Below are 45,599 nucleotides of genomic sequence, written 5' to 3' on the forward strand. Positions count from 1 at the left end.
GAAAAGGAACATTCCCGGTGAAGTGTAGTTGATTGCAACAGGCTAATTTCACTTTGCCACCGACAAGCAAAGCCTGTTTCCAAGCACATACGGGTTAGTGAAATTGGTGAAAAATGCTGAAATTTCCGGCATTCAAAATACCTTTGTACTGTGGCGGGAATAGTAGAACGAAAACAGACATTCCGTGAGGAATTCGCCAATAGCATCACGCATGGTATTGGGATTCTCTTCAGCATTGTGGCCATTTCCCTGTTGATTACCTTTTCGGTATTGAACGGCACAGCCATCCATGTATTCAGTTGCAGCATGTTTGGTGCTTCTATCCTGCTTCTTTATACCTTTTCCACCCTTTACCATGCTATTCAATCGCCAATCATAAAACCTCTTTTGAGGACATTGGATCATATCAGCATTTATTTTTTGATAGCGGGTACCTATACCCCGTTTCTATTGATCGCTTTGGGAGGTGCTCTCGGTTGGATTTATTTTGGAGTGATATGGGGACTGACGATAATTGGGGTGGTTTTTAAGATTTTTTATACCCATCGATTTGCCAAATTGTCGCTGATCGTCTACCTCAGCATGGGATGGTTGGCCATCTTCTTTATCCAGCCCCTGGTCAGCAGATTGGGGGTGACTGAGCTCAGTTTGATGGGAGCCGGAGGAATTGTCTACACGCTGGGCATCCTTTTTTACACCCATAAAACCATGAAGTTTGCCCATTCCATCTGGCACGTATTTGTGCTGGCGGGAACGGTATTGCATTTCATCGCGATCATGTTGATGATTACCGGATAAAAAGGTTATTCCGTTTGGTCTTCTGTTCTTCAAAAAGTCAAAGGACCGGCATTTTACCGGTCCTTTGACATTAATTATAACTGAAAGGTAAAGTAATTCTTATCTTTTTCGCTTAAACATCATTTCCCTGACGTTTTCTTCCTGGGTGTCAATCAGACGTGTAATATTGAATCCGATTAAAATCGCCCCGTCCCCGAATTTATTCCTGTTGAATACATTGTTGTATTGGGGAACCAGGTGATCATAGTTACCGACAAATACCTGGAAGGCGTGCAGGGGAGTAGCCAGTTCTACCCCCATGCTGATATTGGGCTGTGGGTTGTTTGCATAATGTCGCGTGATAGGCTGGTCAAAATTACCGATAAAGGCAAACGCATCGGAAATTTTATACCTTGCCAGAACACTTGCGGAAAAGTGGTCATTCTTCATATTGGCCTGCACATCTCCTTCAGGGTCAACAAAAGCCTCCACTGCATTAAAGTGAGAAAGGTTCAGGGATCCCTGTATGGAAAAGTCCCGGGTCACCTTCTTAGCCACCATCAATTGGTGAAAGTAAGTCAGCCGGTCCGAGCCGGATGTGAAATTATTGGAACTTCTGGTATCCACAGCCACATTGCCGAAATAGGTGACACCGACAGGGAAAGGGTTTTTGCCCGTTTCTTTTAAAAGGGCATATTTGACATTGAAATCCCAGAGCAGCCTGTATTTGGTAAACCCAAAACCCACCATCAGATTGTCTATGGGAGTATATCCAAAGCCCATGCGTATATTAGAGGGCGCATAGAGCCCATAGAAGTCGCTGTATCCATTTTGGACCGTTCCGAACCGGTGCTGTATGTCAAATTGAAATGTCTTCCGAAGCGGAACCAGTGTAGTTTGGTTATCGATAAGCAAGGTGCTTTCAAAGGTATTCCCCACACGTTGTAATGGCCGTGTATGAATGATGATCTCCTGGACCTCTTCCTCATCATCTCTTTGCTGCGCCTCCGCCGGGGAAAACACCATTCCAACAAACAATATGATGATGAAAGCAACCCAGATATATTTGTTTTCCGTAATATTTAAAGTTTTCATTTCTCTTTGGTTTTAGTTGTTTTTTGCGCCTTGCTGAATCCAGGTCAATATCTTTGCGTTGTACTCCGCATTCGGCCCTGATAGGGGCATGGGACGGGCCCGGTTACCAATCATCCACTGGTACAATTCGGAATTTTCCGGGGTATTCTTATCGATAAAGTTTTCGTTTATGAGATTGTTGTATGCGTGTTCGGGCACAAGGATGGGAGGAACCCACTCTCCGTGGCACGAAGACCTGTTGCAACTGCTTTCGAAAATGGGGACAATATCCTGACTGAACAACACCTCATCTTCACCCAACTCGGGCGCTACAGGCACTATCTCATCATATTGACATGAACTCATGATTATGGCCAGGAATAAAGCGAAAACCACCCGCCCTATTTTTTCTCTGATAGTACCGATCCATACCTCAATACAGCCGCCTATTGGTGATAAATGTCTAAAAGTTCTCATAGCTTTTTGGTTTAAATTTATACTGTGTCATTTGTTGCCCTAAAATTATTTAAGGGTTGTCTGCTATGAAGTGACGGGGGTCTTTCGAAAACAATGATTTGTATTGTTTTTCTTTGATTATCAAAATAAAAAATCATAAAAACATGACATTTGTCATATTTAACCTGTAAACAGAAACGCCGCCAAAAGTGGGGTTCAGGATTACTTCGGTTGGCATACGGGGAATGAAAATATCAAGGAGCCGGCCGCGACTATTTGTTCCAGATAAAGGATAAATACCTCATTATTATTAATTTGCAGGTGAACATCCGGAGGGCCAAGCCATTAAGCCATGACAAAGGATAAGGAATCAAAAGAAAACTGCATATTCTGTAAAATACTGGAAGGCACATTGCCCGTAAGTATGATTTGCGAGGATCAGGAGGTAGCTGTATTTGTGGACATCAGGCCTATCCAGGAGGGCCATTTGCTGATCATCCCGAAGTACCATGCCCCATATATGAAAGATGTGGATCCGGCCACCCTGCAGCACATGATGGTCATTGCGGCAAAAATGAACCAGGCCTTACGGAAATCCGATCTTCGCTGTGAAGGGGTGAACCTGCTGGTGGCAGATGGGGAAGCGGCCCGACAGGAAGTTTTTCATTTTCACCTGCACGTTTTCCCGCGGTACAAGGATGACGGTTTTGGCCTTCGGTATGACCCGTCCCGGCATTTTCTGAAAGCCGACCGAAAGAGAATGGATGAAATTGCGGCAGAAATAAAAAGAAACCTTTAAAATCAATATTACACGCCATGCCAATCGCAACCTGTTTCCTCAAAAACAAATCCATAGGTCCGGAAGAACTCCAACAATTGGTAAATGAATGGGCAGCCATCATCCAGGTGGATCAAAAAGACATCTGCGTCAATGCCCTTACAGGTTTTCAACAAGCCGGACAAAATTATGCGCTGATGATCCACCTGTACCTGCCCTCCTTATGGTCAGAGAAGGACATTGGCAAAATTCAAACGAGCCTTTTAGAACTTTTTTGCCATTATTTGGATTTAAAGATACCGGATGTTTTTATTATGACTTCCATCATACAATCGGGACATGTGGTAGAAAACGGCGAAATAGTGAGGTGGTGAATTGCCTGATTGATTGCTGACTTCATACACCATTCTTTTGTCATGAGCTACTACATCATTAAACCCTCCCCCGACTTAAGTTCACTTGTAGGTTATTTTTGGGTGGCTGATAGGGCCGAAAAAGACAGTTTTGACACATATTATTCCACAGCAGATACTTTTACCAAAATGGTTTTCGCCTTTACCGATGCTGACAGGGGTGATCTCTTGTTCTCCGGAGTACAGGGCCAGACCAAAAAAGCAGAACAATTCCCTACCTCAGGATTTAGCCAAATGATAGGCGTGGCCTTGTTTCCTCACGCCATTCCGCTTGTATTTGGATTATCCCCCCAAGAACTCAACGATCAAATGATGGAGCTCCCTCCTTTGCTCAGGAATAGGGAAGAAGGTCTTCATGAAATGCTGTGCATGGCAAAAAGCGGTAGGGAAAGGGTAAACATTTTGTCCTCATACCTCAAAAATAAACTGCTCGGCCAAGAATGGGTAAAGGACAAATCGATCATCAAGGCACTCTTTGAAATAAGGCAACTGAAAGGAAATATAAACATCACGGAGTTCATCGACCATTATTTTCTTTCCCAAAAACAGTTTGAACGAAAATTCCTCGGCTATTCCGGGTTCACCCCAAAGCTTTATGCCAGGATTGTGAGGTTTGAAAATTCGGTGGCGGACTACCATAAATTCAGCACCCTGACCGAATTGGCTTATGCTTCCGGCTATTATGACCAGGCCCATTTCATTCACGATTTCAAAAAATTCGCCGGATTCAGCCCCCGGCAATACTTCAGCCTGATGGGAGTTTGAAGATGTCTATTTTTTACAATTTTCTTTCTGAACCGTCCTCTAATTTTGTTTCCGGATAAAACCAACCTGCATCTTCATGAGTCAGCAAGCGGAAAAGCTTGTTTTCATGGGCGGGTAACAGGCGAAAATACAAAACACAGGCAAATCCCATAAACACAGAAAAACCATGAGAATCACCGTTATAGCCAACAGCAAACGTGAAAGGCCATCCTTCAAAGTAGCCCTGTTGATCGATGAAATGCTGCTGCGGCAGGGAGTAGAAACCGACCTGCTTGATCTAGCCGACTACAAGATACCCTTTTGCGGAGACGAAGAGGAGTATGTGTTGGAAATCGAGATGATCAGAAACAAACTGCTGAATGCGGATGCCTTCGTCATGGTCTCCTCCGAAACCCATGGAAGTTTTTCGGGTGTGCTCAAAAACGTACTGGATTATTACGGGGAAGAATTCAGCAGGAAACCAATAGCCGTGGCCACCGCTTCCACGGATAAATCCGGTGGCATCAATGCTTCCGTGCAGCTCCAGCATGTCATCCTTGGTTTGGGAGCTTACCCCATGCCCGTGAAGCTTACCGTGCCCGAAGTGCAGTCGGCATTTGACAAAAACTTCCAGGTGCTGGATCCTTTGGTTACCCAGATGGCAGAACAGTTTGTGGAAGAGCTGCTCTGGTTTTCAAGGGCAATCTGGAACGCCAAACAAAAAACCATGTCCACCGGCCTGAAGCTACTTTCAAAACACATCCGGATGAGGGAATGCTGAATAGGGGATTTTCGTTCGATTTCTTGACCCTGTTCTCTGTTCCCCGTGTCCTGAATACTGGGTGAATAGGGAATAGGGAAAAGGGAAAGGGAGTTCCGACCGATTCCCTGTTCCCTGTTCTCTGTTCTCCGTTTCCTGAATACCCAGTGAACGGTGAATAGGGAAAAGGGAATGGGAGTTCCGACCGATTCCCTGTTCCCGGTTCTCTGTTCTCCATTTCCTGAATACCCAGTGAACGGTGAATAGGGAAAAGGGAATAGAAGTTTCCGCCCGATTCCCTGTTCCCTGTTCTCTGTTCTCCATTTCTTGAATACTGAGTTAACAGTGAATAGGGAAAAGGGAATAAAAGTTTCGCCCGATTCCCTGTTCCCGGTTCTCTGTTCTCCATTTCCTGAATACCCAGTGAACGGTGAATAGGGAAAAGGGAATAGAAGTTTCCGCCCGATTCCCTGTTCCCGGTTCTCTGTTCTCCATTTCTTGAATACTGAGTTAACAGTGAATAGGAAAAAGGGAATAGAAGTTTCGCCCGATTCCCTGTTCCCTGTTCTCTGTTCCCCGTTTCCTAATTATACCGTTCCAAAAAAGACAACTCCATCAATACCACCTTCGGTTTTTGATTTCATAACCATCTCGTTCACAAACAAAACCAACCATTCCCGGGAAATCCCTGCGGTTTAGGAGAAACTGAGGATTTTATAGTTCAAATATGGCATTTCTTTTATAAATTAGAACATCATTTAATTTCAAACCATAGCGTCAGGTTTTATTTGTTAAAATGATGACTGGAACAATTACCAATAGTATTCGGCTAATGGCGGCTTTTCTGCTCTTTATGGCTTGTCATGAAAAACGCCATCATTTGGTTGATGACCCGCTTGTATTGAGGATAGGCCATCCCGATTTTCCCTCCAAAGTTAAACCGGAAAAAGAGGAGATTCTTCAAGAAGATTTCTTTCACCACCATAAAGTTTATGTTCTTGATACAGTCTTGCTCACCACTTCCAATGTGGGCGATTACCATTTCCATGCCTATCACACCAAAACCCTGAAGTACCTTGGGTCATTGGGTGTGAGAGGAGAGGGGCCTGATGAATGGACCATGCCCCATACCACGGACGGTCAATACGACGTGACAGAGTCGGGAATATCGCTTTGGATTTTCGACTTTTTAAGAGGTCATCTATCGAAAGTTGATCTTTCAAAGAGCTTGCAAGCCGGCACCCCCTATCCTGTCATTACCAAAAGTTTTCAGGTCAATGGCCGGGATTTTCCATTTTTCCGTCTCTTTTATGTCAATGACGAAAAACTGATTGCAGACTGCTGGATAGCGGAGCAAAACAGGGTGCGGATCAAATCCTACAACCCAAAAAATGGGGAAATCGAAAAATCCGAATTATTCCCCTCAATGAATAATATCCAGGTTTTGCCCGCCGAAATAGTCAACAGTCTTTATACAACTTCTTTTACAAAACATCCCTCAAAGAATTTATTTGTTCAGGCAATGGCAACGTTTAACCGTATTGATATTATCAATGAGAACCTCATCCTTCAGAAATCGATTGTCGATGGAGAAAACTGGCAGGATGATTACTATGATGCTAAGGATATTGACCCTTCCACAAACTTTTTGGCGGATAAAATAGATGGATATAATGGAACAGCGGTTACGCAGGATTACATCTTTGCTTTGGAAATGAAGAAAAAACCTTCCAGCGAGGCAGAGGTTAACCCGGGGAGTTTTGTGAGGGTGTATGATTGGGAAGGTCGCCCTATCTGTCTTTTACAGTTTGACAATAATTTAAACGCGATTGGAATGGACGAACGTGAGGGTTATCTCTATGCTACGGATTATGCAAACGAAATGGTTCTTCGGTACAATATCAAGGATATGATGAGCAAATGGAAAAATTAAAATACATTTTCTCCCTGCTATTGATGATATATTCGGGGCGGGGATTTTGTTTTTGAGACCAGCGAAAATGCCACCGAAATATATGTTTTTGATCTGGGGGGAAACATTCAATGCGAATTGAAACTTGACACGTCCATAAGGACTTTGGCGGTTGACGAGGGCACCAGGAAAATATTTGGGGTCACCACGGACGAGAACCCCGGCATCACGGAATTTGATCTACCCTCACTAAACTAGAATTTCTGATGGGAAAGAGCAGCAGGTTTATACAAGCCTTTTTACCCCTCGATTTAGACGGGTTTTTTACCAGTTTTTAATTTTATCTGGTGTTAAAACAATTTAGATGTATCCGCAATGAATTTTCAAACCAAACCATATCGGATCTATACAACTTTAACTACTTTGATATTTGTGTCATTGTTGATGTTTTGTTGCACGGAAGAAAAATCATATTCTGAAAATGTAAAAACATTTTCAAAGAAAACCATACCGAAAACAATCGGACTCACTGGCAGAAAATTTTACTTTGACAAGTTGAGAATGCCCTTTACTATCTTTACGAAAGGCTCCTTGCTGATTGTGGGAGAAAGCAGAAGGACACATGCTGAATTTCCCCCTGTCCATATCATAGATGCCCAAAACATGAAGTATATGACCTCCAAAGGCATACTCGGTTTTGGTCCGGGTGGGATCTCAGATGTTGCCGGTATTGACTTGGGCGCAAAGGAAAACACGTTCTGGGTTTATAGTGCGATGGAAAAAAGATTCTCGGAGTTCAGTTTAGACGACACGGTGTCTCTATCCAATAATCAAATCAAACAGGAGGGAGATTTTTTTATGGCGATGGCCATGACTTGGTCCTCGAACAGCACTGTAATGTGCCGGATGGTCAATGACCCCTACCAGTTTGTGGAGTTCAACATCAGTGGTCTACGCCAGCAAAATTACGGACAATGGAAAGACCATTTGGTGAGAAAGGATTTCACTGATTATATGATGGCTGACTTACACCTGGGATGGTTTCGGGGCAATCAAAATAACAACATCTATGTATCTGCCGGGGCCTATCGGGACTGGATAGAAATATTAGATAGGGAAACCGGAAAAATCACCATGGTGGATGGTCCATATAATTTCATCCCAAAATTTACAGTGGCTAAAACCAGTGGTCAATCCGACAAGATAATCGTAGACATAAATGAACCTCTCGCCTATTGGGGAGTGGATGTAGGAGATAAATATATCTACGGACTTTACTGTGGGAGGACAGATAAGCAACTTCGAGAAGGAGACCAGCTTGCCACTGAAATATATGTTTTTGATTTGGAAGGAAATATTCAATGCGAATTGAGACTTGACACGTCCATCAGGGCTTTGGCGGTTGATGAAAATTCCAAAAAAATATTTGGTATAACTACGGACGAGGATCCGGGAATAGCCGTTTTTGATTTGCCATCGTTAAATTAAGGTTTCCAATGGGGAAAAACAGCAAATTTAAACAAGCCTTTTTAATTCTTCCCCGTTTCCTGAATACTAAGTAAATAGGGAAAAGGGAAAAGGGAATAGAAGTTTCCGCCCGATTTCCTGTTCCCTGTTCTCTGTTTCCTAATTATATCGTTCCAAAACAGACAATTCCATCAAAAATACATGCAATTATTGATCGGGAAACCCATTCGTTCACGGACAAAAACACACCATTCACGGGAAAAACCATACGGTTCACGGGAAACTGAGGGTTTTATAGTTGAAATATCCTGTTGATTGTTTAGTTTAGTATAACTTTCAACATAAAACACAATGAACAATTGTTTCTACGCCATTCAAAAAATCCTTGAGCTATTCGAGATTCACACTATACCAGGCAATATTTAAAAGAAGAGGTCCTTTCCCACCCACATTTCCCCAGTCTGCTGACGATTTCGGATGTGATGGCAAAATATAACATCAGCCAGGTGCCGCTTAAAATTGGGAAAGAAAAGCTGGATGCGGTTCCCTTGCCCTGTATCGTGCAGGTTTCAGTACAAGGAAAAGACTTTTTTCATACACTCTCCCACATTTCAGACAACACCCTTGCGGGCCATGATGAAAAGAGGAAGGAATTCAAAATTAACAAGGAGGATTTTTTAAATATCTGGACCGGGGTGGTATTGTTAGTGGAAAAAAACGACAACTCCGCCGAGCCGGGGATTGGAGAACGTATTTGGAAAGCAAAAATACAGACCTTATTGATAGCTGGCATTGCGCTATTTGCTTTGTCTGCAATGGGTTTCGGATGGAATGAAATGATGGGAAGCGGGTACGGACTTGCCGCCGCTGGATATCTGCTGCTGAAGCTGAGCGGATTGGGCATTTCGGGATTGATTTTATGGCGGGAAATTGACAAGGATAATCCATTGGTTCAAAAATTCTGCTCCGGCGGAGGGAAGGCGGACTGCAACACGGTATTGGATGACACAAACTTCAAATTTGCGGATGGGGCCATCAGCCCCGGTTCCCTGGCTTTTGCCTACTTCTTTGCCGACTCCTTGGTGCTGTTGACCCAAATATCTTCGTTTAGTTTACTACCCACCTTAGCTTGGCTAAGTCTGGCAACACTCCCTGTTGTGGCGATTTCATTTTATTTCCAGGCATTCAAAGTCAAAAAATGGTGCCGGCTTTGCCTGATCGTGCTCGGCGTCTTACTGCTCGAAATGGCATTGGCTTGGACGGTGCAGTTTTATAAGGATCCTATACGCATGCAGGAGCTTTCAGCCTTTGTGGTTCTTTTTATTGGCATCCAATTGGGATGGATGTACCTTAAACCAATTTTGGATTCCAAAGACGACATCTTTTATTACAAAAGGAACCTGAAAAAGTTGAAGACAAACCCTGCAATTTTTGAAAGCCTACTTTCCCGGTCGAAAAAGATAAGTAACCCTACCGAAGGGCTGGGTATCCAAATAAAGAACAAGGCTCCCAAATATCAGGTCATCAAGGTGTGCAGCCCCTACTGCGGCCCATGTGCTAAGGCTCATCTGGAATTGGAACGGTTGGTGGAAGCGGGAAGCATTGACTTACAGATCATATTCTTTCCCAATGGTAGCATGGATGATCTCCATGCAAAAACAATCAGCCATTTTCTGGCCATAAACAGTAAAGGGGACACTAAGGTGATGCAGGAAGCTTTGGACCAATGGTATACTGCCGAAAAAAAGGACTATGCGGTTTTTGCAGAACAATATCCTATGAACGGGGAGCTGGTGCAGCAGGATGAAAAGCTCTTGGCCATGAAGGAGTGGTGCGAACGGGAAGGGATTACCCATACTCCTACCATTTTGGGAAACGATAAACTTCTTTAACTAAACAGAAAAATGAAAAAGTTAAATTTAGAGAAATTGAAGCTGGCAGCAGAGGATGTGCTGCAGAGAAATCAGATGGGAACCATTTATGGAGGATCTGGAGAGTGTGGTTATACCAGTGGAGTTTGTAATTGATGAAAATCACCTAAAATAGTAACCTGTCATTGATGGCCATACCTGGAAGAGGTATGACCAATTAGGAAATATTAACAAAAACAGAGATGCGATATTTAAACTGCTTGGCCATTATAGTATTAATTTCCTGTATTGGAAAACCTAATGAAACAGAGTTGGGTTATTTTTCCAACTTTCAGTTTTCCCTAGATACTGTTATCATAGATTCCAATCCTGAAATCATCTTTTTGAAATATCAACTATTTGGTTCGGATAAAAGCAATGATGATAGGTACCTTTTAAATTTTAATATGAATGACCATACTGTCGAGAAAATCAACTTGGATGAGTTGCGGCAGGAGGAAAAGCTTCCTTTTGAAAAAGAAGGCCCCAACGGAACAGGGCCGTTTATTGGGAGGATAAATGCTATTAACGAAAACCAAATTATGTTGAATGGCATGAATCAAAGCGCATTGTTTTCATTGGATGGTAAGAGGTTAAGAAAGTTTAATTTTGAGAACTTTTCTTTAGGTGGACACCCCATGGAGGGCGGTGAGGAATTAAAGTCAAGTGGGGTATTTGACCCAGAGTCCAACCGGATTTATGGTTTAATCTTCCGTCATATGGATAAAAGTTATGTTTTGGGAATACTCCATTTGGATGCGTATGAAATTTCTAAAGTTGAGCTAAAAACCTTTGTGAGAATGGCCGATTTTACCTTTAATTATAATGTGAGTGGTAGTATTTTGATCAAATCTCCAGAAGGTGAAATTGAAAAGCACGGTTCTAAAGTGATTTTATCCAATCAGGTTACAAGCTCTCTTATGTGGTATGATACTGAGTTGGATTCTCTATTCATCAAATCGTATAAGAACAAACTTACAGCCAATGAAAAAGTGAAAGACTATAAATTAGATCATAATGCTAAAGAAAGTTTTGAAGCTGAATATATGAGATTCCATTCGGAAATCAATTTTTTACCACCTTTTTGGGATCAGAAAAATCAGATCTTTTATCGGTTTTCTTTCGAGGAAAATGAAGATAAAACCAAAGTATATTTAACAGCCTACGATATGGAGTTAAATCAGATCGGAGAATCTCGTGTTCCGCAACTGATCAAGAAACCTGCTAAACATTTCGCCAAGGACGGCAACATATGGATTTATGAAAATACAAATGATGAGATGGGGTTTGTCCGTTTGAAGATGGAAAATATCAATTAGATTTAAACACTACTTTTCTTGAAATCAACATTTCCCTTCTACAAACAACCCGATGCCAAAGATTGCGGCTCCACCTGCCTGCGCATCATTGCCAAGTATTACGGCAAACTGATCTCTTTGCACGAAATCCGGGAATTTTCGGAAACCACCCGGTCGGGAAGCAACTTGCTTAAGCTTAGCGAAGCCGCAGAATCCATTGGGTTTAAAACTATTGGAGCGAAGCTTGATTTTAACCGGCTGAAGCACGCACAGCTTCCCCTGATCGCCCATTGGGATAAAAGGCACTGTGTGGTGGTGTACCGGATCAAAAAGGATGAAGTGTACCTATCGGATCCCGCCTACGGCCTGATTACACTTTCCAAATCGGATTTTATCGCCAGATGGATCGGAACCAATGCCGATGAATCTACCAAAGAAGGGATCACCCTTTTGCTGGAAGTAACCCCGGACTTCAAAAGGATGAAATGGGAAGACAGTGAAAAGCGCTCCCTTCGCTTTCTTTTCCGGTATTTGTTCAATTATAAAAACCTTTTGGTTCAGCTTTTTATAGGGCTGTTTGTGGGCAGCCTTTTATGGATAATAAAACCATACGGCTTACGGAAAACAGAGGGTTTTATAGTTCATGCTTGGATTTTCTTTTATAAATTAGAACATCATTTAATTTTAAGCAATAGGGATAACTATAGAAAATGAGAGGTTCCATATGACCCTATAAAAAACGAAAATGGCTATGGGTAAAGCTGCTATTTCGTTAGGGTTAGCTTCCTAATTCGATGTTGTGACAAATGGGGATTCAGGTTAAAAAGGGACATTTGCAGCCTACTGAGCATGGGTTGTGTAACCATTAAGCATGTTTTCCAAACCAACTGTTGTACGGACAGTATTCAATATGATCACGGATCAAAATCTTCTTGTGTAAACCTATGAAAATTGTCTTGATTATATTACTATTAATGTTTTCGGCATGTACTTCGAAAGATGTTAACGGAGAGTTAAATTATGATTTTGAAGTTGAGAAAATAATTATTGATTTTGGGGACATATTGGTATCCCCTGTTTTTCATCTCTTTCCATTGAAAAAATCGCCAATAAAGAGATTTTTCTGCATGCATTTTTAGATCGGTTTAAAAATATAATTATCACCGACGTTGTAGGAGGAAAGTTTATTAAGAAAATAAATATTAATACAAACGACGGTCCCCATTCAATCTCAAGTGGAATAATGGGTTTTTTTCCATTGAGTGATAGCACCTATTTAATAGAATCATTTCCTTCTTTTTATATCATAGATGATCATGGTAGTGTTTTAAACACCACTAACATCCCAAATAAGTTAGATAAGATATTTGGCAATAAATATAACGATAATTTATATATAAGCAGCGAAATGTCACATTCGGTCAGAATAAATAGACATGAGTATGTTTTGCAGGTATATCGACCAAATTTAAATATCAATGAAAACTATCCACAATATCCGTTATTTGTAAAACTAAAGATAGATGAAAGCCTAAATATAGAAATAAGTCCAATTGATATTTATTTTCCAGAAGAATTTAAACTACCGGGCGGCTTAACTTTCGGCCAACATGAGAGAGCTGTATACAGCATTCAAAACAATCATATTATTTATGGATTCGGCTTTTCATCAAAAGTTTTTATATATAATATAAATAACAAAACGATGATTAGTATAGATCTTGAAATAAAAAATGGTATAAATTTTTCAGCACCTGAAGCAACCAACATTATTCTATCTGGAAACAGATTGTTAACAAATTTCAACATCCCGTTAATTGATTTTAACACTAATACTATTTATAGATTTCATATTGATATAGATGAAGAAAATCCTATGGATAACCAAGGATACTTAACTGTCTTTGATTTGGATGGTAGAAAACTGATAGAAAGTTCACTTGGAAAGAATAGCGAGAGAATGCTGCGTAATCCGTTTCTATTAAATGGCAAGGTGTTTGTAAATCCGTACTACCCCAAAACTATGGAGGAACATTTAGAATTTTATAATTTTAAGTTAACGAAAAAATAATCCATGTAATTTATTTTTTCACACATCCTTGGATCTTCTCTTTTTTAAACCACAAATCACCCAGTTTCCCATAGTAAATGCCGGAGAGCGTCCGGTCAGTTTTTCGAAAATAAATTCGCGCCCATCCGCAGAATCCGTGGAATCTGTGGTCCCCCCTTTTTTTAAACCACAGATTACCCAGATTCACACAGATGATTTGCTGGGGGTCTTCTGGCCAATTTTCTATAAATAAATCCGCGCCAATCCGCAGAATCCGCGGGATCCGTGGTCCACCTTTTTTCAAAAACCACAGATGACCCAGATTCCCACCGATTTATTGCCACCCGATAGCGTCCGATCCGTTTTCCGAAAATAAATCCGCGCCAATCCGCAGAATCCGCGGGATCCGTGGTCCACCCTTTTTTTAAAAACCACAGATGACACCCTCTCCATCAGTCTTCCACCCCTTCAACCCGTCTTCTTGTAATTCAACACCGCCCAGCTGTTAAAGAAAACGGCAAAGCCTGCCATGACCAGAAAATGGCTTACAAGCTCCCTGAAACCGCTGCCCTTCATGATCACCATCCGCATGACCTCGATAAAATAGGTTACCGGGTTCAGACGGGTGATCCATTTGGCCCATTCGGGCATGCCTTCAATCGGGGTAAACAGCCCGCTCATCAAAAGAAAAATCATGATGAAAAAGAAGGCAAGCGACATGGCCTGCTGCTGGGTACGGGCATAGGTGGAAATCAGCAAGCCTATCCCCAATACAGCCACCAGATAAAGTCCCAGATACGCATAAAGCAACCCGATGCTCCCGGCCGCCGTGATGCCGTACACCGGTCCCGCGATCAAAAACAGCCCCACACTGAAGATAAACATCCCGATCACCCAAAAGGGAATCAGTTTACCCAATATAAAATGGTGTTTCCTGATCGGGGTCACATTGACCTGCTCAATCGTACCGGTTTCTTTTTCTTTTACCAAATTGAGAGAACAGATGTAAGTGCCCACCAGCGTAACGAGAAAAGCCAATATACCGGGCACCATAAAATAGCGGTAATTCAGCAGGGGATTAAAGCGGTTGATGGCGGCCACTTCAATGGCAGGAGCAGCCTGAAACCGCCGGGGCATGACCAGTTCTGTACGGATGTCCTGATTGAAATCTGAAACAATATTCCTGAGATATACCCCGCCGACATTGGCTTTGGCACCGTTGATGGCGTTGATGGCCACGTACAGCTGCTCGCTTTCCTCCCGGATCAGGTTTCTCTCGAAACCCCTGGGAATTTCCAGTATCAAATCCGCCTGATCCCTCTCCAAAAGCTGAAATGCCTCCGGGAAAGAAGTGCCATGGTCTACCACCTTAAAATACCCGCCCGCTGCCACTTTGGAAACCAATCGCCTTGAATAGCTGGACTGGTCCTGATCCACTACCGCAATGAGGATGTTCTTAATCTCAAAATCCGCCGCCAAAGGCAAGATCAAAAGCTGTATCACCGGCACCAGCATGACCAGTTTCAGAATGGTGGGATTTCTGAAAATCTGCCTGAACTCTTTTTTCAGTAAAAACTTTAATGTCTTCATTCCAATCTGATTTTAAATTTCTTTACGCTTATGGTCAGCAATACCGCTGTCATTGCCAGCAGAATCAGGGTTTCTTTCCAGATGGCGCTAAACCCCAGTCCCTTGATCATGATGGACTTGACAATGATGTAGTACCATTTGGAAGGGACGATGTTGGAAAACCACTGTAAAGCCAGGGGCATGTTTTCAAGGGGAAACATGAATCCGGTAAAAAGCATGGTGGGCAGCAACATGCCCATCAGGGAAATCAGCATGGCCGCCTGCTGTGAATCGGTGACATTGGAGATCAACAAACCTATGGAAAGCGCTGTGATGATCAGGAGGGTACTTTCCGCAAACAGCAGCCCCAGGCTGCCATTGACCGGCATATCCATTAGAAACACGCTCAGTGACACAATGACAATCAGGTTGATCCAAGACAGCACCAGATAAGGGACCGCCTTGGAAATGATCACCATAAAAGGATGGAACGGGGAAACCAGCAGGATTTCCATGGTCCCGTTTTCCTTTTCCTTCACGATGGAAACAGAAGTCATCAGCACACACACCAACAAAAGCACCAGGGCCATGACACCCGGGACAAAGTTGGTCGCCCCTTTCAGTTCGGGATTATACACCATCCTGGTTTCCGTATTGATCTGATAAGGCAGGGGTTTGGCGTGCATCAACTCCCCTTGATAATCCATAATGATGGCGTTGGCGAAGCTGCTGATGGTAGTGGCCACGTTCGGGTCGGAAGCATCGGTGATAAGCTGCACCTGCGCCTTGTGAAGATGAAGCAGATCCTCGGTAAACGCCGGGGGAAAAACCAATGCCATTTTGACTGTACCTTCCTTAAAAGCCTGTTCTATCTCCAAGTGACTCATGAGGCGTTTTTCTATCTGAAAGTGATCGCTCGCCACAAACTTGTCAATGATGCGCTGACTTCCCAAGTCGCCGGCATAGTCCACTATGACGATTTTGGTATCTTTGATTTCGTTGGTCAACGCAAAGCCAAATAAGATAATTTGGGCAATCGGCAACCCGAAAAGGAGCAGCAAGGTCTTCTTATCACGGAAGACATGGTAAAACTCTTTTCTGACAAAAGAAATAAACTGCTTCATGGTCAATCAGATTTTCGTGTGGCACCCCGTGCCATTTCATAAAACACGGCGTCCATGGAGGACGCTCCGAACTGTTTCTTTAGGTTGGCGGGCGTATCCAATGCTTTTATGACACCATCCACCATCATGGATATCCGGTGGCAATACTCGGCTTCATCCATGTAATGGGTGGTAACAAATATGGTGATCCCCCTGTCCGCTGCGGCGTATATCAGGTCCCAGAACTGCCTGCGCGTAATGGGATCTACCCCGCCGGTGGGTTCATCCAGGAATACAATCTTGGGTTCGTGGAAGATGGCCACCGAGAATGCCAGCTTCTGCTTCCAGCCCAATGGCAGGGAACCTACCAGTTTGTCCGCTTCTTTCTCCAATCCGAGCTGCAGGATCAGTTCGCGGCATTTTTCACGGATGTATTTGAGCGAAAGACCATATATCCCGCCAAAAAATTCTATGTTTTCCCTTACCGTCAGGTCTTCATATAAAGAAAACTTTTGGCTCATGTAGCCGATGTTTTTTTTAATTTCCTCGGTTTGGGTATACACATCAAAGCCGGCTATCCTGGCCTCACCGGAAGAGGGTTGGGACAGGCCGCAAAGCATCCGCATGGCCGTGGTCTTACCGGCACCGTTGGCTCCCAGAAATCCAAAAATCTCTCCGGCATACACTTCAAACGTGATGGCATCGGTGGCCACAAAATCCCCAAACCGTTTGGTGAGTTTTTCTGTTTGGATAACGATCTCCTTGTTCATCGGTTCATCAGTTGGATAAAACAATCTTCTATGGTGGGCGTGATCCGCTTTATTTCCAGCTCTTCGTATCCCTGATCTGTCAGTTCGTTAAAAAGCAACAGTTCCTTCATGGTCACGGATTGCCCGTCCACGCTTTCGTCCTTGAAGGTAATATGGTGGTATTCGCCAAAGGAAAAGCAGCTGGCTACCAATGGGTTCTTCTTTAGAACGCCCAGCAGTTGGCTCATAGGAAAAGCCCTGACAGCGTACAGATCGCCTTTGAAATTTCTGATAATCTCATCAGGCGAATCAATGGTCAGCATCTCTCCTGACTGCATGAGGGCGATCCTTTCACATAGCGAGGCTTCATCCATATAGGGTGTGGAAACCAAAACGGTGATCCCCTCCTTTTTTAAGCCCTTAAGCATTTCCCAGAATTCCTTTCTGGATACGCTGTCCACCCCGGTGGTAGGTTCGTCTAAAAATAGCACCTTTGGGCGGTGGATAAGCGCACAACAGAGGGCCAGTTTTTGCTTCATTCCACCCGAAAGGGCTCCTGCCCTTCGTTGTTTAAAGGGAGCGAGCTGCACATATATGTCCTTGATCAGGTCATAATTTTGCCGGACAGAGGTGTTAAAGACGGTGGCGAAAAAGCCAAGGTTTTCTTCTACGGACAGGTCCTGATAAAGGGAAAACTTCCCTGGCATATAGCCGATGTGCCTGCGGATCTGTCTGAAATCCCCGACTACGTCATAACCGCTTACGGACGCAGTACCTCCATCGGGAAGCAGTAAAGTGGCCAACATCCGGAAAATACTGGTCTTGCCGGCCCCGTCCGGCCCTATCAGACCAAAACGCTCACCTTTTTCTACGGAAAAGGATACCTCATCTACCGCCTTGATTTCCCCTTTTCCATAGGTTTTAGTCAACCGGTTAAGCACAATATCTCCCATCATCCAGCAGGTTGAGCATCTTTATCAAAACGGATCTCCCCATACATTCCGATTTTATAGGTACCGTCATTATCTACACGTACCTTAACCGCGTACACCCGGCTGGCTCTTTCGTCTTTGGTCTGAATGGCTTTCGGGGTAAACTCCGCTTTGTCACTGATCCAGGAAACCACGCCTTCCGTTTCTTTATAACCGCCTTGCCCATCGTCGGTAAAAACCCCCACCTTTTGGTTGAGCCTGATCCGGGCCAGCTGGTTGCCGGTAATGTACACGCGAAGTATCATGGTTGAAAGATCGGCAATCTTATAGAGCGGCTTTCCTGGAGCCGTGACTTCGCTGGATTCCGCGTACTTGGTAAGGACGGTGCCTCTTACCGGATTGTCTATCCTGTGTCTTTTCAACTGATCCTCAAGCTGCGTCACCTGTATCTGCAGCGGTTTTATGTCCCGGTCAATACCCTCATAGGCAATCCGGAGAGAGGACTTCTGGGCCTGCAGTTGCCTTGTCAAAACCTCCGTCTGCGCGGTGATATCATCCAGTTGCTTTTCCGTGGCAGCATTTCCTTCTCTCAGGGTAGCCATACGGGTTCTTTCCTTTTCTGTGGCCCGCAACTGTTCTTCCAGATGGGCCAGTTGCACGGGGATATCCGGTCTTTTGACTAGTAAGGCTTCTATTTGGGATAACAGCTGTTGCTTTTTCAAATACAGCTGTGTGCTGTCCACAAAGCCTATAAACTGTCCTGGCTGGAGATCATCCCCTTCTCTCAGGTCAAGTTGCCGGATCACTCCGGTTGCTTCGGATGAGATGATGGTCTCGACCGCTTCAAAAGCGCCGGATGCATCAAATTCATCATTTTGCCCACAGCCTATGGTCATCAGGCCAAAGCCGGCGAAAAAGATCAAGTTTTGCAAACTTTTCATGTGTCTGATTGTTTTTTCGATAGATTAATTCTCATTTGATACAGTGAAAGGTTGGAGGGTTAATCTCCGGATATAAATTGATGCTTGTACTGCGCCATCAGGTATTGGATCCTGTGAAGGGCCATTTCCTGCCGGGCCCTGTCCTCTTCATGGACGACCTTGACATAATCATGCGCAGTGATGGTGCCGTTGGCCAATTGGTTTTGGGCGTTACCTTTGATGGATTCCCTAAGCGCGATGATCTCCCTGTCCTTGACCATCAATTCCTGCAGTTTGCCCAATTCCACACCCTGCTGTTGCAGGGAGAGGTCTGCGTTGAACAAAAATGTTTCCGCTTGCAGATCGAGCGAATTTCTGTGGATCCTCAGTGCTTGCCTTTCATTTTTGTAGGTGTAAAAGCCGGAAAGGTTCCAATTTAGCCTAAGCCCTCCAATGTAATAAAGGTCAAAGTCGTTGTTCAGCATGTTCAGAGCCGGCCGGCCATACCCGCCCTGAAAAAACAGACTGAAGCGGGGCCGAATGGCCGCCCTCAACAAACCTTCTTTTATGGCCAACACCCGTTTTTGCTGCTCAACGAGGGCCAGTTCCGGCCTGTTGATGCCTCCGGAAGGAACCAACATGACCGGTATTTCAAAAGCTGTTGTTTCATCCAGATGCAGATTAGTAAAGCTTCCCAACATGTTCAGATAGCTTTTCCTGGCCGATGCCAGTTCGATCGTCTTTTGGTCCAATTTGAGGGATTCTGCCCTAAGCAGGTCCATGCTGCTCTGTAGGGCCGCCCCATGTTTCACTGCTACCTGTAGTTGTTCCATGCCTGATCGCACATCTGCTTGGGACAGGACTGTCTGCTCCAGCTGTGCGTCTATCAACAGGATGCCAAAAAACAACTGCTGTACCCGGTCGCGGAGCTGGTACAATTCCACTTCCAGCTTTTTTTTGTCCACTTCTGCTTGGGCATCCGCCAGATTGCGTCGGTAGGGTATTGTCCTGAAAACATCCGTGATGGGCTGCACCACTTCTCCATAAATCCTGTACTGATCCCTGCTGACCACAGGGACTTCCATATTGGTAAGAGAAAAAGGTAACCGCGTCACATCGGACTGGTAAGAGGCCTGCCCGGCCAGGCTTGCCTGCGGGAAATATCCTTTGGAGGCGTTTTCCACGGAATAGGCCCTTGATTGCTCTATAAGTGCATATTGCCTGACCAGAGGATAATGTTCCTCCGCCCGTGCAACAGCCACTTCGATGGTGAGTGTTTCCCTGTGCTGAGCAGGTGCCCAGCGCGTGTGCAGGGCAAGCAACACTGTACCGATAAAGAGAAATTTAACATTAATCATATTATTAATTATTTTGTTTTAAACATTTGATTAATACACGCCCAAAAAAATTTAAGTTTTCTTAAACATGGCCCCAATCCATACCGGAATCAGTTTTTTTCTTTCTTCCATCAGTACATTGAATTTTTCATCGTCCATTGCCCCTATGATTTTGATCAAGGGGGATGCGATAAACGGAAAAACCATCAGACCTATCAGGTTCATCAAGAAATGGAGCAGGTTTTGGGAAGCTACCTTTCCTGTTCCCGCTGCTTCCTCGTATTGCTTCACCAGATAGGAATTGAGCAGTATGTTTTTTATGTCCATTTTCTCGACCAAACCTTGTGGGTCGGTACGTATTTCGCTCATAATAAACAGGGGAATTTCTGGCTCATGCACAAGCAGGTCGATGTATCTGTCTACAAGTATTTCTATCTTTTTTTCCAAAGAAGTTTGTGGATCATTAAATACGGCGCGCATTGACTGAAAGAAACCTTGAATGGTTTCCAACATGATGATGTCAAACAGCTTTTGCTTGCTTCTGAAATAGTAGTTCAACAAGGCCAGGTTAATACCTGCCTCTTGGGCGATGTCCCTGGTTCTGGTTGCGGCAAACCCCTTTTGGTAAAACACTTTACGGGCAGCATTTTTGATCTTTTCCTCTGTAGAAGGGTCCTGGTTGGAAACAAGCTTGTCTTTTTTCATCATTCACCGCAGTTAACAATCCAAAGGTAAAGGATATTCTTATATTAAACAAATATTTTAATCAAATGATTAAAATATAACCTATGAATTTTCCGGAAAAATCAATCCTACTGACATAGGGTTGTCATTCCGGCCGGTTTACTTTGTTCCATATCAAAAATTTCAAATCCTAACCCCAATCAAACCATGTACAGCACCATGACAAAATCCATTTCTGTAGCCGCATTGATGAAAGATTATGCCGTCTATAACCAGTGGGCCAATGAGCAATTGGTCAGTTGGCTAAAAACCAAGCCTACTGATCAAATGGAAACGGAGGTCCCTTCAAGTTTTCCTTCCATCAAACTGACACTGAAACATATCTGGGATACCCAGCAGTTTTGGCTGGATGTGCTGAAAAAACAATATCGGGACGATGCCACTTGGGAAGGAGAAGAGCGGCCTGTTTCGGCTCAGGAGGTTTTAGAAGGCTTGAGACAGCAATCCCAAGAGCTGGCCGACTTTATAGCCTCACTGGATGATGAAGCCATACAAGAGAAAATCCCGCTCAAAACACCCTGGTTTGCCTCCGAGCAGCCGCGTTTCGAATTCATTCAGCACTGTATGAACCATAGTACCTACCACAGAGGACAGGTGGTGACGATTGGAAGGAACCTCGGTTTCACGGATGCCGATGACGGATTTCAATTTTTACCTGCTGATGGGCAAAATTCAATCCTGATCACCTCCCCTCATGGCCAATCTTCGGTCAACCGTCAGATCAAAAAATGTGCGTTGACTTCCTATTCTTTTTGTCTTTTTCTGCCCACATGGCGCAGGGACGGTAATACGGTGGCCCCATGGCTGTTAAACTCCTCCATGTTTTTCAGGGACTTTTCCCATCCTTTTTGATAGGAAACAAATGAGTCCGTAGGTTTCAGAATATTGATCATGATATTTTTGGTTTTATGCTTTTCATTCTGCTACTCGGGAAATACGGAATATGGGCGCTGCATGAAAATACCCCATTACTTCGGCGCCAAGATTGCCTATTGCATTAGCCGGGGGGCCACTGATCCCCATCATGTCGTTTCCCTGAATCGAGCTGATGGTATGGGTAAGAAAAGTGAAATACGCTTTTGTCAGGGAGTGTACTTCCAACGTGATGACATCCCCTTCCCCAATATCTTCGCTTCTGTATATGGGGATGTTGTTGACATGAAAACCTTCGATGTCCGCGTTGTCCAACAAAATCAGGTCTACCAGGTCTTTGGTCAATTTTTCTCCGTTTCTAAAGACATGTATCAGGTAATAGTTGAATGGTTGGGTAGGTTTCGGACCAAATATCCTGACGGTATATGCTTCCTCACCAACGAAAACTTCATTTATCACAGTGACCGAGTCGAGAGCCAGTTGATGCGCCATTGTCGCTGAAGCCTGCAGCGTTGTGATACCATCAATGGCCTCGGGCAGTTCGATTTCCAAGCGATAATTTTTGCCGACCTCCCCGGCAAAAGGGTCCGCCGAGAGATAATGGCCGCTGTTTTCAGGATCTTCCTCGAAAATGAACGTTTGTTCCCCGTCATGTACACGTACCATGGCATGGCTGATTCCCGTATTGGCTTTTTCTTCAAACAGCCCCTGGCTCATACTTAGCTGCACGGAATGTATTTTCTCTTCATTGGTCACGGCTCCGTCCACAGTCATTCGTGGACCCGATTCCCGAACGTCCCAGTCAATTTCCTCGGAACACGAAACATTCAGGCAAAACAGTCCTATCCATCCCCAGGTTATCAAAATTTGACAGCATCTGGTTTTCAGGTAATTATTCAGTATTATGTTCTTTATCATTGGTCTTCGATTTCCGTATTTAAAATTCAAACAGCCAGGAGACAGAAGGCAAAATGGGCAACAAGTAATACATCATGGCCTGTGTTTGGTTGGGGTTGTTTTCATTTGCCTGGAAGTTGATGAAAGATGGGTTTTTTTGATTCAGTACATTGTAGATCGAAAAATTCCAAGAACTCCGTATTCTTTTGGCCTCCTGGTTTTTCCCTTTCACGGTCAGGCTGATGTCCAGCCGTTTATAATCGGGCATCCTGTCCCCATTGCGTTCCGTGTAGATGGGAACCATCGTGCCCTGATAGTAGTACTTACCCGACGGCACTGTAAAAGGCATACCGCTGAAATAAACCCAATTGGCCGATAAATCGACTCTGGGACTCAATTCGTAATTGGCGACAACTGCCAGATTATGCGGCCGGTCAAATGGCGATCTGTACCAGTCCCCTTCGTTTACTTCTTCTATTCTTCGCATGGACTTGGAAAAAGTATAGCTGATCCATCCGTTGAGACGGCCCTCAGGCTTGCTGATCATCATTTCAATCCCCGAGGCATACCCTTTCCCAAACCTAAACTCCCCTTCCAGTTGCTCATTGAGTAAGATGTCCGCATGGTCTTTAAAGTCAATCTGGCTGGCCATATGCCTATAGAAATACTCGATGGAAGTTTCAATCTTATTGCCGAACAGGTTTTGGAAAAAACCAATGGAATATTGATCTGATTTTTGGGGTTTGACATTGGGAGTGGAAGGTACCCAAATGTCCAGCGGCGTTCCACCTATAGAATTAGAAGCCAGATGCAGGTATTGTAATGAACGGGCAAAACCGGCTTTCACCGAAGAAACGGGGGTTATCCTGTAAGTCATGGCCAGTCTCGGTTCCAGGTTGACATAGGTATTGAAGGTTTCCCAACTGTCGTACCTGGTCGTGTCCGCCACTTCGTAATTCCCATCGTAATCGTAAAGGGTATAGGGACCTATATTCTGGAAGCCTGACAGTCTCAGTCCGGGGTTGATCAGAAATCTATTTTCATTAAACGCGCTCTCCATACCTATATACAAGGCATGTTCCAGGGATCTGCTGTCCAATGCCCGGACCGATCCGGCAGTCTCCGGTGTCTGTACCCGCATATTTCCAGGTTTGAAATCATGCAGTGTGGAGGTGATCCCAAAACTGAGGTTGTGGTCTTGCGAAATAAAATAGTCGAAATCCCACCTGATACCATAATCTGCGATATCAGCTTTCCAATCCAAGTCGAAATCCTCTATCCGAAATCCCATCCGATAATCATACTTGCTAAAGTTCACCGAGAGGTTGGAAACCAAATTCCGGTGAAAAATGTGCTTCCAACGCAATGTCGAACTGATATTGCCCCAATCCATACTGGGAGAAAATTCATCCAGGTCAACCCCGAACTTATCCCTACCCATATAACCTGAAATGTATAAGGTATTCTTCTCATCCAACTTTAAATGGCTTTTCACATTAAAATCATAGAAATACAACGTCGAGGATTGCAAGGCCTCATCATTGGCAAGCCCTGTGAACAAATCCATATAGGTCCTTCTCCCAGCTACCACCAAAGAACCTTTGCCCTTCACCGTGGGCACCTCTACCGTCAATCTGGACGCAATTGGACTTACACCTCCTTTCCCGGTAAATTTCTTCGTGCTGCCTTCCTTCATCTGCACATCCAAAAGTGAGGATAACCTGCCTCCATGCTTGGCCGGGAGGTTACCCTTATAAAATTCCATACCCTGAAGGGCATCGATGTTGAAAGTCGAAAAGATACCCAACAGGTGCGACGGGTTGTACACCGTGCCATTGTCCAACAAAACCAGGTTTTGGTCATGACCGCCGCCACGGACGCTATAAGTACTGCTGATTTCGCTGGTCATCGCCACTCCCGGGAGCATCTTGAGTACTTTGATGGGGTCAGCTTCTCCGAACAAAGCGGGTACCCGTTCGATCTTTTTGGCTTCCAAGGCATTGAATCCAACCCTGTTCAAGGCCACATTGTCCTCGGAGCTTCTCGCTGTGACCACCACCTCTTCCAATTGTGAGGTAAATTCCCCCAACTCGACCGATAATTTGGTATCTCTTTGTATTTCCAGCGTTTTTTCCACTTTTTCAAAACCCACGTGGTCGAATGCCAATACCTGTTGACCTGGCGGCACTTCCAATTCAAACTTTCCATTCGTATCTGTTACCACTCCTTTACCTGAATGACTTACCCGCACCGTGGCGCCCAGTAAAGGCTCTCCTGTAGACAGGTGGCTCACCTGCCCTTCTATTTTGAAGCGCCTTCCGGTTTCATTTGCCTCATTGGTTTTGCTTTTTTTAAGGATAAGCTGTTTGCCGTGCAATTGGTAGCTTATCCCCTTCTGTTCCTTAAGCACTTCCAATGCTTGAAGAACCGTCAATTTCCGGGCCGGCAAACGGAGCATACCCTCCAATTCCAAAGCCGATTCGTTGTAAGACAACAAGATACCTTCTACATCTTTAAGATTTTGTATAACCGCTTTGGCTGAAACACGCGTGTTTTCAAATGTGATGGTTCTCTCCAAATAATCCGGTTCCTGCGCAAAAGCCACTGTCCTTCCCAAAATAATAATCGCTAAAAAAAGCCATGGAGCCATCTTCCACGAAATAGCTGTTTTGTTTCTCATCATATATTCTAAATAGTTGGTTGTTATATTATCACTGCGCTTAGCCGGCAAAAAGACCTTCTATTCTTTTAGAACAAAGCCATGGGCGTTTTTTTCATACTCCAAATCCAATGTCAGACAAATGATCTCTATTATTTCCGAAAGAGACTGGCGTTCAAATTCCGTTGTCAATGTATATTCGTGAGGATGTTCCACTTGGAGTTGGATGGCTTCCCCGTAATATCCGGAAAGGGCTGTTGTGATTTCAGTCAGTCCGGCATTTCGGAAAACCAGTCTTCCGGTTCTCCAAAAAAGTGCATTCGGATCCATACCGGCGGTCCTGATAACGCGTTTATTCAAGTCAAAGGCCGCCATTTGGCCCGCTTCCAGATAGGCAAGATTGGCAGGATCATTTTTTTCGGAAAAAGAAATCTTCCCGGAAACCACCGTTATTTCGGAAATCCCCTCGGTTTCTTTCAAATTAAAAGACGTTCCAAGCACGCGGATTTCATTCGAAGGTGTTTCTATGATAAAAGGCTTTCTTTCATCCGCCGCCACTTCGAAAAATGCCTCCCCCTCCAGGAAAACCCGGCGGTCATGACCTTCAAAAACCTGCGGAAAACGTATTCTGGTCTGCTTATTTAACCAAACCACCGTCCCGTCACTTAACTGGACGGAATCGGCAAAGGATGTCGTGGCCAACTCCGTGAGCATCTGATCCCCAGAATCCGTTTCCCGGGTCAAGTGCAAGCCTAACCAGGTAAATGTTACTATCGCCAGAATTACTGCGGCTGCCCGAACCAGGGCCGGCCAAATCCCGGCAGATCCGGCAGCCGTTTTTCCAGCAATCAGCCTTCTTTGGATACTGTCCCATGCTTTACCTTCATCAGGCACAAAATCCCTATGCAGGTCTGCGGCCACTTCCCAACTTTTCTTTATTTCCTCGAATCTCAGCCGATTCTCCGGGACACGCATCCATTCTTCCAAAATACGCCGATCCGCAGTGGAGGCCTCATTTTTCAGGTAGCGTATCATCAGATCGATGTGTGCGTCGTTCATTTTTTTCACGTTATATACCTAAGACAAAAAAATCAGGAACTACCCTAGAAAAAAATAAAACTATTTTTAAAAAAAGCACGATGGCTATGAGGTACCCGTATTTCTTCAATACCTCCCTGATGACTTTAAGCGCTGAACCGACATGGTATTCAACGCCCTTTTTCGAAATGCTGAGCTCTTGGGCTATCTCAGAATGGCTCATTCCCCCCTGCCTGCTCATGACAAAAATCGAGGCGGTCTGGACTGGCAATGTCCGGAAAACCTTTTCCAGCAGTTCATTCAGTTCCCGGACCCGCAGGGTTTGGTCAGCTTCGTGATCTAGATGGTGTACTGCGTCTATATCCTGCATGTTTTGATGAAGATGATGACTTTTGCTTTTGAGGTAATTGATCGCCCTGTTTTTAACGGCGCGATACAGGTATGCCTTTACCGGGCCATTCACCTTCAGCTCATCTTTGTGCTCCCACAGATAGATAAACAAATCCTGAACAATCTCTTCAGCTACAGCCGGATCCGCCAAAAAGCGCAAAGCATATCGGGTCAAAGGGGTATAATACTGATCAAAAAGTGCTTTAAATGCCGCCTGATTTTTGAAATTAAAGGCTCCTGTAAAATTGTCCATAAAAAGTAGAGATGCTAAAACCGTCTTGCCTATATCCCTTTCAGCTTACATGGTAGACCAATGCAGTGGATCGTATATTTGATATTCCGGCCTATAATGTTCGTATGTACGGATAAAAACAGCCCAAGGTTCTTCTTCGGTATAAATCGTATGCCTGTCTGATTGATTCAACAAACCACAGATTACCCAGATTCTCACAGATTAACTGCCGGAGAACTTCCGGCCAATTTTTTCGAAAACAAATCTGTGCCAATCCGCGGAATCCGTGGTCCATCCCCTTTTTTAGAAACCACAGATTACTCAGATTTACACAGATTAATTGCCGGAGAGCTACCGATCGGTTTTCCATAAATAAATCCGCGCTAATCCGCAGAACCCGTGCAATCCGTGTTCCACCTTAAGGGAGGATAATGCGTTCGAATGCATTTCCGAGTTCATCCTCCTTCGGTAACCGGATTTGGAAAGTATCCTGTAAAACACGCTTGATTTCCCCGGCACTTTCCAGCACTCTTTTCTCTGTCGGCCCCTCCACATAATGGACGGATAATTGGCTATTTCTTAAGGCATAACGCACACCCGGCGCGCTTCTGGCCGCAATCAAACCTGTGACAAAATGGGAATCAGGATGATTGGAAAGGTACCAGTTGGTAACTTCGTAATCCGGTTGGAACTGTTCTTCCAGGCTAAAGCTGTATACCGATTTCCATACCTCTTTGATGCTTACCTGGAGAACGTATTGATCCCTGTCCATGATCAACCGAAAAAGCTCATGGGGCGTCTCCTGCTCCAAATCGGGCTGTAAAAGCAAGGGGGAAGTAAGGGTCAATCCCCCGAAACCCACGTCTGCTAGGTAGGTCTGTTCCTCTGCTTCCACCAGCAGTAGCATGTGTCCTCTGGGTGTGATGGCCCCCACAGGCGCATTCCAAAGTATTCTGGCTGCCAATCCCTTCACCCGAAATCCCAAAGACTTCAGCACCTGGCCAAAAAGCAGGTTATGTTCAAAACAGTACCCGCCCCTTTGGTCATGAATAAGTTTTTTTACCAAGTCATCTTTTCCCAATCGCACCGGAATCCTCAAAAAGGGGTTCAGGTTCTCGAAGGGGATACATTGGGGATGGAGGCGGTGGATGGTCCGAAAACAATCCAGTGTAGCCGACCATTTTGCCTGATAACCTATCCTCTCAAAATAAGCTTGCAGCTGGTCCTTTTCTATGGGAGCTTCCGCCTGGCCTGAGGTGTTTTGTTCTGCTTGTTCGCTCATCCTATTGATCAATAAAATGCGATTTGTACTTAAGTCTTATTGGTCAATTTCAAACTTGATAAAAATCGGGCTAATTAAATAAGCTCTTCTGCCCAAATCCCAACTCCCTGGAGCTTGGAAATGATCCTTTCCGGTTCCACATTGATGACTACTGCGCGGAAAATCCTATCCCTGTCTTCCAGATCAAAATTCCAGTTCACTATACCATCCACGCTTTCCAACCCCTCTGACACATAAGAAAGATCCGTGTCCAGGGGTGTATCGGTTTTAAATACCAAAACTTCTTTTTCTTTTTCTTTTTTTACTTTCATGATCCTGCAAATTGAACATCCGGTTATTCCTATCAGGACAGTTCAGACGCCAAAAATGTGACAGCAGATACTACTTTTTTTTAATTTTTATTATGCAGGCACACACTCCGGGTTTGTTTTCTTCAGGAATACCGCTTCCGACAGCCATATAAATTCATCCAAAAACCGTTTGGCCGACTGTTGTACAGCTTTCTCCACAGGCTCATTGGACTCATTGAATGCGGTTTGGATACCCGACACCAGAAATTTCACCGGCAGTGCATAAGCCCCCAAACTTAAAATCAAGTGCTGCAGTTGCGTGGAAGCGTTGATGCCCCCCATTTTCCCCGCCGATGCGGTAGCCACCCCAATCGGCTTTTTGCTGAATTCTTCCCAATAATAATCCAAGGCATTTTTCAATACGCCGGAAAACGTGCCGTGATATTCCGGCGTCACAAAAATCATGGCGTCGGCAGCCTTGAGCCTGGCCGCAACCAAGTCCACATTGTCTTCATAAACCTTGGACAGTCCGTCCGAGGCACCGTACATCGGCAAAGGATATTCTGCCAGGTCAATCAGATCCACATCCAGCCCTCTGTCCCTCAATTGTTTTTCTAAATACCACGCTACCTTGACAGATTGTCTTTCAGGCCGGATACTTCCATTCAAAATTGCTATTTTCATAACGATATGGGTTATTGGTTAGCGTAATCTATTTCGCTGTTTCAAAATTATTCCTGTGTTCTTTTGCCCATTGCCTGAAGGTATGGGCGGGCTGTCCCGTCACTTCCTCTACAGTGGGGACTACGGTATAACCTTCCGGGGGTGTGTTTTTGTACCAGGACACCACAAATTCCAGCGGTTCAAAACTTTCACCGCTGATGGTGATCAAGTACATGCCTGTTATCCCCTGAAAGGCATCCTTCAGCGAACCCGGATCATTCAAGTCTCCTTTTATTGCCACCACTCCATCGGGGAAAGTGGCCTTTTCCGGATTTCTACTCAATGCCTTTACGCACTTCCCCCGGTGCAGCAATTCGCTGACAATCAACCTGCCCACAGTCCCCGTAGCCCCGGTAATCAGATAGTTTTCCTTGCTTTTGGCTGTCTTAAATGCAGAATTTTGGGTCCGGGTTTCCATCTTAAAATTTCATTGTTTGAGCCAAAATTAGTACCTTTGAATTAATAAACCAAATATTTACTTTGTTTATTATGAATATTAATTTGCCGGATAACGAAAAAGCAATCTGGATCCTTAAAAAAGAAGGCGATCTGCCTTTAAAAGAAATCGCACAGATGATGGAAGTGACGGTGGAAGGCGCCCGTTTTCATCTGCTCAAGCTAGCCGGCGAAGGGCTGGTAAAATCGGAGAATGTTTCCAAAGGACGGGGGCGTCCTCAACAAATATGGTCGCTTACGGCCCGTGGACACGCACGCTTTCCGGATGCCCATGCGGAGCTCACTGTGAACATGATACAGATGATCAGGGAAACCCTGGGAGAGGAAGCCCTTGAATCCATTATCAAAACCCATGAGCAAAAAGGAGAAGCCAGGTACGGGCATGCCCTTAAAGAAGAAGAGTCACTAGCTGAAAAAGTCAGGAAATTGGCAGAAATCCGAACCAAAGAAGGTTACATGGCGGAATATTTTGAAGATGAGCAGGGTCACCTATTGGTGGAAAATCATTGCCCCATATGTGCCGCGGCAGAAGCCTGCCAGGCATTTTGCCGGTCGGAGTTAAATATCTTCCGCAGCGTGCTTGGCCAGGGGGTAAAGGTAAAACGGGTGGAACATATCATTAAAGGAGCCAGAAGATGCGCCTACAGGATTTCCGTTGAATGATTTTTTTTGCAAAAATTATTCTTGGTTCTCTATTGAAAGAACCAGTCTATTGCGTATATTTGCACTGTAAAAATAGGGTAAATGGAGAAATTCAGGAAAAAGATTGAAGCATATGGGGTCACCATGGAAAAAATGGGGCTGAGTCCCGTAGCTGCCAGGACTTATGTTTACATTCTTTACACGAGGGACCCCGGCGCCACCTTTGAAGACCTTGTCCGGTTCTTCCAGGTAAGTAAAAGCGCCATCTCCAATGCGCTGAAATACCTGGAATCCGTGAACATGATTGATTCAAAAACCATTGGCGGACAAAGGAAGAGGTACTTTTATGCCAGTTTTGACAAGATGCTGAATAAAGAAGTCATGATCAACAGGTTCAAACTCATGTCAGATATGCTCCATGATATAAAATATGACCGGCAGGATGATGACGTAACCGCACAGCAACTGGAAAATGCCTCTTTATTATATAAAATGTTAATCATCGAACTGCCCATTGTGCTGGAAAGATGGAAGAGAACCATTGAATTGGATAAAACAACTTAAAAAATTTAACCAAAAAGTTCTTTTAATAAAGAACAAAAAAAACTTCAGTAACTATGAGCTTACCAAGATCGATTTTGCTGGGATGGGCTTTACTGCTCCCCACCTGTCTGGCAGCGCAGGAATGGACTTTGGACGCATGCCTGGAATATGCCCTGCTCCATAATGATGAACTGATGGTTAATAAACAAAAGCAAGAGACCGGCGATTTCCAAAAGAAAGCAGCCGTTTCGGCCCTGCTGCCTGAAATTGACTTTTCGGCGGCGCTGGATCATTACTGGAAAATACCGGTGCAGGTCTTTCCGGGCGAATTGATAGGCGAACCCGAAGGCTCCTTTGTGCCGGTAAGAATGGGGATGCCCTGGATGGGAAACATAGGCGCAAATGCCAACTGGAACCTCATCGATCCTTCCGCCTGGGAAGACATCAAACTGGCTACCCTGCAGGCCCAGGCCGCGGAGGAGGATGTGGTGGCCGTGAAAAAACTATTAATCCGGAACGTAACCATGGCTTATTTTCAGGCGCTGCATCAAAATTTACTGCTCGAACTTGACACAGACAGGCTGAGTGCCCACACCGAAAGTCACCGGCTGATGGGCCGGCTCCTTGAAGAAGGACAGATCGACCAGATCAGCTTCAACGTATCCAAAAGCCTGCTCAACGAGTTGGAAGATACCCGGCAGCAATCCCGGAAATCCCTGGACCTGGCCCTTGTGGATCTCAAGTTCTGGATGGGTTATCCGCTGACAGAACCTCTTGGGCTTGACCCTCACCAGGAGTTACCGGATATGGCAATGGTACTGACGTTCTCAAGAGAAGATTTACCTGATTATACCCGTCATTTGCTTGAAATGCAGATTTCCCGGCAGCAATACAAATCCATCCGTTCCCAATATATGCCGAGGCTATCCCTCAATGGCAGCTTCCAAAAAGTGGGATTTGGAGAATCTCTGAATTTTATAAGCAACACAGGCTGGTTTGATGTCGGATTTGTGGGAATTGGATTGAGGCTCCCTTTGCTTTCCATGCAAAAAACCCTCTACCGGCCCCAGCAATACAGGTCTGCCATGCGGGCTGCAGAGCTTGAATTTGAACACCAAATGCAAGAGAACGAACGCCGGTTCATGAAAGCAAAATTATCCCTGGAGAGTGCCTTGAGCACGTGGAAATCAGAGGAGCAGAACCTCAAGCTCGCTATGGAGAATGAAAAACTGAGCCGGCTGAAACTGGAAAAAGGCAGGGCGGACCTCTTCGAATACCGACAGATCCAACAGGATTTCAGTCTTGCCCGGCAAAAAGCCGGAGATGCACGGCTGGCCTATTGGCAGCAACTCATAGAATTGGATTATCTACAAAACCTCCCATAAAATGAAAACCACAACACTTATAGGTATAGGCATGGCCTGCGCTTTGCTGGCTGCATGTTCCGATGCCGAGGAAGTTTACACCGTACAGGAAAGGCTCATCAATGAAGGTGTTTACGCATCGGGGGAAATCCTCCCGGTGGAGTTGGATATTTTGAAACCGACGCAGCCCGACCGGATTCTGAAAATAATGGTCGAGGAAGGTCAAACCGTCTCAAGCGGTGAAACCGTGATCATACTGGGCAGCGAGAGCGAACAACAGCAGTTGTCGCTTTTACAGCAGCAAGTAGCCATAGCCAGGCAAAACCTCAATGAAGAAGAAGCCTTGTTTGGGGAAATAAAGGGGAAAATCCGGCTGGCGGAAACCCAGTTCCTTCACGACTCCATTGAGGCGGTCAAAAACCGTGAACTGGCTACCGAAAAAGCCGTTTCCCAGCGGGAAGCAGACCGGAGTATCCTACAGGCAGCAACCAGCTCGGCACATTACCATAACCTGCAGCGGCAATACGAATCCCTGCGCAGGGAGTTGGAAAATGAAGTTCTCCAAAGAGAAAAAGACCTGGCCCAGTTTCAGCATACCCGGCAGGGAAAGGAACTGAAGAGCAAAATCAGCGGCAAAGTCTTCAGCGTTTACCGCAGGGAAGGTGAACTTCCACAGGCATTTGAACCGCTTGTAATGATCGGAGACGGGTCCAGGTTCAAGCTGGAACTTCTGATTGATGAAAGGGACATCGCTTTGATCCGGCCTGGCCAGAAGGTGCTTTTCGAAACAGACCCTTTTCCGGAAAGCCAGTTCGAAGCCACCGTAAGCAGAATCAACCCTGTTTTACAAAAAGAAACCAGAAGCTTTATGGTAGAAGCGTTGGTCGATGGCAGCCATGATTTTTTTCCGCAATCCACGGCCGAAGCCACCATCATCGTCCGCGAAAAAACCCCTGCCCTGGTCATCCCCAATGACTATCTGCTGGAAGGGGACAGTGTGATCGTGGAAACGGTGGACGGACGGGTTTCCCAAAAAGTAAGGACCGGCATTAAAACAGGAGAATGGGTAGAAATCAAATCCGGCCTTTCCCTGAATGAGGGCATTCTTAAACCCAAAGGAAAATGAACAGGATAAAAGAAGGCAGGCTTGCCATTGAAATCGCCTTCACCCATATGAGGGCCAAGCTGAAGCAGACACTCGTCGCCACCGCCGGCGTGGCCTTCGGCATCACGGTATTCATATTCATGGTCAGTTTCATCAAGGGGACAAACAATTATGTGCAGGATGTCGCTTTTGAGCAGTCCGCCCACCTCCGCCTTTTCAATGAAAGTAAAATTGCCGAAACCACTCATTTGGATACCCGTTTTCCACAGGACATCAACCACGTCCACCACCTCAGGCCCAAAGAACGGCCAGCCAATCTAAAAGACGGAACCAAAGTGGTCGCGGAATTAAGGGAGGATGAGCGCATCCTGGCCGTATCAGGCACCATTACCACGCAAGTCTTTTACAGGCTCGGTCCCATTTCCATCAACGGCATTGTCAATGGAATCGTCTTCGAAGACGAAAACCAGCTCTTTGGGTTGGAGAACAAATTGATTGCCGGGAGTTTCAACGAGCTTTCCACGCAGCCCAACAGCATGGTCATAGGTAGCACCCTGGCAAAAAACATGAATGTAGCCCTCGGGGATAAAATCACGATCACGACTGAAAACGGCAGAAACTTCCTGGTCACGATCATTGGCCTTATCAAAACAGGAATCTCAGAAATTGATCAAAAACAAAGTTATGTAAGCCTGAAAACCGCACAGGGTTTTATGGGCGTGCCGTCCACTTTCATCACGGACATTAAAATCAAAATCCATGAAATGGAAGAAGCTCCGGATTTGCTGAAGAAATTTCAAAAAAGATATGATTATCAGGGCTCCGACTGGAAAACAGACAATGCGGCCCTGTTGGAAGGAGACATATTGAGAAACATGATCGTGTACGGGGTGGCGGGAACCATCCTGCTGGTGGCCGGCTTCGGAATTTTCAACATCCTCACCATGATGATATATGAGAAAATGAAGGATATCGCCATATTGAAGGCCATGGGATTTTCGGATGTGGATGTCAGGTGGATCTTTCTCACCCAGGCGGTCGTCATCGGCGTCATAGGATCGATACTTGGGCTGGCGTTTGGTTTTCTCTTGTCTTACGCCACCTCCAAGGCCCCTTTTGAGAGCGATGTGATTGTGACCATGGACCACCTCCCAATGAGCTTTGATCCTGTCTATTACATTTCAGGAATCACTTTCGGGATACTTACTACTTCTCTGTCTGGCTTTTTGCCTTCCCGGAAGGCGGCCAAATTAGACCCCATCTCCATTTTAAGAGGATAACAACATGCAAGTTTTGGAAATCAAAAATATCAACAAGTACTTCCATTCTCCCAAGCCCTTCCATGTATTGAAGGACATCAGTTTCAGCTTGGAGAAAGGAAAATTCATCTCCATTACCGGAAAATCAGGAAGCGGAAAGTCCACCCTGCTTTACCTGCTTTCCACCATGGATACAGACTTCCAGGGCAGCATCAAAATCGACGGAAAGGAAATGAAGGGCAAAAGCAACCGCTGGCTGGCCGGCTTCCGTAATGAACACATCGGTTTTGTCTTTCAGTTTCATTATTTGCTGCCTGAGTTCTCTTCTTTGATGAACATCATGCTTCCCGCTTTGAAAGCAGCGAAATACAGCAGGGAAGAGACCGAGCACAGGGCTTATGAATTGTTAAAACTATTGGGGGTAGCGGATCAGGCGCAAAAACGGGCCTCCCTCCTGTCGGGGGGGCAGCAGCAGCGGGTTGCCATAGCCAGGGCATTGATCAATGACCCCTTGATCATCATGGGAGATGAGCCTACCGGAAACTTAGACAGTCACAACACAGGCCTGGTCTTTGACTTGTTTCAGCAATTGTCCCAGGAAAACGGCCAAACCATACTCACCGTCACGCATGATGATGAGTTTGCCGACAAATCAGATCAAATCATCCATTTGGTAGACGGAACCATAGAAAAGTAAGGTTTGTTGTAAAGCCTTGTCGCAGTCAGCCCCCAACTTTGTCGTTTTCACACAATATCCGGCGTGCGTATATCCAATAGATTTGCATACACACTCAGTGATCATATTTCTTGATTCTATACATAAACCTTAAACCAATATCATCATGGCAAGAGTTAGCACTTACCTGAACTTCCCCCGCAACACGGAAGAAGCTTTCAACTTTTACAAATCCGTCTTTGGCACCCAATTTTTTGGCGAAATCATGCGTATGGGCGATGTGCCTCCTATGGAAGGAGTTCCCGCCTGTGCAGACAGTGACAAAAACCTGGTAATGCATGTGGAACTACCCATTCTTGGGGGCCACACATTGATGGGAACAGACGCGCCCGAATCCATGGGCTTCAACTTGAACTTTGGCGACAATGTCCATATCAACCTGGAGCCTGACACCAGAAAGGAAACCAAGAGGCTTTTTGACGCCCTCTCAGAAGGTGGCAAAGTGACCATGGAACTTCAGGACATGTTTTGGGGAGACTACTTCGGAAGCTGCGTGGACAAATTTGGCGTGAACTGGATGTTTAATTGTGGAGAAAAGGCAAAAACGACAAGCTGATCTTTGATCAATTGTATCAAGCGGCCGGATTGGCCCCGGACCCGGGAGGTTGACACGTAGGGATGTTTTGCCGCATCGCTTCGGGCCATTCCTGGTCACTGGTATTATCCATGGACAATAACTTCAATTCTTCTTCACTTTCTGTAACACAAAATGACGATTGCACAAAAAACATCGAAAAAACAAAACCGGATAGGGTGGACCATGAGTGGACTGGTGATCCTATTCATGTTGATGGACAGTATCTTCAAATTCATCCAGCCGGTGGAAGTCGTGGAGGGGACAGTGGAGCTCGGTTATGGAGAACATCATATCATGACCATCGGCACATTAGGACTGCTATCGATCGTTATGTATGCTCTTCCCCGCACATCAATCTTGGGGGCCATATTATTGACTGCCTATTTCGGAGGGGCAGTTGCCACCCATGTACGGCTTGACAATCCCCTTTTCACCCATACACTTTTTCCTGTTTACCTGGCCATATTGGCTTGGGGAGGGCTTTGGATGCGGGATGAAAGGTTAAGAAAATTCATACCTTTGCTGACAAAATGAAAAATGTGAACTAATTGCCTTTTTTTTGGATTTATTCAAATACCGCTTGAGTGAAATGAACTTTGGAAGGTTGTATTTGTCCATGCTTCCGCGGACGATCTGATTTATACCATCGGTGATGATCATCACATATAATCAGAAAAAAACAATCCACCAAAGTGATTTGTCCTTGTATCGGCACCGGTTATCCGTGGGAGCAAAAAACAAAACGGCAGTCACCGGATCCCTGTAGAATACCGGCGGGTTCCTCTGTACGGTGCAATGTATGGACAATTATCCTCAGTTTCTTTTTTTACATCTATCTTAACACAGAATAAAGATGAGCCAAAAAACAATCACACCGCAACGCCCCTCCGGCTCTATATGGCAGGAGCTCAAAAATGCGATCCGTGGGACTGAAGAGGATTATACAAAAATAGGATTGAGGAAGGCCATTTTTCTTTTGGCTGTCCCTATGATCCTTGAACTGGTCATGGAATCCACCTTTGCCGTGGCGGATATCTATTTTGTCGGCCGGTTAGGAGCGTCCGCGGTTGCGACTGTGGGACTGACGGAGACTTATTTGTTTCTGCTTTATTCCATCGCCATGGGGCTATCCACGGCGGTTACCGCCATCATTGCCCGCAGGATAGGGGAAAAGAAGAAGCAGGAAGCGGGTATCACGGCTATCCAGGCCATATTTCTTGGGCTGTTGGCATCCCTGCCTTTTGCTGTGGGGGGAATTTTTTATTCCAAAGAACTTCTGGCACTCATGGGAGCGGATGAGTGGAGCCTTACCCATGGAACAGGCTATGCCCAATGGATGCTTGGGGGCAATGCCGTGATCATGCTCCTATTCGTGATCAATGCCATCTACAGGGGAGCAGGCGATGCCGCCATAGCCATGCGGGTGCTTTGGCTGGCCAACGGGCTGAACATCATCCTGGACCCGCTCCTGATTTTCGGGTTTGGCCCCATCCCGGCTTTGGGCATAGAAGGGGCTGCCATCGCCACCAATATAGGCAGAGGAGCCGGCGTCCTCTATCAGCTGTATGTGTTATTCAGAGGAAGCAAGCATATCCGGGTAATATCATCCCAAATCACGTTGAAAAAAAGTGTGATGCTGAACATCGCCCGAACCTCTATGGGAGGGATAGGACAGATGATTGTGGCCATGACTTCCTGGATTTTCTTGATGCGGATCCTTGCGGATATTGGCAGCGAGGCAGTAGCCGGCGCCACCATTGCCTTACGCATCATGATGTTCACCATGATGCCTGCCTGGGGATTGTCCAATGCGGCTGCCACGCTGGTGGGACAAAACCTGGGGGCCGATCAGCCCGACCGGGCAGAATCCTCCATCTGGAAGATCGGCGTCTACAATATGGTGTTTATGCTCGGTGTATCTGTCATCTATTTCTTTTACAACGAACCCTTGATCAGGATTTTCTCCCAGGATCCCCGGGTAGTGGCCATCGGGGCTGAGTGGCTCCGCATCCTTTCCTATTCGTATTTCGTGTACGGATGGTGGATGGTAACGGTACAGGCCTTCAACGGTGCCGGCGACACCATGACCCCCACCAAAATCAACCTTGTCTTCTTTTGGTTGATACAGATTCCTTTGGCTTATTACCTTGCCATCACATGGGATTGGCAGCATTCCGGCGTTTTTTGGGCGGTCTTTTTGTCTGAGACATCCGTGGGACTGTTTACCATGTGGCTGTTCACCAGAGGCAAATGGAAAACCATGCAGGTATAAGTGGCTAAAGTTTATGGTATATCTTGAACTATAAATAGTTGGTAATTTGCGAAAAACTTCATATACGTTATTATTTTTCTTTTAACTCTATGGATCCTATTCAAATCCTTGTCCAACATATCCGTCAATTTATCCCCTTGGAAGATCCGGATGCCGAAAAAATCAAAAATCATTTCATCCCCCTGTCCAAGAAGAAAAAAACCTTTCTGCTAAAGGAAAGGCAAGTCTGTCATGCGCGCTATTTTGTAGCTAAAGGCTGTCTCCGTATGTTTTTTCTCAAAGAAAACGGTACGGAACAAATTACCCAATTCGCCATTGAGAACTGGTGGATAGCGGATTTTATGAGCCTTTCCAGGCAGCAGCCTTCCCATTTTTTTATACAAGCCATTGAAGACAGCGAGATCATACAACTTCGGGTCTCGTCTGAAGTCCCGCTGTTCCAGGCGGTTCCGTCAATGGAACGTTATTTTCGACAGGTAACGGAAAGGGCCTATGCGGCATCACAGTTCCGCATCAAATTTCTATATGACTTCTCCAGGGAAGAATTATTCCGGCATTTCATGGAGTCCTATCCTGAATTTGCCCAGAGGATCCCTCAGTACATGTTGGCCTCTTACCTGGGATTTACACCTGAATACCTCAGCGAAATCCGTAAAAGAAGCATTTCTTAAACCAGTTTAATTTTATTGTCCCAAGGGATACTGAATTTTGCCTCAAACAAAGCAGAAAAATACCATGAAACCGAGCATGACGAAAACGTCACAAACTGGGATGATTATAAAACATGCGAGATTCCATATGGCCTATTAAAAAAAAAATTATAATCATATGAAACAAAGGATCAGCATCAAAGACTTGGAACCCGCCGCATACAAAGCCATGTTTGGGCTTGAAAAGTACCTGGCCTCGACCAGCCTGGAAGCTAAACTGAAGCACCTGGTCAAAATCAGGGCTTCCCAGATCAACGGTTGTGCCTACTGCATCGAAATGCATTCGGAAGAAGCCCTGCAAAATGGGGAAGAGACCAAAAGGATCTTTGCCTTGGCTGCCTGGAAAGAATCCCCCCTGTTTTCCGAAGAAGAAAAGGCGGTACTGGCCATGACCGATGAAGTCAGCCTGATCGCCCAACAGGGACTAAGCGAACCGACCTACCAGATGGCCAAGCGATTTTTCAATGACAACCAAATCGCCCAATTGATCATGCAGATCGGTACCATCAACCTGTGGAACCGGATCGCGGTGTCCACCCACATGTTTCACAAAGAACCGGTATAACCTGGAAATAGACCTGACAGGTTTCAAAAACCTGCCAGGTCTTTCGGTTGAAGCGCTGTTTTAAGCCTTTGCTTCCCTGAGTTTATAACTGTACAGATAAGAAAACGCCAACACCAATAGAATAACCAGCGGCATCAACACTGCCCCAAGAGGATCTCCTATGCTGATATGGGCAATGGCAGCGGAGATAAAGGTAATGGCAAACCCCACATATGCCCATTCTTTTATTTTTGAAGGGACAGCAGGAATTACCAGTACAAGTGCCCCCAGCACTTTAGCGATACCCAGTTCTACCCTGAAATATCCTGGAAAGCCGATATGCTGGAAAGCTTCTATTAAGCTGGCATCGGTCAGGTAGCTGATGCCGCTAAAAAGCATCATGACACAGAGCACGACGGTGGTTGTCCAATAAATAATTTGTTTTGATCGCATAGATTTGTTGTTTGTTAAGAATGCAAACCTATCTATATTTGCTTTACATAACATATTACTATACTTTTATATAGCACTATACTATAGTATAGCAAACGAAAAAACCATGGATCAGCAAGAAACGAGAGACCACCATTGTGAAGAAATGGCCGAAAAGACGCCGGAAACGTGTGCCCGGATGATGTTGCCGGTAAAGGATGCGCTGGAAGTGCTCAGCGGCAAATGGAAACTGCCCATTATTGTCTCGTTGACATTGGGGACCAAGCGTTTCAGGCAGATAGCCCGGGATATCGGAGGGATCACAGACAAAATGCTTTCAAAAGAATTGAAAGAACTGGAGGAACATCAACTGATCAAACGGACGGTTCATGACACTTTCCCGCCAAAAGTCGAATATGAGATCACAGAACATGGCGAATCCCTAAGCGATATGATCAAGGAATTGCGCGAATGGGGGTTAAAGCACCGTGAGAGGATCATGGGAAATCCTTGACATGTCACCGGCAAGTCTATAACCTGTATTAGGGGCTTTCATAATGCCAATTCCTTTACTCTTCTGGAAACGAAAACATAATGTCTCACGGCGGGTATGGTCATAAAACAAATCCGGAACAAACTGGACATGAATCATTCAGCCTCACCTCTCTGTATTAAGCCAACAAATAAGCCTTTACTTCATCCACCACCTTTTCAGATCGGAGGTTGTGTCCCAGTCCCTTGGTGGTCATCAGCTCAGAGGTTTTCCATTCTTTGTGAAGTCTTTTGGCATACATGTAGGGAGCGTCCTTGTCTTCCTCGTCATGGACGATGAGACCGGGAACTTCCAGGTTTTTCACGAATTTCTCAGTTTCAAAATAGTTTACCGGCTTGCCTATCCTGTTGACAAAATGATCCTCAATGATGGACATGGTTTTGGGACTCAGCTTGAGTGTCTGTTGGTAGAAGTTCACAAAATCCCTCGCTTTGCCCGGCACACCCATCGCCACTACCTTTTTTATGGGCAAATTCGAATGGTGGCCCAGCGAATACAATAAAGACATCCCTCCCAAAGAATGGGCCACTGCCGCGTCAAAAGCTCCATGGTCTTTGACAAACTGTTGAATAAGTTCACTGTAATAAGGGACATTGATAAAATTTCCCTCACTCATCCCATGACCGGGGGCATCAAGCGCATATACCGTGAAAAGATCCAGGGGCAGGCTTGAAATATATTTCTTCCAGCGAAAAGAATGGCTTTGCCAACCATGCAAAAACAGTACCTTTTTCGGGCCATTACCCCAGCGATACAGCTGGACACGAAGTCCGTCGAAAGTAAACGGCTGCTGCTCTGCCGTCTGCAAAAATTCTAGCTGGTAGGGCTTGACCTTGGTCCTTATGGGGCGGCAGAAAAGTTCAAACCCAAACTCACCTGCCTTCCTGGGGGCAACCCATGTAATGGAATTCAAATAGAATCCCAAACTTTTTACAATCATGTTTTTCATACACTTCTTTTTTAGGTACCGATCGGTATCTTATTGGGCAAAAAAAATCATAGACTGATTTCGTCAATGATTTTGTATAAATGTTTGAGTACCGTTTCCATGTCTTTGTTGTTTCCCCTCAGCTTACTCATCATGATTCCCCCTTCAAGGGTAGCGATGAACAGCGAGGAATAATGATCGGCATCCGTTTCCGGTTTGATCTGACCATATTTTATCCCGTTTTTTATAATGGTCCAAAGCCCCTCCTGAAGCGTCTTCATCAAAGAAAATACCCCCGCCTTCAGTCCTGCTTTGGTGTCGTCCGACTCAATAGCGGCATTCAACATGGGACACCCTCCCTCAATAAACAGGCCTTCAACATGGTCTTCATAAAAGGCACATATGGCTTTCAACTTGTCCGGTGCATTGTCTTGTTCCTTCACCACTTTTTGAAGCCGCATCACGATTCCTTTGGCCAAATGGGCAAAGGTCTTTTCCTCCAAATCCTCCTTGTCCTGAAAATGCCTGTAGATAGCCCCTTTTGTCAGCCCGGTGGCTGTCGTAATATCACTGATCGAAGTGGCTTTATAACCCTGCACATTGAACAGCCGTGCCGACTGCTCCAATATTTTGATTCTGGTGCCCTCCGGATCTCTCATGCCCCAAAGATACCGATTGGTATCTAATTTTCCAAAACATTGTTGGTCAAATTCTTCAGTATCATGTTAAGTGTAAATTGACGGAAATCTTAACGATTTTTTTATCCACTAATGCCGAACCAAGTTCCCCGAAACCAGTTCGGGGCAGGCTGAGGCAGACTGGGTCAGGTCTATGCTAATTCACTAATTACATGGAAAGAATCACCCAATTGAACGGCTTTTCAATTAAACTACCCCCTCTTCCTTCGTGCTGATCCCCCGAATCCCGTTGACCGGGTCCGGGGCAATTCGCGGACACATTGGAAACCAATGGGAGCGATCGGAAACCGGACATTTCATACTTGACTTGACACCCAGCATGATGACAGATCTACAAGCAGGTTTTTATAATTCCTTTCTGATAAATAGCCCCAGATTATTGGTGAAGTCCCATATGGCGCCCTTCTGGCCCAAGGTAGCTCCCAAGCCAAACTGTATCCCCTGCGGGCTTTCCACACCCAGTCTCAACTGTTGGAAACTGTACTGGTGCCCTCTTTTGTCCACATTGGTTTCAAAAAGCAGCATGTGAAACCACTTCCACTTTTCATTGAGTTTCGGATTCCAGAAAACAAAGCCAAAGGCCCCCTGGCTCCAAATATCCTGGACACCTGAATACTGGAGATAGGGATAGGCAGCAAAGAAGAAATTACCATTGAAAAGCTGGTAAGCCACCGCAATCTGGGGCATGAATTCATTGAACGCAAATCTTCCCACACCGGAAAACCCCCAGTTTCTGTTTAATTTGTAAGTCACGGCCTGATAAATTTCATACTCGTTCTGACTTTGGTCCTGATAATCGACTGAGAAAAAGGTGAAGTTGAACAATTCAACCTTCTTTTTGGCATCCACGTCTTCAAACCAAAAGAAGGAAAATTCCGTGGCCTTGTGCCCGCCCATAAGGTCCACAGGAATTTGCGGAAAGGCGTCAAAAAAGACAAATAAGGCGGTAAAGATGGTGATGGTGAACTTCATGATTGTTTCATTTTTGGGTTGAAAACTTTATGGCACAAAAATGACCAATATGCGTTCAGATGTACTTTTGAAAAAGGCGGAAGTACCTTTCAAAAGTACGGAATATTAAAAATCAGAGGGCTTGTCCGGCCTTTCCGCTCGATTTTGTCATTCCGGACTGTCAATGATGATGTACCGGAAGCGTCATTGTGACCACAGCCGCAGGAAGGGTGAGGCAATCCGCCTCTACCCTTTCCGGTTTCCCGTTTTGCCAAGCGCCATCCTTATCGCCTTCTCCACCGGAGAATAATCTCCTGACCGTCGATACAGCTGAAATGGCCGGGAAGGATACAAGGGAGGCTGGGCCAGGAATCTGGGCCGGGTACCGCGATTGACCTGGGCCGCATGTACCAAAAACGGATGACAAAGGTAAACCGTTCCCGCAGGCCCGGTGGCCAGCACCTCCGGGAGTTTCTCCGTGCTTCCCAGGTCAAAAGAAGACAACCCCTCTTCCCCCGCGGGTGCAAGCATTCTTGCCACTTCCAAATGTGAACCCACCCGGATGCGGGTAGGCGCATCCAATTCTCCAACATCCGAAAACAAAAACAGCATCAGCAAAGCCCTGCCCTTGGAATGGATATTGACTTTCCAGGTGATAAAATCGTTGGGATCGGAATCCGCGCCCTGAAAACTGGCATCCACATGCCAGCCTGTATCTCCGGTATCCTCCTTTGAAGGAAAACGAACGGGGAAAGTTCCCAGGCTGTACCTTGGTTCCCACCTCCCCTTTCCCACCAGTTGGTCAAAGGCCGTGTGTAAAACCGGGGTGTTGACTGCTTGGACAAAAGGCCCTTCCGAAAAGGCCCAGAGCCAAATCACTCCCTTATTCCAAGTCGAAGGGTCATTCCTGTCACAGCCGGTAGCCTTCCACAATATGTCCCTGCATTGGCCCGCTAATTCTTCCGAAAAAGCCTTCTCGATTTTCACATACCCATCATGGATAAAATGACGGATTTGAGAATCAGTAAGTTGCTCCATTTTTTCAGATATTATTCTTCCAGTTCCTTGATGAAAATTCCATTTTTCCGGAGCAAATCCACTACCTGTTGGGCAATAAGGTGGTTGGACTCTACCCGTAATATCCGGTCACAATCCTCCAGGTCAAAGTTCCACCTGCCAGTGTCCTCTACCAGCCTATCCAGTAAGGGTTTTATTTTCAAAACGGTCTCCCAGGCCTCCACTGAAGTCCGGAACACTAAAATATTCTTACGTTTAAACATGGTTGTTGTCTGTGTTTTGGTGTAAAGTGATTGTTTTGTTAACACCTGCCTTTTCCAGAAAATGCAGGTCATGGGAAATGGCAATCAACGTCCCCTGATAGGCTGCCACTGCCTCTTCCAGGATTTTCAGGTTGTCAAGATCGATGTTGTTGGTAGGCTCATCCAAGATGATCACGTCAGGATGTTCCTGGGAGAGCGCCATACAGCAAAGCGTGAGTCTGAGCATTTCGCCTCCACTTAATACGGCACATTGCTTATTCCAACTTTCCTTCTCAAAGAGACAGTGGGTAAGGAAAGTCTTCAGTTCATGATCCAAAACCCCCTTCTTGTTCCAGCGTGCTGCCTGGTCCAAGACGGTCGCCGACCGGTCTATTTGCTGATAATCCTGGTCAATTACCAGGATTTTTCCTGTATAAACCTCCAATTTGCCGTGAGAGGGAGCAAGTTCCCCCATCAGCAGCCTGACAAACGTAGATTTACCGGAACCGTTATTACCTCCCAATGCTACCCTGTCCCCGCTGTAAATGGTACAATCCAACGGCGTTTTCCACAGGTATTCTCCAGCACCCTCGTACTTGAAATTGACCAGATTGGCTTTGAAAAGGACTTTTCCCCGGTGCAAGAGGGAATCGCTTAGTCTGATCCTTATTTCCCTTGCCTGCTGTTCCCTGGCCCGGAGATCCTGCAGCTTGCGCTGCTCTCCCTTGAGCTTATCAAAGTGAACTTCCGTCAGTCTGGAAGCCGATCTTTCTGCATGGCTTTTCCTGGCATTGGCAAGGATTTTGGGCATAGAGCCGCTCCTTCCTTCTTTTTTCCCTCTGGCATTTGCCTTTGCCTTCCGTTGCTGTGTTTCCCTAAGCTTCAGCCGGAATTTTTTCAGGGAATGCTCCGCATGTTCGATGCGGCTGCGCAAGGCCTGCATTTCCTCTTCCTTCCGGGCCTCATAAAAGATATAGTCTCCACCATACTTTTTAAGACCCAATTCGGAAAGCTCATAAATGACCTCGCACCGATCCAGTAATTCCCTATCATGGCTGACGACCAGCGTCAGTTCGTCTAAAAACCTTCTTGTGGGTAGAATAATCTGCCTTAAACGCTTCATTTTGATTGATTTTAAGCTGCCAATCGAAAATTTCCTGAATCCCGGTCAAAAACTCCTGATTCGATTGCCG

Annotated in this window: 51 protein-coding genes (1 of these 51 cut by a window edge); 26 read left to right on the plus strand and 25 right to left on the minus strand. The window is 45.3% G+C overall.

Annotation, left to right across the window (positions count from 1 at the left end; all coding sequences use genetic code 11):
- Both ACFPFU_RS17155 and trhA read left to right on the plus strand, forming a co-directional pair.
- Positions 1 to 21: the 3' portion of a hypothetical protein gene (locus ACFPFU_RS17155; RefSeq protein ID WP_377066291.1), read on the plus strand. It extends 459 nt beyond the left edge of the window; the window shows 21 of its 480 coding nt (coding positions 460–480); its start codon lies off the left edge, out of view; it ends in the stop codon at positions 19 to 21.
- A 129-nt stretch (positions 22 to 150) separates the two neighbouring features.
- Positions 151 to 798, plus strand: coding sequence for a PAQR family membrane homeostasis protein TrhA (trhA, locus tag ACFPFU_RS17160; protein WP_377066293.1), 648 nt, complete (start codon positions 151 to 153; stop codon positions 796 to 798).
- A gap of 99 nt (positions 799 to 897) precedes the next feature.
- On the opposite strand, the gene ACFPFU_RS17165 is transcribed toward trhA, so the two are convergent.
- Positions 898 to 1,872, minus strand: coding sequence for a DUF5777 family beta-barrel protein (locus tag ACFPFU_RS17165; protein WP_377066295.1), 975 nt, complete (start codon positions 1,870 to 1,872; stop codon positions 898 to 900).
- A 12-nt stretch (positions 1,873 to 1,884) separates the two neighbouring features.
- Complete coding sequence (locus tag ACFPFU_RS17170; RefSeq protein ID WP_377066297.1) at positions 1,885 to 2,328, minus strand: hypothetical protein; 444 nt, start codon at positions 2,326 to 2,328, stop codon at positions 1,885 to 1,887.
- Positions 2,329 to 2,659: 331 nt separating this feature from the next.
- Here ACFPFU_RS17170 and ACFPFU_RS17175 point away from each other — a divergent pair, with 331 nt between their 5' ends.
- The 4 genes from ACFPFU_RS17175 to ACFPFU_RS17190 all read left to right on the plus strand — a co-directional run bounded on the left by ACFPFU_RS17175 (position 2,660) and on the right by ACFPFU_RS17190 (position 5,023).
- Positions 2,660 to 3,106 carry an HIT family protein gene (locus ACFPFU_RS17175; protein WP_377066299.1) on the plus strand — a complete coding sequence of 149 codons (447 nt, stop codon included), beginning with the start codon at positions 2,660 to 2,662 and terminating at the stop codon, positions 3,104 to 3,106.
- A gap of 17 nt (positions 3,107 to 3,123) precedes the next feature.
- Positions 3,124 to 3,459, plus strand: coding sequence for a hypothetical protein (locus ACFPFU_RS17180; RefSeq protein WP_377066301.1), 336 nt, complete (start codon positions 3,124 to 3,126; stop codon positions 3,457 to 3,459).
- 42 nt (positions 3,460 to 3,501) lie between these two features.
- The gene (locus tag ACFPFU_RS17185) at positions 3,502 to 4,263 is read left to right on the plus strand and encodes an AraC family transcriptional regulator (RefSeq protein WP_377066303.1); all 762 of its coding nucleotides are present in this window, start codon (positions 3,502 to 3,504) and stop codon (positions 4,261 to 4,263) included.
- Positions 4,264 to 4,429: 166 nt separating this feature from the next.
- A complete protein-coding gene (locus ACFPFU_RS17190) occupies positions 4,430 to 5,023 on the plus strand; it encodes an NADPH-dependent FMN reductase (RefSeq protein WP_377066305.1) in 594 nt (197 codons plus the stop codon).
- Here ACFPFU_RS17190 and ACFPFU_RS17195 read toward each other — a convergent pair.
- The gene (locus ACFPFU_RS17195; protein WP_377066307.1) at positions 4,994 to 5,326 is read right to left on the minus strand and encodes a hypothetical protein; all 333 of its coding nucleotides are present in this window, start codon (positions 5,324 to 5,326) and stop codon (positions 4,994 to 4,996) included. The two genes, ACFPFU_RS17190 and ACFPFU_RS17195, sit on opposite strands and share 30 nt — an antisense overlap.
- Before the next feature lie 472 nt (positions 5,327 to 5,798).
- On the opposite strand from ACFPFU_RS17195, the gene ACFPFU_RS17200 reads away from it, so the two are divergent.
- The 7 genes from ACFPFU_RS17200 to ACFPFU_RS17230 all read left to right on the plus strand — a co-directional run bounded on the left by ACFPFU_RS17200 (position 5,799) and on the right by ACFPFU_RS17230 (position 13,660).
- A complete protein-coding gene (locus ACFPFU_RS17200; RefSeq protein ID WP_377066309.1) occupies positions 5,799 to 6,935 on the plus strand; it encodes a BF3164 family lipoprotein in 1,137 nt (378 codons plus the stop codon).
- A 423-nt stretch (positions 6,936 to 7,358) separates the two neighbouring features.
- The gene (locus ACFPFU_RS17205; RefSeq protein WP_377066311.1) at positions 7,359 to 8,402 is read left to right on the plus strand and encodes a BF3164 family lipoprotein; all 1,044 of its coding nucleotides are present in this window, start codon (positions 7,359 to 7,361) and stop codon (positions 8,400 to 8,402) included.
- Positions 8,403 to 8,773: 371 nt separating this feature from the next.
- Entirely contained in the window at positions 8,774 to 10,273 is a 1,500-nt protein-coding gene (locus tag ACFPFU_RS17210) for a cysteine peptidase family C39 domain-containing protein (protein WP_377066389.1), read from the plus strand.
- 12 nt (positions 10,274 to 10,285) lie between these two features.
- Positions 10,286 to 10,408: a hypothetical protein gene (locus ACFPFU_RS17215; RefSeq protein ID WP_377066313.1), complete on the plus strand. Its 123-nt coding sequence runs from the start codon at positions 10,286 to 10,288 to the stop codon at positions 10,406 to 10,408.
- A gap of 86 nt (positions 10,409 to 10,494) precedes the next feature.
- On the plus strand, positions 10,495 to 11,610 hold the full coding sequence (locus tag ACFPFU_RS17220; RefSeq protein WP_377066315.1) for a DUF4221 family protein: 1,116 nt from the start codon (positions 10,495 to 10,497) through the stop codon (positions 11,608 to 11,610).
- 18 nt (positions 11,611 to 11,628) lie between these two features.
- Complete coding sequence (locus ACFPFU_RS17225; RefSeq protein WP_377066317.1) at positions 11,629 to 12,303, plus strand: cysteine peptidase family C39 domain-containing protein; 675 nt, start codon at positions 11,629 to 11,631, stop codon at positions 12,301 to 12,303.
- A 529-nt stretch (positions 12,304 to 12,832) separates the two neighbouring features.
- Positions 12,833 to 13,660: a hypothetical protein gene (locus ACFPFU_RS17230; RefSeq protein ID WP_377066319.1), complete on the plus strand. Its 828-nt coding sequence runs from the start codon at positions 12,833 to 12,835 to the stop codon at positions 13,658 to 13,660.
- A gap of 447 nt (positions 13,661 to 14,107) precedes the next feature.
- Here ACFPFU_RS17230 and ACFPFU_RS17235 read toward each other — a convergent pair whose 3' ends face one another.
- The 7 genes from ACFPFU_RS17235 to ACFPFU_RS17265 are packed head-to-tail and all read right to left on the minus strand — an operon-like array spanning position 14,108 to position 20,957.
- Complete coding sequence (locus ACFPFU_RS17235; RefSeq protein ID WP_377066321.1) at positions 14,108 to 15,229, minus strand: ABC transporter permease; 1,122 nt, start codon at positions 15,227 to 15,229, stop codon at positions 14,108 to 14,110.
- Positions 15,226 to 16,332, minus strand: coding sequence for an ABC transporter permease (locus ACFPFU_RS17240; protein WP_377066323.1), 1,107 nt, complete (start codon positions 16,330 to 16,332; stop codon positions 15,226 to 15,228). Before ACFPFU_RS17240 ends, ACFPFU_RS17235 begins: the two co-directional genes overlap by 4 nt.
- Before the next feature lie 2 nt (positions 16,333 to 16,334).
- The gene (locus ACFPFU_RS17245) at positions 16,335 to 17,081 is read right to left on the minus strand and encodes an ABC transporter ATP-binding protein (protein WP_377066325.1); all 747 of its coding nucleotides are present in this window, start codon (positions 17,079 to 17,081) and stop codon (positions 16,335 to 16,337) included.
- Complete coding sequence (locus ACFPFU_RS17250) at positions 17,078 to 18,016, minus strand: ABC transporter ATP-binding protein (protein WP_377066327.1); 939 nt, start codon at positions 18,014 to 18,016, stop codon at positions 17,078 to 17,080. Before ACFPFU_RS17250 ends, ACFPFU_RS17245 begins: the two co-directional genes overlap by 4 nt.
- Positions 18,013 to 18,933: an HlyD family secretion protein gene (locus ACFPFU_RS17255; RefSeq protein ID WP_377066329.1), complete on the minus strand. Its 921-nt coding sequence runs from the start codon at positions 18,931 to 18,933 to the stop codon at positions 18,013 to 18,015. Before ACFPFU_RS17255 ends, ACFPFU_RS17250 begins: the two co-directional genes overlap by 4 nt.
- Positions 18,934 to 18,992: 59 nt before the next feature.
- Positions 18,993 to 20,270 carry a TolC family protein gene (locus ACFPFU_RS17260; RefSeq protein ID WP_377066331.1) on the minus strand — a complete coding sequence of 426 codons (1,278 nt, stop codon included), beginning with the start codon at positions 20,268 to 20,270 and terminating at the stop codon, positions 18,993 to 18,995.
- Between the two features lie 51 nt (positions 20,271 to 20,321).
- Positions 20,322 to 20,957, minus strand: a complete 636-nt coding sequence (locus tag ACFPFU_RS17265) for a TetR/AcrR family transcriptional regulator (protein WP_377066333.1) — start codon at positions 20,955 to 20,957, stop codon at positions 20,322 to 20,324.
- A gap of 195 nt (positions 20,958 to 21,152) precedes the next feature.
- Between ACFPFU_RS17265 and ACFPFU_RS17270 the strand changes: the two genes are divergently transcribed.
- Positions 21,153 to 21,845, plus strand: coding sequence for a DinB family protein (locus ACFPFU_RS17270; RefSeq protein ID WP_377066335.1), 693 nt, complete (start codon positions 21,153 to 21,155; stop codon positions 21,843 to 21,845).
- A gap of 63 nt (positions 21,846 to 21,908) precedes the next feature.
- Here the strand turns inward: ACFPFU_RS17270 and ACFPFU_RS17275 are convergent, their stop codons facing one another.
- The 8 genes from ACFPFU_RS17275 to ACFPFU_RS17310 all read right to left on the minus strand — a co-directional run bounded on the left by ACFPFU_RS17275 (position 21,909) and on the right by ACFPFU_RS17310 (position 29,795).
- Positions 21,909 to 22,784, minus strand: coding sequence for a DUF4249 family protein (locus tag ACFPFU_RS17275; RefSeq protein ID WP_377066337.1), 876 nt, complete (start codon positions 22,782 to 22,784; stop codon positions 21,909 to 21,911).
- Positions 22,785 to 22,803: 19 nt separating this feature from the next.
- Positions 22,804 to 25,446: a TonB-dependent receptor gene (locus tag ACFPFU_RS17280; RefSeq protein ID WP_377066339.1), complete on the minus strand. Its 2,643-nt coding sequence runs from the start codon at positions 25,444 to 25,446 to the stop codon at positions 22,804 to 22,806.
- Positions 25,447 to 25,503: 57 nt separating this feature from the next.
- Positions 25,504 to 26,481, minus strand: a complete 978-nt coding sequence (locus ACFPFU_RS17285; RefSeq protein ID WP_377066341.1) for a FecR family protein — start codon at positions 26,479 to 26,481, stop codon at positions 25,504 to 25,506.
- Positions 26,482 to 26,491: 10 nt separating this feature from the next.
- Positions 26,492 to 27,103, minus strand: a complete 612-nt coding sequence (locus ACFPFU_RS17290; protein WP_377066343.1) for an RNA polymerase sigma-70 factor — start codon at positions 27,101 to 27,103, stop codon at positions 26,492 to 26,494.
- Between the two features lie 397 nt (positions 27,104 to 27,500).
- Positions 27,501 to 28,364 carry an arylamine N-acetyltransferase family protein gene (locus ACFPFU_RS17295; RefSeq protein ID WP_377066345.1) on the minus strand — a complete coding sequence of 288 codons (864 nt, stop codon included), beginning with the start codon at positions 28,362 to 28,364 and terminating at the stop codon, positions 27,501 to 27,503.
- Positions 28,365 to 28,438: 74 nt separating this feature from the next.
- Entirely contained in the window at positions 28,439 to 28,675 is a 237-nt protein-coding gene (locus ACFPFU_RS17300) for a hypothetical protein (RefSeq protein WP_377066347.1), read from the minus strand.
- Positions 28,676 to 28,765: 90 nt separating this feature from the next.
- Positions 28,766 to 29,338, minus strand: coding sequence for an NADPH-dependent FMN reductase (locus ACFPFU_RS17305; RefSeq protein WP_377066349.1), 573 nt, complete (start codon positions 29,336 to 29,338; stop codon positions 28,766 to 28,768).
- Between the two features lie 28 nt (positions 29,339 to 29,366).
- Complete coding sequence (locus ACFPFU_RS17310) at positions 29,367 to 29,795, minus strand: SDR family oxidoreductase (RefSeq protein ID WP_377066351.1); 429 nt, start codon at positions 29,793 to 29,795, stop codon at positions 29,367 to 29,369.
- A gap of 71 nt (positions 29,796 to 29,866) precedes the next feature.
- Between ACFPFU_RS17310 and ACFPFU_RS17315 the strand changes: the two genes are divergently transcribed.
- The 11 genes from ACFPFU_RS17315 to ACFPFU_RS17365 all read left to right on the plus strand — a co-directional run bounded on the left by ACFPFU_RS17315 (position 29,867) and on the right by ACFPFU_RS17365 (position 39,606).
- Positions 29,867 to 30,496 carry a helix-turn-helix transcriptional regulator gene (locus tag ACFPFU_RS17315; protein WP_377066353.1) on the plus strand — a complete coding sequence of 210 codons (630 nt, stop codon included), beginning with the start codon at positions 29,867 to 29,869 and terminating at the stop codon, positions 30,494 to 30,496.
- 81 nt (positions 30,497 to 30,577) lie between these two features.
- Positions 30,578 to 31,039: a GbsR/MarR family transcriptional regulator gene (locus ACFPFU_RS17320; RefSeq protein WP_377066355.1), complete on the plus strand. Its 462-nt coding sequence runs from the start codon at positions 30,578 to 30,580 to the stop codon at positions 31,037 to 31,039.
- Between the two features lie 53 nt (positions 31,040 to 31,092).
- Positions 31,093 to 32,403 carry a TolC family protein gene (locus ACFPFU_RS17325; protein WP_377066357.1) on the plus strand — a complete coding sequence of 437 codons (1,311 nt, stop codon included), beginning with the start codon at positions 31,093 to 31,095 and terminating at the stop codon, positions 32,401 to 32,403.
- Position 32,404: 1 nt separating this feature from the next.
- Positions 32,405 to 33,508: an efflux RND transporter periplasmic adaptor subunit gene (locus tag ACFPFU_RS17330; protein WP_377066359.1), complete on the plus strand. Its 1,104-nt coding sequence runs from the start codon at positions 32,405 to 32,407 to the stop codon at positions 33,506 to 33,508.
- Entirely contained in the window at positions 33,505 to 34,767 is a 1,263-nt protein-coding gene (locus ACFPFU_RS17335; protein ID WP_377066360.1) for an ABC transporter permease, read from the plus strand. Before ACFPFU_RS17330 ends, ACFPFU_RS17335 begins: the two co-directional genes overlap by 4 nt.
- A gap of 4 nt (positions 34,768 to 34,771) precedes the next feature.
- Entirely contained in the window at positions 34,772 to 35,443 is a 672-nt protein-coding gene (locus tag ACFPFU_RS17340; RefSeq protein ID WP_377066362.1) for an ABC transporter ATP-binding protein, read from the plus strand.
- Between the two features lie 145 nt (positions 35,444 to 35,588).
- Positions 35,589 to 36,038, plus strand: a complete 450-nt coding sequence (locus tag ACFPFU_RS17345; RefSeq protein ID WP_377066364.1) for a VOC family protein — start codon at positions 35,589 to 35,591, stop codon at positions 36,036 to 36,038.
- Between the two features lie 153 nt (positions 36,039 to 36,191).
- On the plus strand, positions 36,192 to 36,593 hold the full coding sequence (locus ACFPFU_RS17350; RefSeq protein ID WP_377066365.1) for a DoxX family protein: 402 nt from the start codon (positions 36,192 to 36,194) through the stop codon (positions 36,591 to 36,593).
- Positions 36,594 to 36,912: 319 nt separating this feature from the next.
- On the plus strand, positions 36,913 to 38,331 hold the full coding sequence (locus ACFPFU_RS17355; RefSeq protein WP_377066367.1) for an MATE family efflux transporter: 1,419 nt from the start codon (positions 36,913 to 36,915) through the stop codon (positions 38,329 to 38,331).
- Positions 38,332 to 38,420: 89 nt separating this feature from the next.
- The gene (locus tag ACFPFU_RS17360; RefSeq protein ID WP_377066369.1) at positions 38,421 to 39,002 is read left to right on the plus strand and encodes a Crp/Fnr family transcriptional regulator; all 582 of its coding nucleotides are present in this window, start codon (positions 38,421 to 38,423) and stop codon (positions 39,000 to 39,002) included.
- Positions 39,003 to 39,159: 157 nt separating this feature from the next.
- Positions 39,160 to 39,606, plus strand: a complete 447-nt coding sequence (locus ACFPFU_RS17365) for a carboxymuconolactone decarboxylase family protein (protein ID WP_377066371.1) — start codon at positions 39,160 to 39,162, stop codon at positions 39,604 to 39,606.
- Between the two features lie 60 nt (positions 39,607 to 39,666).
- Here the strand turns inward: ACFPFU_RS17365 and ACFPFU_RS17370 are convergent, their stop codons facing one another.
- Positions 39,667 to 40,038 carry a DoxX family protein gene (locus tag ACFPFU_RS17370; protein ID WP_377066373.1) on the minus strand — a complete coding sequence of 124 codons (372 nt, stop codon included), beginning with the start codon at positions 40,036 to 40,038 and terminating at the stop codon, positions 39,667 to 39,669.
- Positions 40,039 to 40,144: 106 nt separating this feature from the next.
- On the opposite strand from ACFPFU_RS17370, the gene ACFPFU_RS17375 reads away from it, so the two are divergent.
- Positions 40,145 to 40,531 carry a winged helix-turn-helix transcriptional regulator gene (locus tag ACFPFU_RS17375; RefSeq protein WP_377066375.1) on the plus strand — a complete coding sequence of 129 codons (387 nt, stop codon included), beginning with the start codon at positions 40,145 to 40,147 and terminating at the stop codon, positions 40,529 to 40,531.
- Positions 40,532 to 40,688: 157 nt separating this feature from the next.
- Here the strand turns inward: ACFPFU_RS17375 and ACFPFU_RS17380 are convergent, their stop codons facing one another.
- The 6 genes from ACFPFU_RS17380 to ACFPFU_RS17405 all read right to left on the minus strand — a co-directional run bounded on the left by ACFPFU_RS17380 (position 40,689) and on the right by ACFPFU_RS17405 (position 45,529).
- Entirely contained in the window at positions 40,689 to 41,519 is an 831-nt protein-coding gene (locus tag ACFPFU_RS17380; protein WP_377066377.1) for an alpha/beta fold hydrolase, read from the minus strand.
- Between the two features lie 47 nt (positions 41,520 to 41,566).
- Positions 41,567 to 42,157, minus strand: a complete 591-nt coding sequence (locus tag ACFPFU_RS17385; protein WP_377066379.1) for a TetR/AcrR family transcriptional regulator — start codon at positions 42,155 to 42,157, stop codon at positions 41,567 to 41,569.
- Positions 42,158 to 42,541: 384 nt separating this feature from the next.
- Complete coding sequence (locus ACFPFU_RS17390; RefSeq protein WP_377066381.1) at positions 42,542 to 43,168, minus strand: hypothetical protein; 627 nt, start codon at positions 43,166 to 43,168, stop codon at positions 42,542 to 42,544.
- 225 nt (positions 43,169 to 43,393) lie between these two features.
- On the minus strand, positions 43,394 to 44,185 hold the full coding sequence (locus ACFPFU_RS17395) for a phytanoyl-CoA dioxygenase family protein (protein ID WP_377066383.1): 792 nt from the start codon (positions 44,183 to 44,185) through the stop codon (positions 43,394 to 43,396).
- 11 nt (positions 44,186 to 44,196) lie between these two features.
- Entirely contained in the window at positions 44,197 to 44,427 is a 231-nt protein-coding gene (locus ACFPFU_RS17400) for a hypothetical protein (RefSeq protein WP_377066385.1), read from the minus strand.
- Positions 44,420 to 45,529 (minus strand): ATP-binding cassette domain-containing protein, encoded by a 1,110-nt coding sequence (locus ACFPFU_RS17405; protein WP_377066387.1) that lies wholly within the window; start codon positions 45,527 to 45,529, stop codon positions 44,420 to 44,422. The genes ACFPFU_RS17400 and ACFPFU_RS17405 overlap by 8 nt, the downstream gene beginning before the upstream one ends.
- Positions 45,530 to 45,599: the final 70 nt, after the last annotated feature.

Origin of the sequence: Negadavirga shengliensis, assembly GCF_042652345.1 — a bacterium.
In the GTDB taxonomy this organism is placed as follows: Bacteria; Bacteroidota; Bacteroidia; order Cytophagales; family Cyclobacteriaceae; genus Negadavirga; species Negadavirga shengliensis.

Bases quoted from the DNA above. Each gene is read 5' to 3' on its own strand.
- ACFPFU_RS17165 (WP_377066295.1), bottom strand. From the start codon at position 1,872: ATGAAAACTTTAAATATTACGGAAAACAAATATATCTGGGTTGCTTTC.
- ACFPFU_RS17170 (WP_377066297.1), bottom strand. From the start codon at position 2,328: ATGAGAACTTTTAGACATTTATCACCAATAGGCGGCTGTATTGAGGTA.
- ACFPFU_RS17175 (WP_377066299.1), top strand. From the start codon at position 2,660: ATGACAAAGGATAAGGAATCAAAAGAAAACTGCATATTCTGTAAAATA.
- ACFPFU_RS17180 (WP_377066301.1), top strand. From the start codon at position 3,124: ATGCCAATCGCAACCTGTTTCCTCAAAAACAAATCCATAGGTCCGGAA.
- ACFPFU_RS17185 (WP_377066303.1), top strand. From the start codon at position 3,502: ATGAGCTACTACATCATTAAACCCTCCCCCGACTTAAGTTCACTTGTA.
- ACFPFU_RS17190 (WP_377066305.1), top strand. From the start codon at position 4,430: ATGAGAATCACCGTTATAGCCAACAGCAAACGTGAAAGGCCATCCTTC.
- ACFPFU_RS17195 (WP_377066307.1), bottom strand. From the start codon at position 5,326: ATGGAGAACAGAGAACAGGGAACAGGGAATCGGGCGGAAACTTCTATT.
- ACFPFU_RS17200 (WP_377066309.1), top strand. From the start codon at position 5,799: ATGATGACTGGAACAATTACCAATAGTATTCGGCTAATGGCGGCTTTT.
- ACFPFU_RS17205 (WP_377066311.1), top strand. From the start codon at position 7,359: ATGTTTTGTTGCACGGAAGAAAAATCATATTCTGAAAATGTAAAAACA.
- ACFPFU_RS17215 (WP_377066313.1), top strand. From the start codon at position 10,286: ATGAAAAAGTTAAATTTAGAGAAATTGAAGCTGGCAGCAGAGGATGTG.
- ACFPFU_RS17220 (WP_377066315.1), top strand. From the start codon at position 10,495: ATGCGATATTTAAACTGCTTGGCCATTATAGTATTAATTTCCTGTATT.
- ACFPFU_RS17230 (WP_377066319.1), top strand. From the start codon at position 12,833: ATGGGTTTTTTTCCATTGAGTGATAGCACCTATTTAATAGAATCATTT.
- ACFPFU_RS17235 (WP_377066321.1), bottom strand. From the start codon at position 15,229: ATGAAGACATTAAAGTTTTTACTGAAAAAAGAGTTCAGGCAGATTTTC.
- ACFPFU_RS17240 (WP_377066323.1), bottom strand. From the start codon at position 16,332: ATGAAGCAGTTTATTTCTTTTGTCAGAAAAGAGTTTTACCATGTCTTC.
- ACFPFU_RS17245 (WP_377066325.1), bottom strand. From the start codon at position 17,081: ATGAACAAGGAGATCGTTATCCAAACAGAAAAACTCACCAAACGGTTT.
- ACFPFU_RS17250 (WP_377066327.1), bottom strand. From the start codon at position 18,016: ATGATGGGAGATATTGTGCTTAACCGGTTGACTAAAACCTATGGAAAA.
- ACFPFU_RS17255 (WP_377066329.1), bottom strand. From the start codon at position 18,933: ATGAAAAGTTTGCAAAACTTGATCTTTTTCGCCGGCTTTGGCCTGATG.
- ACFPFU_RS17260 (WP_377066331.1), bottom strand. From the start codon at position 20,270: ATGATTAATGTTAAATTTCTCTTTATCGGTACAGTGTTGCTTGCCCTG.
- ACFPFU_RS17265 (WP_377066333.1), bottom strand. From the start codon at position 20,957: ATGATGAAAAAAGACAAGCTTGTTTCCAACCAGGACCCTTCTACAGAG.
- ACFPFU_RS17270 (WP_377066335.1), top strand. From the start codon at position 21,153: ATGACAAAATCCATTTCTGTAGCCGCATTGATGAAAGATTATGCCGTC.
- ACFPFU_RS17275 (WP_377066337.1), bottom strand. From the start codon at position 22,784: ATGATAAAGAACATAATACTGAATAATTACCTGAAAACCAGATGCTGT.
- ACFPFU_RS17280 (WP_377066339.1), bottom strand. From the start codon at position 25,446: ATGATGAGAAACAAAACAGCTATTTCGTGGAAGATGGCTCCATGGCTT.
- ACFPFU_RS17285 (WP_377066341.1), bottom strand. From the start codon at position 26,481: ATGAACGACGCACACATCGATCTGATGATACGCTACCTGAAAAATGAG.
- ACFPFU_RS17290 (WP_377066343.1), bottom strand. From the start codon at position 27,103: ATGGACAATTTTACAGGAGCCTTTAATTTCAAAAATCAGGCGGCATTT.
- ACFPFU_RS17295 (WP_377066345.1), bottom strand. From the start codon at position 28,364: ATGAGCGAACAAGCAGAACAAAACACCTCAGGCCAGGCGGAAGCTCCC.
- ACFPFU_RS17300 (WP_377066347.1), bottom strand. From the start codon at position 28,675: ATGAAAGTAAAAAAAGAAAAAGAAAAAGAAGTTTTGGTATTTAAAACC.
- ACFPFU_RS17305 (WP_377066349.1), bottom strand. From the start codon at position 29,338: ATGAAAATAGCAATTTTGAATGGAAGTATCCGGCCTGAAAGACAATCT.
- ACFPFU_RS17310 (WP_377066351.1), bottom strand. From the start codon at position 29,795: ATGGAAACCCGGACCCAAAATTCTGCATTTAAGACAGCCAAAAGCAAG.
- ACFPFU_RS17315 (WP_377066353.1), top strand. From the start codon at position 29,867: ATGAATATTAATTTGCCGGATAACGAAAAAGCAATCTGGATCCTTAAA.
- ACFPFU_RS17320 (WP_377066355.1), top strand. From the start codon at position 30,578: ATGGAGAAATTCAGGAAAAAGATTGAAGCATATGGGGTCACCATGGAA.
- ACFPFU_RS17325 (WP_377066357.1), top strand. From the start codon at position 31,093: ATGAGCTTACCAAGATCGATTTTGCTGGGATGGGCTTTACTGCTCCCC.
- ACFPFU_RS17330 (WP_377066359.1), top strand. From the start codon at position 32,405: ATGAAAACCACAACACTTATAGGTATAGGCATGGCCTGCGCTTTGCTG.
- ACFPFU_RS17335 (WP_377066360.1), top strand. From the start codon at position 33,505: ATGAACAGGATAAAAGAAGGCAGGCTTGCCATTGAAATCGCCTTCACC.
- ACFPFU_RS17340 (WP_377066362.1), top strand. From the start codon at position 34,772: ATGCAAGTTTTGGAAATCAAAAATATCAACAAGTACTTCCATTCTCCC.
- ACFPFU_RS17345 (WP_377066364.1), top strand. From the start codon at position 35,589: ATGGCAAGAGTTAGCACTTACCTGAACTTCCCCCGCAACACGGAAGAA.
- ACFPFU_RS17350 (WP_377066365.1), top strand. From the start codon at position 36,192: ATGACGATTGCACAAAAAACATCGAAAAAACAAAACCGGATAGGGTGG.
- ACFPFU_RS17355 (WP_377066367.1), top strand. From the start codon at position 36,913: ATGAGCCAAAAAACAATCACACCGCAACGCCCCTCCGGCTCTATATGG.
- ACFPFU_RS17360 (WP_377066369.1), top strand. From the start codon at position 38,421: ATGGATCCTATTCAAATCCTTGTCCAACATATCCGTCAATTTATCCCC.
- ACFPFU_RS17365 (WP_377066371.1), top strand. From the start codon at position 39,160: ATGAAACAAAGGATCAGCATCAAAGACTTGGAACCCGCCGCATACAAA.
- ACFPFU_RS17370 (WP_377066373.1), bottom strand. From the start codon at position 40,038: ATGCGATCAAAACAAATTATTTATTGGACAACCACCGTCGTGCTCTGT.
- ACFPFU_RS17375 (WP_377066375.1), top strand. From the start codon at position 40,145: ATGGATCAGCAAGAAACGAGAGACCACCATTGTGAAGAAATGGCCGAA.
- ACFPFU_RS17380 (WP_377066377.1), bottom strand. From the start codon at position 41,519: ATGAAAAACATGATTGTAAAAAGTTTGGGATTCTATTTGAATTCCATT.
- ACFPFU_RS17385 (WP_377066379.1), bottom strand. From the start codon at position 42,157: ATGAGAGATCCGGAGGGCACCAGAATCAAAATATTGGAGCAGTCGGCA.
- ACFPFU_RS17390 (WP_377066381.1), bottom strand. From the start codon at position 43,168: ATGAAGTTCACCATCACCATCTTTACCGCCTTATTTGTCTTTTTTGAC.
- ACFPFU_RS17395 (WP_377066383.1), bottom strand. From the start codon at position 44,185: ATGGAGCAACTTACTGATTCTCAAATCCGTCATTTTATCCATGATGGG.
- ACFPFU_RS17400 (WP_377066385.1), bottom strand. From the start codon at position 44,427: ATGTTTAAACGTAAGAATATTTTAGTGTTCCGGACTTCAGTGGAGGCC.
- ACFPFU_RS17405 (WP_377066387.1), bottom strand. From the start codon at position 45,529: ATGAAGCGTTTAAGGCAGATTATTCTACCCACAAGAAGGTTTTTAGAC.